The sequence below is a fragment of the Streptomyces sp. NPDC000880 genome, from assembly GCF_053599675.1.
In genome coordinates, this window is sequence record NZ_JBSFMS010000003.1 from 1 (window position 1) to 56,833 (window position 56,833).

Consider the following 56,833-nt stretch of genomic DNA (forward strand, 5'->3'; position numbering starts at 1 on the left):
GCGCGCTCAGGCCGGGATCGACCTCACCATCATCGGCAGTCCGGTCGGCGCCGGCGCGTTGGCGCGCAGCCGGGCGACACCGTGCTGATCGCCGGCAAGGGCCATGAGCAGGGCCAGGACATCGCCGGCGTGGTCCGCCCCTTCGACGACCGCCAGGTCCTCCGCGCCGCCATCGAGAACGCTGCAATCCATAAAGACAGTGGGATGAAGTAGTGATCGCCCTCTCCCTCGCCGAGATCGCCGAAATCGTCGGCGGGCAGTCGTACGACATACCGGACCCGGCCGTGCGGGTCACCGGCCCCGTCGTCATCGACTCCCGCGCGGTGCGGCCCGGCAGTCTCTTCGCCGCCTTCGCCGGCGAACACGTCGACGGCCACGACTACGCCGAGCGCGCCGTCGCGGGGGGTGCGGCAGCCGTGCTGGCCACCCGCCCCGTCGGCGTACCCGCGATCGTCGTGCCCGACGTCACCGCCGCCCTCGGCGCCCTCGCGCGCTCCGTAGTCGAACGCCTCGGCACCACCGCGATCGCGCTCACCGGCTCCTCGGGCAAGACCAGCACCAAGGACCTCATCGCTCAGGTCCTGGAGCGCAAGGGCCCCACGGTCTACCCCGCGGGCAATCTGAACAACGAGATCGGTCTGCCGCTGACCGCGCTGCGGGCCGCCGAGGACACCGAGCACCTCATCCTCGAAATGGGCGCCCGCTACATCGGCGACATCCGCTACCTCACCGGTCTCGTCCCGCCGAAGGTCGGCCTCGTACTGAACGTCGGCACCGCCCACATCGGCGAGTTCGGCGGCCGCGAGCAGATCGCCGAGGCCAAGGGCGAGATCGTGGAGTGTCTGCCGAAGGACGGCGTGGCCGTCCTCAATGCCGACGACCCTCTCGTACGCGCCATGGCGTCCCGCACAAAGGCCCGGGTCGTCCTCTTCGGAGAGGCCGCGGACGCCGACGTACGCGCCGAGAATGTCCGGCTCACCCAACTAGGACAGCCCGCCTTCACGCTCCAAACCCCCACCGGGTGCAGTGACGTGACCATGCGGCTGTACGGTGAGCACCACGTGTCGAACGCGCTCGCCGCGGCCGCCGTCGCCCATGAGCTGGGCATGTCCGTCGACGAGATCGCCCTCGCGCTCTCCGAGGCGGGCACCCTCTCCCGCTGGCGCATGGAGGTCACCGAGCGTCCGGACGGCGTGACGATCGTCAACGACGCCTACAACGCGAACCCCGAGTCCATGCGAGCCGCCCTGCGTGCGCTCGCGGCCATGGGCAAAGGGCGCCGTACGTGGGCGGTGCTCGGCCAGATGGCCGAGCTCGGCGACGAAGCGCTCGCCGAGCACGACGCGGTCGGACGGCTCGCCGTCCGACTCAACGTCAGCAAGCTCGTCGCAGTCGGGGGCAGGGAAGCGTCCTGGTTGCAACTGGGCGCCTATAACGAGGGTTCGTGGGGTGAGGAGTCGGTGCACGTGTCCGACGCGCAGGCGGCGGTCGACCTGTTGCGCAGTGAGCTGCGTCCGGGAGACGTCGTGCTGGTGAAGGCTTCCAGATCGGTCGGGCTGGAGCGGGTCGCACAGGCGCTTCTCGAGGGTGAGGGTGCCGTCCGATGAGGCAAATCCTCTTCGCGGGAGCCATCGGGCTCTTCCTGACCCTGGTCGGCACCCCGCTGCTGATCAAACTCCTGGCCCGCAAGGGATACGGGCAGTTCATCCGGGACGACGGCCCGCGCAGCCACGGCAGCAAGAAGGGCACGCCCACCATGGGCGGCATCGCCTTCATCCTCGCCACGCTCATCGCGTACGCCCTTACCAAGGTGATCACCGGAGAAGACCCGACCTTCTCGGGCGTGCTGGTGCTCTTCCTGATGGCCGGCATGGGCCTGGTCGGCTTCCTCGACGACTACATCAAGATCGTCAAGCAGCGCTCGCTCGGTCTGCGGGCCAAGGCGAAGATGGCCGGCCAGCTGATCGTCGGTATCGCGTTCGCCGTGCTGGCGCTGCAGTTCGCCGACATCCGCGGTCAGACCCCGGCCTCCACCAGGCTGTCGTTCGTCACCGACTTCGGCTGGTCCATCGGCCCGGTGCTGTTCGTCGTCTGGGCGCTGTTCATGATTCTCGCGATGTCCAACGGGGTGAATCTGACGGACGGTCTGGACGGTCTGGCCACCGGCGCGTCGGTGATGGTCTTCGGCGCGTACACCTTCATCGGGCTCTGGCAGTTCCAGGAGTCCTGCGCCAACGCGGTGACGCTGACCAACCCCAACGCCTGCTTCGAGGTACGAGATCCGCTCGACCTCGCGGTCGTCGCCTCCGCGCTGATGGGCTCCTGCTTCGGATTTCTGTGGTGGAACACCTCACCTGCCAAGATCTTCATGGGTGACACCGGTTCGCTCGCACTCGGCGGCGCGCTCGCGGGTCTGGCGATCTGCTCCCGTACGGAGCTCCTGCTCGCCCTCCTCGGCGGTCTGTTCGTCCTGATCACCATGTCCGTGGTCATCCAGGTCGGCTCCTTCAAGATGACCGGCAAGCGCGTCTTCCGCATGGCACCCCTCCAGCACCACTTCGAACTCAAGGGGTGGTCCGAAGTCCTTGTGGTCGTCCGGTTCTGGATCATCCAGGGAATGTGCGTGATCGTGGGTCTGGGCCTCTTCTACGCGGGATGGGCAGCCGACAAGTGAGCACCTGGCAGGGCAAGAAGGTCACCGTCGCGGGTCTGGGCGTGAGCGGCATCCCCGCCGCCCGGGTACTGCACGGCCTCGGAGCCGTCGTCACGGTCGTCAACGACGGGGACGACGAACGCTCCCGTGCGCAGGCGGCCGAACTGGAGGCGGAGGGAATCACCGTCCGCCTCGGCGACGGTGCGACCTTGCCCGCCGGGACGGAACTCATCGTCACCACGCCCGGCTGGAAGCCGGACAAGCCGCTCTTCGCGGCCGCCGCCGAGGCGGGCGTCCCGGTATGGGGCGACGTCGAACTGGCGTGGCGGCTGCGGGGGCGGGACGGTAGAAAAGCAGTGCCCTGGCTCGCTGTGACCGGCACCAACGGCAAGACCACGACCGTACGGATGCTCGCCTCAATCCTCGAGGCCGCGGGCCTGCGTACGGCGGCCGTCGGCAACATCGGCGTCTCGCTGCTCGACGCGGTCCTCGGCGAGGAGACGTACGACGTACTCGCCGTCGAACTCTCCAGCTACCAGCTGCACTGGGCGCCTTCGCTGCGCGCCCACTCCGCCGCCGTGCTCAACATCGCGCCGGACCACCTCGACTGGCACGGCTCCATGGAGGCGTACGCCGCCGACAAGGGCCGGATCTACAAGGGCAACACCGTAGCCTGCGTCTACAACGCCGCCGACAAGGCGACCGAAGACCTGGTGCGCGAGGCGGACGTCGAGGAGGGCTGCCGGGCGATCGGCTTCACCCTCGGCACACCCGGGCCCTCCCAGGTCGGAGTCGTCGAGGGGATCCTGGTCGACCGCGCCTTCGTGGACAACCCGAACAAGCAGGCCCAGGAGCTCGCCGAGGTCGCGGACGTCAACCCGCAGGCTCCGCACAACATCGCCAACGCGCTGGCGGCCGCGGCGCTGGCCCGTGCGTACGGCGTCGCGCCCGCCGCCGTACGCGACGGACTGCGCGCCTTCCGCCCCGACCCGCACCGCATCGAGAAGGTCGCCGACGTCGCCGGTGTCGCGTACGTCGACGACTCCAAAGCCACCAACACCCATGCCGCGGAAGCGTCCCTGGCGGCTTACGATCCGATCGTGTGGATCGCCGGCGGCCTGGCCAAGGGCGCGACCTTCGACGAACTCGTCGAGAGGTCGGCGAAGCGCCTGCGCGGTGTCGTACTGATCGGCGCGGACCGCGCACTGATCCGCGAAGCCCTGGCGCGACACGCCCCGGAAGTCCCGGTCGTCGACCTCGACCGGACAGACACTGGGGCGATGTCGGCGGCGGTCCTGGAAGCAGCGAGGCTCGCCCGGCCGGGGGACACGGTTCTGCTGGCCCCGGCCTGCGCCTCGATGGACATGTTCGCCAATTACAACAAGCGAGGCGAGGCGTTCGCGGACGCGGTCCGCGCACTCGCCGCCGAGTCCGCCTGACCGGCCCGGCCCCCGTGCGAGCGTCCCGGGGCCGCCCGGGATTCCGGCGCCGCGCCAGGCACGACTGGAGGGGACAGCGACCATGCCCGCCGACGACACCGCCCCGGACCGCCCGGGGCAGGCCCTTCCCGCAGCAGCGGGCCTCGCCCCCGGACCGCGCATGCCCTTCGGGCATCGCCGGGTCTGGGGCGGAGCCCCAGTCGGGCTCGGGCCCGCTCTCGCAGGCCCGGGGCCGGCCCACGCCGGGCTCGCCCTGCGCAGCCGGGCCGGGGGAGCCGTGCGTCGCACGCCCGTCGCCGGTGGCGCCCGCGGGCCCAGCGATCCGCGGCAGCCCCGGGGCAGTGGCGTACGACGGCTGTACGAGCAGGCGCGCCGGACCTGGGACCGCCCGCTGACCGGCTACTACCTGATTCTCGGCAGCAGCCTGCTGATCACTGTGCTCGGTCTGGTGATGGTCTACTCCGCCTCGATGATCAAGGCGCTCGAGCTGTCGCTCCCGGCCTCGTACTTCTTCCGCAAGCAGTTTCTCGCCGCCGTCCTCGGCACCGGCCTGCTGCTGCTCGCGTCCCGGATGCCGGTCAAGCTCCACCGGGCGCTTGCCTACCCGCTCCTGATGGGCACCGTCTTTCTGATGGCGCTTGTCCAGATCCCCGGGATAGGGCATGCGGTCAACGGCAACCAGAACTGGATCTACCTCGGCGGACCGTTCCAGCTCCAGCCCAGTGAGTTCGGCAAGCTGGCACTGATCCTGTGGGGCGCCGATCTGCTCGCGCGTAAGCAGGACAAGCGGCTGCTGACCCAGTGGAAGCACATGCTGGTGCCGCTGGTCCCGGTCGCCTTTCTGCTGCTCGGCCTGATCATGCTCGGCGGCGACATGGGTACGGCGATCATCCTCACCGCGATCCTCTTCGGACTGCTATGGCTGGCCGGAGCGCCCACCCGGCTGTTCGCGGGGGTGCTGGCCGTCGCCACTCTCGTCGGTGTCATGCTCATCAAGACCAGCGAGAACCGGATGTCCCGGCTCTTCTGCGTCGGCGCGATCGACCTCGGTCCCCAGGGCGAGTGCTGGCAGGCCGTCCACGGCATCTATGCTCTTGCCTCCGGCGGATGGTTTGGTTCCGGCCTCGGTGCAAGTGTGGAAAAATGGGGTCAACTCCCCGAACCCCACACCGATTTCATCTTCGCCATCGCGGGTGAGGAACTGGGGCTTGCGGGGACGCTGTCGGTGCTCGCACTCTTCGCGGCTCTAGGCTATGCGGGTATCCGCGTGGCCGGACGCACGGAGGACCCCTTCGTGAGGTATGCCGCGGGAGGCGTGACCACCTGGATCACGGCACAGGCCGTGGTCAACATTGGTGCGGTGCTCGGTCTGCTGCCGATCGCCGGTGTCCCGCTCCCGCTGTTCTCCTACGGGGGATCAGCCCTGTTGCCGACCATGTTCGCGGTCGGGCTGCTGATCGCCTTCGCGCGAGAGGATCCCGCCGCGAAGGCGGCCCTGGCCATGCGGCGGCCCGGGGTGAGATGGAAGACGATGAGGCGGCGCGTCAAGAAGCGTCCGTCCGGAGAGCGGTGAATTTCGGTGCATGTCGTACTCGCCGGTGGGGGGACCGCCGGCCACATCGAGCCCGCGCTCGCCCTCGCGGACGCCCTGCGCAGGCAGGACCCGGCCGTGGGAATCACGGCCCTGGGCACGGAGAAGGGACTCGAGACCAGGCTCGTGCCCGAGCGCGGCTACGAGTTGGCGCTCATCCCCGCCGTTCCGCTGCCGCGCAGGCCCACCCCTGAGCTGATCACCGTCCCAGGAAGGCTGCGCGGCACCATCAAGGCCGCCGAGCAGATCCTGGAGCGTACGAAGGCGGACTGCGTCGTCGGCTTCGGCGGCTATGTCGCGCTGCCCGGCTATCTGGCCGCCAAGCGGCTCGGCGTGCCGATCGTGGTCCACGAGGCCAACGCGCGCCCCGGCCTGGCCAACAAGATCGGGTCGCGGTACGCCGCGGCCGTGGCCGTCGCCACGCCGGACAGCAAGCTGCGCAACTCCCGCTACATCGGCATCCCGCTGCGCCACACCATCGCCACCCTTGACCGCGCACGGGTGCGCCCCGAGGCCCGTGCCGCCTTTGGCCTGGACCCCAACCTGCCGACGCTGCTGGTCTCCGGCGGCTCACAGGGCGCCCGCCGCCTCAACGAGGTGATCCAGCAGATCGCGCCGGTGCTTCAGCGCTCCGGCATCCAGATCCTGCACGCGGTCGGCCCGAAGAACGAACTGCCGCGCGTGGACAACATGCCCGGTATGCCGCCCTACATCCCGGTACCGTACGTGGACCGCATGGACCTCGCGTACGCAGCGGCCGACATGATGCTCTGCCGCGCGGGCGCGATGACCGTCGCCGAGCTCTCCGCCGTCGGGCTCCCCGCCGCTTACGTACCGCTGCCGATCGGCAACGGCGAACAGCGGCTGAACGCCCAGCCGGTGGTGAAGGCCGGCGGCGGACTGCTGGTCGACGACGCCGAACTGACCCCCGAGTGGGTCCAGGGCAATGTCCTTCCGGTGCTCGTCGACCCGCACCGGCTGTACGAGATGTCCCGTGCCGCCGCCGAGTTCGGCCGCAGGGACGCCGACGACCTGCTCGTCGGCATGGTGTACGAGGCGATCGCTGCACGCCGCCAGGCGTAAGAAGGGCAGGGGAGCGTGGCCGGACCGACTACCGCCGAACGCTGGGCGGGCAAGTCCCCTGGCGGGAGCGCGGGGTCGGCCGGCCCGCCCCGCCAGGACCCCCCGGCCCGTCGGCTGCGCCTCCCCGGCCGCCGCGCGCTGCTGATCGCCGCCGCCGCGATCCTGCTCATCGCGGGCGGAATCTGGGTGCTTTACGGCTCCCCGTGGCTGCGCGCCGAGCGCGTCACGACATCGGGCACTGAGGTTCTGACATCTGACGAGGTGACGTCCGCGGCCGCTGTCCCGATCGGTGCGCCGCTGATTTCCGTCGATACGGACGCCATTGAGGCCCGTCTCAGGCATAAACTGCCCCGTATCGACTCGGTGGATGTCGTTCGGTCATGGCCGCGCGGGATCGATCTGAAAGTGACCGAGCGAAAGCCCGTGCTACTTATCGAAAAGGGCGCAAAGTTCATCGAAGTGGACGCGAAGGGCGTCCGGTTCGCCACGGTGGACGAGGCCCCCAAGGCTGTTCCGCTGCTCGAATTGACAGTGGATCAGTCCCCGAGTCTGCGCCGTTTCGGCCCCGACCGACTCCTCGCCGAGGCGGTACGCGTCAGGGGCGAACTCCCCGGAGAGGCCGTCGCGGACACAAGAGCCGTCACGGTCCACTCATACGACTACATCACCGTGGAGTTGAGCCGGGACCGTACGGTTGTCTGGGGCAGCGCGGAGGACGGTCAAGCGAAGGCGCGCGCGCTCACCGCACTGATGAAAGCCGCGCCGAAGGCCCGGCACTTCGACGTGAGCGCGCCCACCGCCCCTGCCGCGTCGGGGAGTTGACGCCCAAATGTGCTGGCCAACACCCTGGTTGGTCAGCGCAACGGCTGATCACATAGGGTGAAAAGAAAAACGGGAGGTTCGGCGTGTTCGTTGAACGGGCGCCACTTGTCGACTTAGTGTCCTGTTCGGAAGAGTCCAGCGAACAGACACATTGGTAACCCTAAACTTCAACGTTAGGGTTTGGGTCGGCGTTTCGGACCGTCCCATCGGCATCCGTCGTCGCAGCGCGGCAACCAACGCGAAGCGACGACACGTAACTCGAGGCGAGAGGCCTTCGACGTGGCAGCACCGCAGAACTACCTCGCAGTCATCAAGGTCATCGGTGTCGGCGGCGGTGGTGTCAATGCCATCAACCGAATGATCGAGGTCGGTCTCAAGGGCGTCGAGTTCATCGCGATCAACACTGATGCGCAAGCCCTGTTGATGAGCGACGCCGACGTCAAGCTCGACGTCGGTCGTGAACTCACTCGCGGCCTGGGGGCCGGAGCCAACCCCGCAGTCGGTCGCAAGGCGGCAGAGGACCACCGTGAGGAGATCGAGGAGGTCCTCAAGGGGGCCGACATGGTCTTCGTCACCGCCGGCGAAGGCGGCGGCACCGGAACCGGCGGCGCACCCGTCGTCGCCAACATCGCGCGCACGCTGGGCGCCCTCACGATCGGCGTGGTCACCCGCCCGTTCACCTTCGAGGGCCGCCGCCGGGCCAACCAGGCGGAGGACGGTATCGCTGAGCTCCGCGAAGAGGTCGACACCCTCATCGTGATCCCGAACGACCGCCTGCTGTCCATCTCGGACCGCCAGGTGAGCGTGCTGGACGCCTTCAAGTCCGCGGACCAGGTGCTGCTGTCCGGTGTCCAGGGCATCACCGACCTGATCACCACCCCCGGCCTGATCAACCTCGACTTCGCCGACGTCAAGTCCGTGATGTCCGAGGCGGGATCGGCGCTCATGGGCATCGGCTCGGCCCGCGGCGACGACCGCGCGGTGGCCGCTGCCGAGATGGCGATCTCCTCGCCGTTGCTGGAGGCCTCCATCGACGGCGCCCGCGGGGTGCTGCTCTCCATCTCCGGCGGCTCGGACCTCGGTCTCTTCGAGATCAACGAGGCGGCCCAGCTGGTCAGCGAGGCCGCCCACCCCGAGGCCAACATCATCTTCGGCGCGGTCATCGACGACGCCCTGGGTGACGAGGTACGGGTCACGGTCATCGCGGCCGGCTTCGACGGCGGACAGCCGCCGACCCGCCGGGAGACGGTTCTCGGCTCCAGCGCGAGCAAGCGCGAGGACTCGCCCGCTGCGTCCCGCTCCATGGAGAGCTCGCGTTCGTCCGGCCTCGGCACCGTGCCGACCCGCGAAGAGCCCTCGGCCCCGGCCGAGCCCGCTCCGGTCGGGAACGACCTCAACTCCCCGGTCTCCGGACACGCGGTGCCGCCGGCCCGTCCGTACCAGGACAGCCAGGCCGAAGAGCTGGATGTCCCGGACTTCTTGAAGTGACAGTGCGGCACGACGCGATACACGAGAGCGGCGCGCACTTCGCCTTCACCGACCGGTGGGGCGGGGTGAGCGCCGTTCCGTACGAGGGGCTCAACCTCGGCGGAGCGGTCGGCGACGACGCCGCGGCCGTACTGACCAACCGCGCGATCGCAGCGAAGCAACTCGGGCTCGACCCGGACGAGGTCGTCTGGATGAACCAGGTCCACGGCAAGGATGTCGCCGAGGTCGACGGGCCCTGGGGCGACGGGCCGGTACCGGCGGTGGACGGTGTGGTCACCGCACGGCGGGGGCTCGCCCTCGCCGTGCTGACGGCGGACTGCACCCCCGTACTGCTGGCCGATCCGGTCGCGGGCGTGGTGGCCGCCGCGCACGCGGGCCGTCCCGGAATGGTCGCGGGGATCGTGCCCGCGACCGTCGAGGCGATGAAGTCGCTGGGCGCGGAGCCGGGCCGGATCATCGCCCGTACCGGACCCGCCGTCTGCGGACGCTGCTACGAAGTCCCCGAGCAGATGCGGTCAGAAGTGGCCGCGGCCGAACCGGCGGCCTGGTCCGAGACCAGCTGGGGCACCCCGGCCGTCGACGTCACCGCCGGAGTCCACGCCCAGCTCGAAGCGCTCGGGGTACGCGACCGGCAGCGCTCGCCGGTGTGCACACTGGAATCGCTGGACCACTACTCGTACCGCCGCGACCGCACCACCGGGCGGCTGGCCGGATATGTCTGGCTGGCTGTGCCTTCCCGGGGGACAACCCCCGGACCCCCGGCAGGAGAGACCCGAGCATGACGGACCGCAGAACCGAACTCGCCGACAGTCTGACGGCAGTGGAGGAACGTATCGCCTCCGCCTGCGCGGCCGCCGGCCGCAAGCGGGAGGAGGTGACCCTCATCGTGGTCACCAAGACCTATCCGGCGAGTGATGTGCGGCTGCTCCATGAACTCGGTGTGCGGCATGTGGCCGAGAACCGTGACCAGGACGCTGCACCGAAGGCCGCAGCCTGCTCGGATCTGGACCTCCGCTGGCACTTCGTCGGACAGTTGCAGACCAATAAGGTCCGTTCCGTGGCGAGTTATGCCGATGTCGTGCAATCTGTCGACCGGCTCAAGCTCGTCAACTCGCTGTCCGCCGCAGCGGTTCGCGCGGAGCGCGAGCTCGGCTGCCTGATCCAGGTGGCGCTGGACGCGGAGTCGGGCGAGCGGGGAGAGCGCGGCGGCGTCGCACCGGACGGCATCGATGAGTTGGCCGCCGTGATCGACGGCGCACCGGGACTGCGGCTGGACGGTCTGATGACTGTGGCGCCGCTCGCCGGACCGTACGCGGGACGGCAACAGGCGGCGTTCGAGCGGCTGATGGAATTGTCATCCAGCCTGCGCGCCGGGCATCCGGCTGGGAACATGGTGTCAGCAGGGATGAGTGCGGACCTCGAACAAGCAGTGGCGGCGGGAGCGACACATGTGCGCGTCGGCACTGCGGTACTCGGAGTCCGACCCCGGCTCGGGTAACGTCGCGAAGCAAGTCGGACCACAGCAGAAAATATGGTCATTCCCGTCACAATGCGGGCAGACCGAGTGGATCGCGGGCACTTGGTGACGAATGCCGATCCACCACAGAGCGGAGGACTCAGAGAATGGCCGGCGCGATGCGCAAGATGGCGGTCTACCTCGGCCTCGTGGAGGACGATGGATATGACGGCCGGGGTTTCGATCCCGATGACGATTTCGAACCCGAGCCGGAGCCGGAGCGGGACCACCGGCGGCACCAGCCCCCGCACCAGGTGGAGCGGGAAGAGCCGGTGCGGATGATGCAGCCGCCCGCGCAGCGCGAGCCGGTTCCGCTTCCCGCTGAAAGTGGACGTCCTGCGCGAATCGCCCCCGTGGCATCTATCACACCTGAACGTCCGAGCCTGGAGAAGAACGCACCGGTGATCATGCCCAAGGTCGTGTCCGAGCGGGAGCCTTACCGCATCACCACACTGCACCCACGGACCTACAACGAGGCCCGTACCATCGGGGAACACTTCCGCGAGGGCACCCCGGTGATCATGAATCTCACGGAGATGGACGACACCGATGCGAAGCGACTTGTCGACTTTGCCGCGGGACTCGTCTTCGGTTTGCATGGCAGCATTGAGCGGGTGACGCAGAAGGTGTTCCTGTTGTCGCCTGCTAACGTCGATGTCACGGCGGAGGACAAGGCCCGCATCGCAGAGGGCGGGTTCTTCAACCAGAGCTGAGAAATACGAGACCGGAACGACCGGCCACAAGGCCGGTGACACGAGAGCCAGGGGAGAGGGAAGCGCGGGATGGGCGTCGCTTTGGATGTGGTCTACATCGCGCTGATGTGCTTCCTGGTCGTGCTGATCTTCCGGCTGGTCATGGACTACGTCTTCCAGTTCGCCCGCTCATGGCAACCTGGCAAGGCGATGGTGGTCGTTCTGGAGGCCACCTACACTGTCACCGATCCACCGCTCAAGCTTCTGCGGCGGTTCATTCCGCCGCTGCGTCTCGGGGGCGTGGCACTAGACCTGTCCTTCTTCGTTCTGATGATCATCGTCTACATCCTGATCTCTGTCGTGAACAGCGTGGGGAACTGATGTGAGCGATACGGTCTTGCCGACTGCCGACGACTACGTAGAGGTGAAGAAGAGATGCCGCTGACCCCCGAGGACGTGCGGAACAAGCAGTTCACGACCGTCCGCCTCCGAGAAGGCTATGACGAGGACGAGGTCGATGCCTTCCTCGACGAGGTCGAGTCCGAACTGACCCGCCTGCTCCGCGAGAACGAGGACCTGCGCGCCAAGCTGGCCGCGGCGACCCGTGCGGCCGCGCAGAACCAGCAGCAGCAGGGCATGCGCAAGCCGCCGGAGCAGCAGGACGGCCGAGGCCCGGGGGCGCCGGTGCCCGCCGCCATATCCGGACCGCCGGTCCAGCAGCAGCCCCCGCAGATGGGTCCTCCCCAGCTGCCCGGTGGTGCTCCGCAGCTGCCCGCCGGCCCCAGCCACGGTGGCCCCAGCCACGGCGGCCCGCAGGGCCCGCACGGCCCCGGCCCGATGCAGGGCGGTCCCATGGGTGGCCCGATGGGCGGCCCCATGGGCGGTCACGGTCCGCAGATGCCGCAGCCCGGTCAGGGCCCCGGCGGCGACAGTGCCGCGCGAGTGCTCTCGCTGGCGCAGCAGACCGCCGACCAGGCGATCGCGGAGGCCCGTTCCGAGGCCAACAAGATCGTCGGCGAGGCGCGCAGCCGCGCCGAGGGCCTGGAGCGCGACGCCCGCGCCAAGGCGGACGCTCTTGAGCGGGACGCCCAGGAGAAGCACCGCGTCGCGATGGGCTCGCTGGAGTCCGCGCGTGCCACGCTGGAGCGCAAGGTCGAGGATCTGCGAGGCTTCGAGCGCGAGTACCGCACCCGGCTGAAGTCGTACCTGGAGAGCCAGTTGCGTCAGCTGGAGACTCAGGCGGACGACTCCCTGGCCCCGCCGCGCAGCCCGTCCGCTCCTTCGCTGCCGTCGGCCCAGTCGATGGCTCCGGCCGGTGCGGGTGCGATGGGTCACACCATGGGCGGCAACCAGTCGATGGGGCAGCCGATGGGTGGCAACCCGTCCATGGGCGGAGCCCCTTCATACGGTGGTGGCCAGCAGCAGATGTCCCCGGCGATGACCCAGCCGATGGCACCGGTGCGGCCGCAGGCTCCGCAGCCGATGCAGCAGGCGCCGTCGCCGATGCGAGGGTTCCTGATCGACGAGGACGACAACTGACGGCGGGTCGCGCGTATCGCGCGTAGCCGTCGGCAGGCTGAAAGGCCGGGCCCGGGACTGATGTCCCGGGCCCGGCCCTTTTGTTGGGTACTGGTGGCGATGGCCTCTGCGGAGCGCTGGATGGGGAAAGGGGCCCGGGCTGGTGCCCGGGCCCCTTCGGTTGCTGGTCTGTTACTGCTTGCGCAGGCGGAACGTCAGGGACAGGCCCTCGTCCGTGAACGGCGCACCGAAGCTGTCGTCCGCCCCGTCCGGGGTGAACGTCGTGGCCAGCACCTCGTCGGCGATCAACCCGGCGTGCTCCGTCAGCGCCTCGACGGTGGACGGGTCCGTGGCGGACCAGCTCACCGCGATGCGGTCCGCGACGTCCAGGCCGCTGTTCTTGCGCGCCTCCTGGATCAGGCGGATCGCGTCACGCGCCAGGCCCGCGAGCCGCAGCTCCGGGGTGATCTCCAGGTCGAGCGCGACCGTCGCACCCGAGTCGGAGGCCACCGACCACCCCTCGCGCGGGGTCTCCGTGATGATGACCTCTTCCGGGGAGAGGGTGATCGTCTCGCCGTCGACGGAGACGGTCGCGTTGCCCTCGCGCAGGGCCAGCGAGAGCGCGGCGGCGTCGGCCTCGGCGACTGCCTTCGCGACCGCCTGGACGCCCTTGCCGAAGCGCTTGCCCAGCGCGCGGAAGTTCGCCTTGGCCGTGGTGTCGACCAGCGAGCCGCCGACCTCGGAGAGCGAGGCGAGGGACGAGACGTTCAGCTCGTCCGTGATCTGCGCGTGCAGCTCGGGGGAGAGGGACTCGAAGCCCGCCGCCGCGACCAGCGCCCGGGACAGCGGCTGACGCGTCTTGACCCCGGACTCCGCGCGGGTGGCGCGGCCCAGCTCCACCAGGCGGCGGACCAGGGCCATCTGGGAGGAGAGGGTGGGGTCGATGGCATCCAGGTCGGCCGTCGGCCAGGTCGACAGATGGACCGACTCCGGGGCGTCCGGCGTCACCGGGACGACCAGGTCCTGCCAGACCCGCTCCGTGATGAAGGGGGTGAGCGGGGCCATGAGACGGGTCACAGTCTCGACGACGTCGTGCAGCGTACGCAGCGCCGCGGCGTCGCCCTGCCAGAAGCGGCGGCGGGAGCGGCGTACGTACCAGTTGGACAGGTCGTCGACGAAGGCCGACAGGAGCTTTCCGGCACGCTGGGTGTCGTACGCCTCCAGCGCCCGGGTCGTCTGGTCCACCAGCGCGCCCAGCTCGCTCAGCAGCCAGCGGTCCAGGACCGTGCGCTCCGCCGGGGCCGGATCCGCCGCGGACGGCGCCCAGTTGGACGTGCGCGCGTACAGGGCCTGGAAGGCCACCGTGTTCCAGTACGTGAGGAGGGTCTTGCGCACCACCTCCTGGATCGTGCCGTGGCCCACCCTGCGCGCGGCCCACGGGGAGCCGCCCGCCGCCATGAACCAGCGGACCGCGTCGGCGCCGTGCTGATCCATCAGCGGGATCGGCTGCAGGATGTTCCCCAGGTGCTTGGACATCTTGCGGCCGTCCTCGGCGAGGATGTGGCCCAGGCAGACGACGTTCTCGTAGCTGGACTTGTCGAAGACGAGCGTGCCGACGGCCATCAGCGTGTAGAACCAGCCGCGCGTCTGGTCGATGGCCTCCGAGATGAACTGCGCCGGGTAGCGCTTCTCGAAGACATCCTTGTTCTTGTACGGATAGCCCCACTGCGCGAACGGCATCGAACCCGAGTCGTACCAGGCGTCGATGACCTCCGGGACGCGCGTCGCCGTCTTCTGGCAGGTCGGGCAGGGGAACGTCACATCGTCGATGTAAGGACGGTGCGGGTCCAGCGCCGACTGGTCGGTACCGGTGAGCTCGGTGAGCTCGGCGCGCGAGCCGACGCAGGTGAGGTGGTTCTCCTCGCAGCGCCAGATCGGCAGCGGCGTGCCCCAGTAGCGGTTACGGGAGAGCGCCCAGTCGACGTTGTTGTTCAGCCAGTCGCCGTAGCGGCCATGCTTGACCGAGTCCGGGATCCAGTTGGTCTTTTCGTTCTCCTCGAGCAGCCGGTCCTTGATGGCGGTGGTGCGGATGTACCAGGACGGCTGCGCGTAGTAGAGCAGCGCGGTGTGGCAGCGCCAGCAGTGCGGATAGCTGTGCTCGTACGGGACGTGCCGGAAGAGCAGGCCGCGATCGGCAAGATCCTTGGTGAGCGCCTCGTCGGCCTTCTTGAAGAAGACTCCGCCGACCAGCGGCACGTCCTCCTCGAAGGTGCCGTCCGGGCGGACCGGGTTGACCACGGGCAGGCCGTACGCACGGCAGACCCTGAGGTCGTCCTCACCGAAGGCGGGGGACTGGTGGACCAGACCGGTGCCGTCCTCGGTGGTGACGTAGTCGGCGTTGACGACGTAGTGGGCTTCGGAAGGGAACTCGACGAGGGCGAAGGGACGGTCGTACGTCCAGCGCTCCATCTCGGCGCCTGTGAAGGACTGGCCGGTGGCATCCCAGCCCTCGCCGAGGGCCTTCTCGAGGAGCGGCTGCGCGACGACGAGCTTCTCCTCGCCGTTCGTCGCGACGACGTACGTGACGTCGGGGCGCGCGGCGACCGCCGTGTTGGACACCAGGGTCCAGGGGGTCGTGGTCCACACCAGGAGGGCCGCTTCGCCGGCCAGCGGGCCGCTCGTCAGCGGGAAGCGGACGAAGACGGACGGGTCCACGACCGTCTCGTACCCCTGCGCCAGCTCGTGGTCCGAGAGGCCCGTGCCGCAGCGCGGGCACCAGGGGGCGACACGGTGGTCCTGGACCAGCAGACCCTTGTTGAAGATCTCCTTCAGCGACCACCAGACCGACTCGATGTAGGCCGGGTCCATGGTGCGGTACGCGTCGTCGAGGTCGGTCCAGTACCCCATGCGGGTCGTCAGCTCGGCGAACGCGTCCGTATGACGGGTCACCGACTCACGGCACTTGGCGTTGAACTCCGCGATGCCGTACGCCTCGATGTCCTTCTTGCCGGAGAAGCCGAGTTCCTTCTCGACGGCGAGCTCGACCGGCAGGCCGTGGCAGTCCCAGCCGGCCTTGCGGGCGACGTGATAGCCGCGCATCGTGCGGAAGCGCGGAAAGACGTCCTTGAAGACGCGGGCCTCGATGTGATGCGCTCCGGGCATGCCGTTGGCGGTCGGCGGGCCCTCGTAGAACACCCACTCGGGGCGGCCCTCGGACTGCTCGAGGCTCTTGGCGAAAATCTTGCTCTCGCGCCAGAAGTCGAGCACGGCGTGCTCGAGCGCGGGCAGGTCGACCTGGGCGGGCACCTGGTTGTACTGGGGTGGCGTCATCGGCGAGCTCCTCCAACGGACAATGTCTGTTCCGTCGGAGGGACGAGAGCGCGTGCTCCCGCGGTACCACCCTCCTTGGCCCGCCGGCCAGGCCGGTGAGCCCCCTCATTGGGGTCGCGATGCCGGGTCTACTTGCCCACGGTCGTCCCGTGGGCTTTCTTCCGGCGGCTCAGGGGTGATGCTTCACCTCGCGCTCGCCCCCGGGCTCTCACCGTCCCCGGGTCGCTCATGGCTGCGTACGAAGCTACTCGTCCCCATCCACGCCTTTCGCTTCGCCCAGTGTACGGGCCCGCACGGAAGGCGGCCGACCGGTTTTCACGGACCGGGCGCGGCCCCGCCCGCGGGGTGCGCGGTTGACCCGAATGGCCATACGGCCCCCGGCGGAGTCCGGCTCCGCTCCAGTGGCGGATTACCGGGCGGGGAGCTGGGCACAACGGATGCAGGTTCGCCTTGTCGCAGGCCGGGGCGGGCCGAAGCGGCGGCGTGCCCCGTTTGCCGCGGGGCTGGTGTCGATTTATCGTCCCAGCACCGACTCGCGAGCAAGATCACAATATGTGAAGGGGCCGCGGCCATGGTGGCGAAGAAGACCGCCGAGAAGACGGCGTCCGCAAGATCCACCGCCGCTGACGCGGCGGCCAAGGATGCGAGCGGCAAGAAGGGCACCGTCGCGAGGAAGGCCGCGGCGAAGAGGACCGGGAAGAAGGCATCGGCGGCGGCGACGGTGAGGAAGGTGTTGGCGGACAAAGCCCCCGCGGACGAGGTTCCGGCCAAGACGGCAGGGGCCAGGAGGGCACCGCCCCGGAAGACGGCGGCGGGGAAGGCCCCCGCGGACGAGGTTCCCGCCAGGAAGACAGGTGCCCAGAAGGCACCGCCCCGGAAGGCAAGGGCGGGGAAGACCCCCGCGGACGAGGCTCCCGCCAAGACGGCCGGGGCCAAGAAGGCACCGACCAAGAAAGCGGCTGCGAAGAAGGCCACCCCGAAGAAGGCCACCCCGAAGAAGGCCACGGCGACGAAGAAGGCGACCCCCACGAACACGACCGCGACCAAGACGACGACCGTGCAGACGACCGCGAGTAAGGCGGTGGCCACGAAGGCCACGGCCAAGAAAGCCGCGAAGAAGGCGCCGGCGAAGAAGACGACCCCGAAGGACGCGACCGCCAAGAGCGCGACCGCGAAGAAGGCGACCGCGAAGAAAGCAACCGCCAAGGACACGACCGCGAAGAAGGCGACCGCCAAGGACGCCACGGTCGTGGAGGAGACTGCCGCACCGGCGGCCCAGACGCCGCCGGTGAAGAAGGCGCCTGCCAGGAAGGCCGTGGCCAAGAAGGCCGCAAAGAAGGCCGCAGCCGCGGCCAAGGGGGCGGCCGAGGCCGCGAAGCAGACAGGAGCCAGGACGGTGGGAGCGAAGAAGACCGCGGGTGGGACATCGGCAGCCGGCGACAGCGCGGTGGCGGTGCCCACGACCCCTGCAGCGGCCGCGACGCCGCCGGGGGAGCTTGCCGTGCGGCCCGGCGAGGACCCATGGACAGAGGAGGAGGTCGCCGAAGCGCGTGCCGGGCTGGAGAGCGAGGTGGTCCGACTGACGAACGAGATCAGCTCGTCGGAAGAGTCACTGGTCGGTCTGATGCGCGATTCCGGGGACGGCGCGGGCGACGACGACGCCGACACCGGGACCAAGAACATCACGCGCGAGCACGAGATGGCGCTTGCGGCCAATGCGCGCGAGATGCTGGAACAGACCGAGCGCGCGCTGGTGCGGCTCGATGCCGGGACGTACGGGCTCTGCGAGATCTGCGGCAAGCCGATCGGGAAGGCCCGTATGCAGGCCTTCCCGCGCGCCACACTGTGCGTGGAGGACAAGCAGAAGCAAGAACGCCGAGGCTGACTCCGTACGTGTGTACCGTAACCTCGTGCTCAGTCAGGCACCTAGGTTGAGGGACTCACGTGGCAGAGGCGGAGCGCATCATCGGTACGCCAGATGTTGACGACGAGGCTGCGGCGCCCGCCGAGCAGCCCAAGGGCAAGCGGCGGATCGCCGTGCTGTTCGTTGTTGCGCTCGTCGCCTACGTGCTCGACCTCGGCAGCAAGATGCTCGTGGTGGCCAAGCTGGAGCACCACGAGCCGATCGAGATCATCGGCGAACTGCTGAAGTTCGAGGCGGTACGGAACGCGGGCGCCGCGTTCGGTATCGGCGAAGCCTTCACCGTGATCTTCACCTGCATCGCGGCGGCGGTGATCGTCGTCATCGCCCGTCTGGCGCGCAAGCTCTACAGCCTGCCGTGGGCGTTCGCCCTCGGTCTGCTGCTCGGCGGTGCGCTCGGCAACCTCACCGACCGGGTCTTCCGGGCACCCGGGGTCTTCAAGGGCGCGGTCGTCGACTTCATCGCGCCCGCGCACTTCGCGGTCTTCAACCTCGCCGACTCCGCGATCGTCTGCGGCGGGATCCTGATTGTGATCCTGTCGTTCAAGGGGCTGGACCCCGACGGGACTGTCCACAAGGACTGACAAGGCATACTCGACGGGTGAGTACAGTTCCCGAGATCCGCACCCTGCCCGTACCCGACGGCCTTGAGGGCGAGCGTGTAGACGCCGCCATCTCCCGGATGTTCGGGTTCTCCCGTACGAAGGCGGCCGAGCTGGCTGCCGCCGGGAAGGTACAGGTCGACGGCTCGGTCGTCGGAAAGTCAGAGCGGGTGCAAGGCGGGGCGTGGCTCGAGGTCGAGATGCCGCAGGCGCCCGCGCCGGTGCAGATCGTGGCGGAGCCGGTCGAGGGCATGGAGATCGTGCATGACGACGACGACATCGTCGTGATCGCCAAGCCGGTCGGCGTGGCCGCGCACCCGAGTCCCGGCTGGAGCGGCACGACCGTGATCGGCGGTCTCGCGGCCGCGGGGTACCGGATCTCGACGTCCGGCGCGGCGGAGCGGCAGGGGATCGTGCACCGGCTGGACGTCGGCACGTCCGGGTTGATGGTCGTCGCCAAGTCGGAGCGGGCCTATACCCTGCTGAAGGCGCAGTTCCGTGACCGGATCGTGGACAAGCGGTATCACGCACTGGTCCAGGGGCACCCGGATCCGCTGAGCGGGACGATCGACGCGCCGATCGGGCGGCACCCGAACCACGACTACAAGTGGGCGGTGACGGCGGAGGGCAAGCCGTCGGTCACGCACTACGACCTGATCGAGGCGTTCCGCGCGGCGTCGCTGCTGGACATCAAGCTGGAGACGGGGCGTACGCACCAGATCCGCGTGCACATGGCTGCGCACCGGCACCCGTGCGTGGGCGATCTGACGTACGGCGCGGACCCGACGATGGCGAAGCGGCTGGGGCTGACCAGGCAGTGGCTGCACGCGGTGCGGCTGGGCTTCGAGCACCCCTCGGACGGGCAGTGGGTGGAGTTCGAGAGCACGTACCCCGAGGACCTGAAGTCGGCGCTGGACACGATCGCGGCGGAGAGCGCGTGAGTTCCTTTGCCGTAAGGGCCGCCGTCGGCCCGGCGGACCGGGAGGCGTGCTTCGCGGTCCGCAAGGAAGTATTCGTCGTCGAGCAGCGGGTGCCGGCGGAGATCGAGTACGACGCGTTCGACGCGGAGAACGCGGACACGGTGCATGTCCTGGCGGTCGGCGCGGACGGGCAGCCGCTGGGCACGGGACGGTTGCTGTACGGCGAGGCCGTGACGGACAAGACGGGCGGCGACCTGTCGGTGGGCTCCCTCGGCCGCCTCGCGGTGAGCAGGACGGCGCGGGGGCTCGGCGTGGGCGTGGCGCTGGTCCGGGCGATCGAGAAGGCGGCGCGGGAGCGAGGGCTGGCCGCGGTGGACCTGCACGCGCAGACGCACGCGCTGGAGTTCTACGAGCGGTTGGGGTACGTGGCGTACGGAGCGGAGTTCCTGGACGCGGGGATCGGGCACCGGGCGATGCGGCGGGCGCTTTAGCCGGGGCGGAAGGCCCCACCTCGTTCATTCGCCCGTCGCCGCGACGTCCCACGGTGGGGTAATTGGGGCTATTTGCGTGGCAGGCTTGAAGTCTTGATCGTTGAGGTTTCGAGCCGCCGGAGGGCGCACCGTGGACCAACTGGCGCTGCTGTTCGTGCTCTTGCTCGGGGCCGTCGTGACAGTGCCGCTGGGGGAGCGGCTCAGGCTGCCCGCGCCCGTGCTGATGACGGTCGCCGGGATCGTTCTGGCTTTTCTGCCCTTCGTGCCGAGCGTCGAGGTGCCGCCGGAGTTCATCCTGCCGCTGTTGCTGCCGCCGCTGCTGTACGCGGCCGTACAGCGCACCTCCTGGCGGCAGTTCACGGCCAACATCCGGCCGATCCTGCTGCTCGCGGTCGCGCTGGTGTTTGTCACGATGGCGGCGGTGGCGGCCGTCGCCCACGCGATCGTGCCCGGGCTGCCGATCGCCGCGGCGTTTGCGCTCGGCGCGCTGGTGGCGCCGCCCGATCCGGTCGCGGCGACCGCGGTCGCCGGGTCGCTCGGGCTGCCGCGGCGGCTGATCTCCATCCTGGAGGGGGAGGGGCTGTTCAACGACGTCACGGCGATCGTGCTGTACCACGTGGCGATCGCGGCGGCGGTGAGCGGAACGTTCTCGTGGCCGGACGCGGCGGGGGACTTGGTGCTGTCGGGCGCTGTGGCCGTCGCGGTCGGGCTCGCGCTCGGCTGGCTCTCCAACAAGCTGATGGGTCTGCTCGGCGATGCGACGCTGCAGATCGGCCTGTCGCTGATGGTGCCGTTCGTCAGCTATGTGCTGGCGGAGGAGCTGAAGGGATCGGGCGTGCTCGCCGTCCTGACCACCGCGCTCTTCCTGGCCGAGCACGCCGCTGACGCGGACGACGTGATGGGGCGGCTGGCAGGGAACACGTTCTGGCAGGTCGTCGACACGCTGGTGACCGGGGTCGCGTTCGGCCTGATCGGCCTCGAACTGCACCACGTCTTCGGTACGGCGGACGGGCGCGAAGCGCAGATTCTGGGCTGGAGCGCCGCGATCATCGGGGTCGTCGTGGTCGTACGGCTGCTGTGGCTGCTGCCCGCGACCTGGCTCGCCAAGCGACTGCACAGGCTGCGGGACTACGACGAGGAGATCCCCGTGAGCTGGCGGGAGACCGTCATCATGTGGTGGTCGGGGATGCGGGGCGTGGCATCGGTCGCGCTGGCGCTCGCCATTCCGCTGAAGACGGACAGCGGGGCGCCCTTTCCGGCCCGGGACGAGATCATCTTCATCGCGTTCGCGGTCGTCCTGGCGACGCTTGTACTCCAGGGCTTGACTCTGCCGCGGCTGGTGCGGCGACTCGGCGTGCGCGCGGACACGGACGCGGAACGCGAACTGGAACGGAAACTCGCGATCCGCGCGGCGAAGGCGGCGAAGCACCGGCTCAGGGAGATCGAGGCGGTGGAGGATCTGCCGGAGGACATCAGCGAGCGGCTGCTGCGCGGGGCGTACGACATGGGGGCGAGGATCAGCCCGGACATCGTCGACGACGAGCGGCGGGAGTGGTTCGCGAAGCGGGCGGACCGGCTCAGGACGATGCAGCGAATCCAGCGGGAGATGCTGTCGGCGGCCCGCCACGAGGTCCTGTCGGCCCGCAACGAGCCGGGCGCGGACCCGGAGGTGGTGGACAGGGTGCTGCGGCACCTGGACGTACGCAGCTTGCGGTGAGGGGGTGTTGGGGGGGAGTGGCGCAGCACACACATATCCACGTCCGGATTACCGGTACATTAGTACCGTAAGTTAACGGTACACCTGTACGGATAGTTGGCGCGAGTGACGATGCACAAGGGGACCGATGGACGCCTCGCGCGCGGCGACGCCCGCAAGGCGCTGCTGCTCGACGCCGCCGTACGCATCGTCGGCGAACAGGGCGTGGGTGCGCTCACGCACCGCGCGGTCGCCACCGCCGCCGCCGTGTCGCTCGCCTCCGTCACCTATCACTACCCGTCGATCGACGAACTCCGCCGCGCGACCTTCGAGCACGCCGGCTCACGGATCGGGTTGGAGTTCGTCGGTCTCATCGCCCACACCGCCGCGGAACCCGACGCTCTCCCGGACCTCTGCGGCGACTTCACCGCGCATCTCGTCACCGAGCGGCGGACGGACACGATCGCCGTTTTCGAGATGATCCTCGCGGCGGGCCACGATCCGGAACTCGGTCCGGTCAAAGGGCTGCTCGAGCAACGGCTCGCCCAACTCCTGACGCCCTATGTCGGTTCAGAAGCGGCCGCGTTCACCGTTACCGCCGCGATGCAGGGACTCGTACTCACCGCTCTCGCGCTCGACCGGGCGCGTGATCCGGACCGGCTGCGCGACGCGGTGAGCGATCTCATCCGCCGCTACCGCGCCATCCCCTGACCTCGGGTGCCCGCACCCCGCGCATCGTCCCATCCACCGCAGGAGAATCTTCATGGACCCGTTCCTCACCGCCATCAGCGGCCTTGCCTGGACGATCGTCTACATAGACGCGATCCGGATCGGGTTCCGCCAGAAGACCTACGCGATGCCGATGGCCGCACTGGGCCTCAACTTCGCGTGGGAGTCGGTCTACGCGGTGCGCAGCCTGACGGAGGCCGTGTCGCTGCAGGGCTTGGTCAATCTCGTCTGGGCACTGGCAGACATCGCCATCGTGTACACCTTCTTCGCCTTCGGCCGCGCCGAGTTCCCGCGCTTTGTGACACGGACGATGTTCACCGTCTGGGGCGTTCTGCTCTTCGGCGCCTCCTACGCGGTGCAGTGGCTGTTCCTGGCGGAGTTCGGCGACAACGCCGCCCGCTACTCGGCCTTCCTGCAGAACCTGCTGATGTCGGGCCTGTTCATCGCGATGTTCGTCGCGCGGAGGGGCCTTCGCGGGCAGACCCTCACGATTGCCATCGCGAAATGGCTCGGCACCCTGGCCCCAACCATCCTGATCGGCGTGCTCGACAACTCACCGTTCATTCTGGGTATCGGCATCCTGTGCAGCGTGCTCGACCTCGTCTACATCGGCCTCGCGGTATGGGCGAAGGCGCACCCGGACGCGCTTGCCGCGGCCGATACGCCCACCCTGGCACCCCCGGCCGAGACGGCGGCGCGGTCCGCATGAGCCGCCCTCGCTCGACCATCGCGTAGACGGGCCGCTTGGCTCACAGGGGGGAGGGCGTCGCCCCCGGCGAGCGGGCGTCCGCCGGGAGCGGGGGCTGTCGGTGGCCGTGGCCGGGTGTCAGCCCCTGCCCGTGCGGGGCTGGGAACCGTCCTCGTGCCTCTCCCCGTCCGGGGACGGCAGGTGCGCGTCCGGAGTCGGCCCAATGGCCCTCGGCCATGCGCCGTTCGGGGGCAGCGCGGCCGGTGACGTCGCCACCCGTGGCAGCGCGTACGGGTGCTTCTCGTACAGCCAGGCGATCATCTGCTCTCGCACCACGCACCGGGCCGTCCAGATGTCGTCCGCGTCCTTCGCCGTCACCACCGCGCGCACCTGCACGGTGTTCGGCGTGGTGTCCGTGACCGCCAGGCTCCAGTCGCGGCCGTCCCACGCCGCGCACTCCCGCAGGATGTCCCGGAGCTTCTCGCGCATCAGGCCCACCGGCGCCGAGTGGTCCAGGTGGAAGAAGACCGTCCCGGTCATCTGCGCTCCGCCGCGCGACCAGTTCTCGAAGGGCTTGCTGGTGAAGTACGACACGGGCATCGTGATGCGCCGCTCGTCCCACGTCCGCACCGCGAGGAACGTCAGCGTGACCTCCTCGACCGTGCCCCACTCCCCGTCCACCACCACCGTGTCACCGATCCGCACCATGTCGCCGAACGCGATCTGGAAGCCCGCGAAGAGATTCCCGAGCGTGGACTGTGCCGCGACACCCGCGACGATGCCGATGACGCCCGCGGAGGCCAGCATCGACGCGCCGACCTTCTCCATGCCCGGGAAGGTCAGCAGCATCGCGGCCACCGCCACCACCACGACCACCGCCGTCACGATCCGCATGATCAGCGTGACCTGCGTGCGCACCCGCCGTACCCGGGCCGGATCGCGGGTCGAGGACGCGTAACGGGCGTACGACGACTCCACCGCGGCCGAGACGATCCGCACCACCAGCCAGGCTCCCGCGCTGATCAGTACCAGCGACAGCACCTGGCCGATGGCCGCCTCGTGGTCATTGAGCGGCTGCCACTGTGTCTCACGGTAGGTCCCTCTCAGCAGCGCGGTGAGCAGGACGACCTGGAACGGCAGCCGGCAGCGCCGCAGGAGCCCCCACAGTGGGGTCTCGGGGTGACGGCCGTCGACCCGGCGCAGGAGCAGGTCGAGGCCCCAGCCGAGCAGCAGCGTGAGTACGAGAGAGCCACCGACCACGGTCAGTGGGCGCAGTACGTTCTCCATAATCTCCGACGCTAACGGGAACTGGCAGGATGGCCGAATGAACATCATGCTTTTCCATTCGGTCTACGGTCTGCGTCCGGCAGTGCACGCGGCAGCCGACCGGCTGCGCGTCGCCGGGCACCAGGTTCGCGTGCCCGACCTCTTCGACGGGCAAACCGTCGAGACCGTGGAGGAAGGCAGAGAACTCAAGGACAAGATCGGCAAGGAGGAGCTGCTGCGCCGGGCGATCCTCGCCGCCGCGCCCTACTCCGAGCAGGGTCTGGTGTACGCGGGCTTCTCGCTCGGCGGTTCGATCGCGCAGAACCTCGCGCTGGGAGACAGGAAGGCGCGCGGACTGCTGCTCATGCACGGCACGTCCGACATCGCGGAGGGTGCGAGCGCGGACGACCTGCCCGTACAGCTGCATGTCGCGGACCCGGACCCCTTCGAGCCGCACGACTGGCTGAACGCCTGGTATCTGCAGATGCAGCGGGCCGGCGCGGATGTGGAGATCTACCGCTACCCGGGCGCCGGGCATCTGTACACCGACCCCGATCTGCCCGACTACGACGAGGCGGCAGCGGAGCAGACGTGGCGGACCGCGCTGGGCTTCCTCGAAACGCTGTAGCTGGGGCCGACGGGCCAACAGCCTCGCGCGGCACGCGTTTTCGCGTCGGTCCGCGCGAGGCCCACGGGCCTTGACGATGCTCCGGCCCAGCGTCAGCGAACCGGCCGGCTCACCCGCTCGACGCGCTGCGTACCGGACAGGGTCCGGTAGGAGCGGGCCCACTTCGTGGTCGCGTCCTGCTTGGTCCTGTCGGACAGGACGTAGTAGTCCATCTGCGAGCGCTCGGCGGTGACGTCGAGGACGCCGTAGCCGTGGTTGTCCATGTCCAGCCACTTCACATGGCGGTTGGCTGCCTTGACGGCCGCGGAGGCGACCAGCGAGACCGTGCCCGGCGCGACACGGAGTATGTCGTCCAGGTTGTCGGAGGTCACCGACGTCACCACGAACTCGGTCGCGGCGGACTGCGACAGCGGGTACGTCGCCGCCTTGACGGGCACGTCGTTCGCCCAGGCCATGTGGATGTCGCCGGTGAGGAAGACGGTGTTCTTGATCCCGCGGTCCGTCAGATGCTTCAGCAGCTCCTTGCGGTCGTCCGTGTAGCCGTCCCACTGGTCGACATTGACCGCGAGGCCCTCCTTGGGCAGCCCCAGCAACTCCGCGATCGGCTCCAGCAGATGGGCCGGTAGGGAGCCGAACGCGACCGGCGAGATCATCACCGAGGTGCCGACCAGCTTCCACGCGGCGTCCGAACCGGCAAGCCCGGCCTTCAGCCAGTCCAGCTGCGCGCGGCCGGTGATCGTACGCTCCGGGTCGTCCACACCGCCGTTGCCGACAGTCGACTGCTGCGAGCGGAAGGACCGCAGGTCCAGCAGGTGCAGATCGGCGAGCTTGCCGAAGCGCAGCCGGCGGTAGACGGTGCCCTCGGTCGACGCGCGTACGGGCATCCACTCGAAATAGGCCTGCCGCGCGGCCGCGGCGCGCGCGGCCCACTCGCCCTCGGCGCCCGGCGTGTGGTTCTCCGCGCCGCCCGACCAGGTGTCGTTCGCGAACTCGTGGTCGTCCCAGATCGCGATCACCGGGTGCGCGGCGTGCAGCGCCTGCAGATCGGCGTCCGTCTTGTACGTGGCGTGGCGGGTGCGGTAGTCCGCGAGCGTGGTGATCTCGTGCTTCGGCGAGTGCTGGCGTATGACGTACGGCTCGGACGGGAAGCCGCCGGTCACGTACTCGTAGATGTAGTCGCCGAGGTGGAGGATCGCGTCCAGGTCGGCGCGGGCGGCCAGATGCCGGTACGCGGAGAAGTAGCCCGCTTCCCAGTTGGCGCAGGAGACCACGCCGAAGCGGACACCGGGCGTTGCGGCATCGGTGGCCGGGGTGGTGCGGGTGTGGCCGACGGGCGAGACGCTCGTGCCGACGGTGAAGCGGAAGTAATAGGCGGTCGCCTGTCGCAGGCCCCTTACGTCCACCTTGACGGTGTGATCGGACGTGGCCTTTGACATCGTGGCACCGCGGGCGACGACCCGGGTGAAGGCCTTGTCCTCGGCCACCTCCCAACTCACCGGGGTGTCAGGGCCCTTGCCCGAGCCCGGCACGGCCTCGGAGGTGGGGGTGATACGTGTCCACAGCAGTACACCGTCGGGCAGCGGGTCGCCGGAGGCTATTCCGTGGAGGAAGGCCGGGGCCTCCTGGGCGGAGGCCGTGGTGGCGGAGGCGGCGACCGCGATGGCGGGCGCGGCGACGACAGCGGTGGCGGCAGCGGCCTTGACGACCGTGCGGCGGCTGGGAGTTGAGGAGAGTCGACTGGTCACGGCCGATCAGGCTACTGACCGGTAAGCCGAATGGGCGGGCGAACAGGGAAAGTTCGCCCGCCCACCGGAAAGGGTCAACCAGCGCGTTCCCTCCCGGTCGGACGGGAACTCGGACGCAACCAGCCGTAATCGGGTGGAATCAGCCTTTGATGGCCTCAGTCCTTGACGGCCTCAGTCCTTGATGGCCTCAGCCTTTGATGGCCTTGTCGATCGCGGCGTTGAACTGCTCCACCGTCATGGGCGGGTTCTCGGTGCCGTCCGTGGTGACCTTCTTACCGTCCATCCTGAGCGTCGGCGTTCCGGTCACCCCGCTGCCGTCGAAGGCCGCGGACATCTTCATGGCCCAGGCGTCGAAGGTGCCGTCCTCGACGTTCTTCTTGAACTCGGCGTTGTTCTTGAGGGCGGTCACCGAGCCGGCAACCTCCAGCAGGTACGAGTCCTTGGCGAACTTGTCGTCGGTCTCCTGGGGGTGGTACTTCGCCGAGTAGAGGGCGGCCTTGTACTCCATGAAGGCCTCGGGGCTGACATTGAGGGCCGCCCCCAGCGCGGACAGCGCGTTCTTCGAGCCCTCGCCCTGGTCGGAGTTGTCGATGAAGGTCGCGCCCACGTACTTGATCTTGTACTTGCCGGCGTCGACGTCCTTCTTCACCGTCGCGCCGACCGACTGCTCGAAGGACGCACAGATCGGGCAGCGCGAGTCCTCGTACAGCTCCAGCGTCTTCTTCGCGGTCGACTTGCCTATGACGACGGTCGTGCCGTTCTCGCCCGCGGTGTTCTTCGGCGCGGCGACGTTCTTCCCGCCCTTCACCGACTCCCAGTGGCTCGGCTTGTTGGCCTGCATCACGGCGTACCCGATGCCTCCCGCGATCGCGAGGACCACGACCGTCGAGCCTATGACGATGAGCTGACGGCGGGTCTTGTCCTTCTTGGCCTGGCGCTCACGCTCCTGGCGCAGCCGCTCGCGGGCCGCCGCCTTGTTGACCTTGCTGTTGCGTGCACTCATGCTGATTCACTCCGTGTGATGCCGTATCGAGAGATACGGAAAAGATCGAGGGATTGCCGAAAAGGGGACTGCGGGCTCAGGCGAAGACTGCGGCCGAGCGCGGCGGTCCCCGCCGTCCGACGGAGTGCACCAGCAGGCGGGTGCGGGAGATGCCGGGCCGGCGCGGCGCGGGACGCGCCGCGCGCCGTACGGCCCGGCGCACCGTCCCCGCCGCGGCAACCGCCAGCAGCAGCGGCCGGAACGCGAAGGCGCCCACCGCCCGCACAAGACCGGACAGCGCGGACTCGCCGCGCCGTAGCCAGAGCGCGGCCAGCAGCCCGACCGACACATGGGCGGCGAGCAGCAGCCACGGCAGGGCAGGGTCGGTGGACTGGAGCAGGGCGGCCGCGCCACGGTCGGCGACGGCCACGCCGGGCAGCTGTGCACCGACGCTGCCGCCGCACAGCACATCGAGGCCGACCGCGCGCAGCGAACCGGCGACCGGGCCGCCGCCGGGGCCGTAACAGACGTCCTGACCGGTGGTGAAGACGGTGTCCGCGGCCAGTTCCAGTGGGACGAGCAGACTCGCGATCCGCCAATAGCCGCGCTCCCGGCCCGACAGGGCGTACGCGACGGCGAAGACGCCCGCCGAAAGGCCCGCGACGGTGGTCAGCGGCAGCGGGGCCTGGGAGAGCAGCACATGGGAGGCGGCGGACAGCGTCACGACCAGTGCCATGAAAATCGCTGCCCGCAGCACCCTGAGCTGCTTTCCTGATATGTCCATCACCCGCGAGTCTCCCATGAGGCCAGGTAAGCGTCCCCTAAGGATCCGGCCCCACGCGGCGGAGCCGCAGATCGATACTCAGAGACCCGGGATCCGGCCGTTGCGGAACAGGTCGACGAAGATCTGGTGGTCCGCCCGCGCCCGCGCGCCGTAGCTGTGTGCGAACTCCACCAGCAGCTCGCCGAACCCGTCCTCGTCGGCCGCGATCGCCGCGTCGATGGCCCGCTCCGTCGAGAACGGCACCAGCGAGTGGCCGCTCTCCTCGTCCGCCGCGCTGTGCATCGTGGCCGTCGCTCTGCCCAGGTCGGCGACGACCTCCGCGATCTCCTCCGGCTCGTCGATGTCGCTCCAGTCCAGATCCACCGCGTACGGCGACACCTCGGCGACCAGCTGACCTGAGCCGTCCAGCTCGGTCCAGCCCAGCCACGGGTCGGCGTGGTCCTGGAGCGCGCGCTGCGAGATCACCGTGCGGTGGCCCTCGTGCTGGAAGTACCCCCGTACGGAGGCGTCGTCGATGTGCCGGGAGACCGCGGGGGTCTGCGCCTGCTTCATATAGATCACGACGTCGTTCTCGAGGGCGTCGCTGTTGCCTTCGAGCAGGATGTTGTACGAGGGCAGGCCGGCGGAGCCGATGCCGATACCGCGGCGGCCCACGACGTCCTTGACGCGGTACGAGTCGGGCCGGGTCAGGCTGGACTCGGGCAGCGTCTCCAGATAGCCGTCGAAGGCCGCGAGCACCTTGTAGCGGGTGGCCGCGTCCAGCTCGATCGAGCCGCCGCCGGGTGCGAACCGGCGCTCGAAGTCGCGGATCTCGGTCATCGAGTCGAGCAACGAGAAGCGGGTCAGGGAGCGGGCGTCGCGCAGCACGTCCAGCAGCGGGCCCTCGGCGGTGTCCAGCGTGAAGGGCGGCACCTCGTCGTTCTTCGCGCCGGCGGCCAGGGCGTGGACGCGCTCGCGGTAGGCGGCGGCGTAGATCCGCACCAGCTCGGTGATCTGCTCGTCGCTGAGCGCCTTGGTGTAGCCGATCAGCGCCAGCGATGCGGCCAGCCGCTTGAGGTCCCAGGTGAAGGGGCCGACGTACGCCTCGTCGAAGTCGTTGACGTTGAAGATCAGGCGGCCGTTGGCGTCCATGTACGTGCCGAAGTTCTCGGCGTGCAGATCCCCGTGGATCCACACCCGGCCGGTGCGCTCGTCGAGGTACGGGCCGCCGTGCCGCTCCCGCTCCAGGTCGTTGTAGAACAGGGAGGCGGTGCCCCGGTAGAACGCGAACGCCGAGGCGGCCATTTTCCGGAACTTGACCCGGAACGCGGCGGGGTCGGCGGCCAGCAGCTGGCCGAAGGCGGTGTCGAAGACGGCGAGGATCTCCTCGCCGCGCTCTTCAGCTGTGGCCTCGGCGGATCGCGGTACCGACATCGCTGGGTGCCTCCTGGTGCATGACAAAGGGGACGGGGGATTCCGTCCCCTCCAACGCACGAAGGTACTCGGGAGTGCCCGCCGGCTGTCAGTGCCAAGACGTAGACTTCCAGGCTGTCCACCCAGACTGCACGCAGCACCGGGGGACCGGGGGTTGTCCCCCGAAAAGTCCACTATTCATCGTTCTCCGGAGGCCTGAAGCCGTGACCAAGCCGCCTTTCACGCACCTTCACGTCCACACGCAGTACTCCATGCTGGACGGTGCCGCGCGGCTCAAGGACATGTTCAGCGCCTGCAACGAAATGGGCATGACGCACATCGCCATGACCGACCATGGCAACCTCCATGGCGCGTACGACTTCTTCCATCAGGCCAAGAAGGCCGGTGTCACGCCGATCATCGGCATCGAGGCGTATGTCGCTCCGGAGTCCCGGCGGAACAAGCGGAAGATCAAGTGGGGCCAGCCGCACCAGAAGCGGGACGACATCTCCGGTTCGGGTGGTTACACCCACAAGACGATCTGGGCGGCCAACAAGACCGGTCTGCACAACCTCTTCCGGCTCTCCTCCGACGCGTACGCCGAGGGCTGGTTGCAGAAGTGGCCGCGGATGGACAAGGAGACCATCGCCCAGTGGTCGGAGGGGCTCATCGCCTCCACCGGCTGCCCCTCGGGCGAACTCCAGACCCGGCTGCGTCTCGGCCAGTTCGACGAGGCCCTCAAGGCCGCCTCCGAGTACCAGGACATCTTCGGCAAGGACAAGTACTTCCTGGAGCTGATGGACCACGGCATCGAGATCGAGCGCCGGGTCCGTGACGGCCTGCTGGAGATCGGCAAGAAGCTCGGCATCCCGCCGCTCGTCACCAACGACTCGCACTACACCTACGCCCACGAGGCCGGCGCGCACGACGCCCTGCTGTGCATCCAGACCGGCAAGAACCTCTCGGACCCGGACCGCTTCCGCTTCGACGGCACCGGCTACTACCTGAAGTCCACGGACGAGATGTACGCGGTGGACGCCTCGGACGCCTGGCAGGAGGGCTGCGCCAACACTGTGCTCGTCGCGCAGCAGATCGACACCGAGGGCTGGTTCGAAGAGCGCAACCTGATGCCGAAGTTCGAGGTGCCCGAGGGCTACACCGAGGTGACCTGGTTCCGCGAGGAGACCATGCGCGGCATGGCCCGGCGCTACCCGGGCGGCATCCCGGACGACCGGCTCAAGCAGGTCGAGTACGAGATGGGCATCATCATCGACATGGGCTTCCCGGGGTACTTCCTCGTGGTGGCCGACTTCATCATGTGGGCCAAGAACAACGGAATCGCGGTGGGCCCCGGCCGAGGCTCCGCGGCCGGCTCGATCGTCGCGTACGCAATGGGCATCACCGACCTCGACCCGATCGAGCACGGACTGATCTTCGAGCGCTTCCTCAACCCCGAGCGCATCTCCATGCCCGATGTCGACATCGACTTCGACGAGCGCCGGCGCGGTGAGGTGATCAGGTACGTCACCGAGAAGTACGGCGCCGACAAGGTCGCCATGATCGGCACGTACGGCAAGATCAAGGCGAAGAACGCCATCAAGGACTCCGCGCGGGTACTCGGCTACCCGTACGCGATGGGCGACCGACTCACCAAGGCGATGCCCGCCGACGTCCTCGGCAAGGGCATCGACCTCAACGGCATCACCGACCCGAAGCACCCCCGCTACAGCGAGGCGGGCGAGATCCGGGGGATGTACGAGAACGAGCCGGACGTGAAGAAGGTCATCGACACCGCCAAGGGCGTCGAGGGACTGGTCCGGCAGATGGGTGTGCACGCCGCCGGCGTGATCATGTCCAGCGAGACCATCACCGACCATGTGCCGGTGTGGGTCAGGCACACCGACGGCGTCACCATCACCCAGTGGGACTACCCGAGCTGTGAGTCGCTCGGCCTGCTGAAGATGGACTTCCTGGGCCTGCGAAATCTCACCATCATGGACGACGCCGTCAAGATGGTGAAGGCGAACAAGGGCGTCGAGCTGGACCTGCTCGCTCTTCCGCTGGACGACCCCACGACGTACGAACTGCTCTGCCGCGGTGACACGCTCGGCGTCTTCCAGTTCGACGGCGGCCCGATGCGTTCGCTGCTGCGGCTGATGAAGCCCGACAACTTCGAGGACATTTCCGCTGTTTCGGCCCTGTACCGGCCGGGACCGATGGGCATGAACTCCCACACGAACTACGCGCTGCGCAAGAACGGGCAGCAGGAGATCACGCCGATCCACCCGGAGCTGGAGGAGCCGCTCAAGGAGGTCCTCGGCCTCACCTACGGCCTGATCGTCTATCAGGAGCAGGTGCAGAAGGCCGCCCAGATCATCGCGGGGTACTCACTCGGCGAGGCCGACATCCTCCGCCGAGTGATGGGCAAGAAGAAGGCCGACGAGCTGGCGAAGAACTTCGTCCTCTTCCAGGCCGGCGCCAAGAAGAACGGCTTCAGCGACCAGGCCATCCAGGCCCTGTGGGACGTGCTGGTCCCCTTCGCCGGATACGCGTTCAACAAGGCGCACTCCTCCGCGTACGGTCTGGTCACCTACTGGACCGCGTATCTCAAGGCGAACTACCCGGCCGAGTACATGGCCGCGCTGCTGACGTCCGTGAAGGACGACAAGGACAAGTCCGCGGTCTATCTGAACGAGTGCCGCCGCATGGGCATCAAGGTGCTGCCGCCCAATGTCAACGAGTCGCAGTCGAACTTCGCCGCGCAGGGCGACGATGTGATCCTCTTCGGCCTCTCCGCCGTGCGGAACGTCGGCACGAACGTCGTGGACTCGATCATCCGCTGCCGCAAGTCCAAGGGGAAGTACAGCTCCTTCCCCGACTTCCTCGACAAGGTCGAGGCCGTCGTCTGCAACAAGCGGACCGTCGAATCGCTCATCAAGGCCGGCGCCTTCGACGAGATGGGCCACACCCGCAAGGGCCTGGTCGCGCACCACGAGCCGATGATCGACAACGTGGTGGCGGTCAAGCGCAAGGAGGCCGAGGGACAGTTCGACCTGTTCGGCGGGATGGGCGACGAGGGGAGCGACGAGCCGGGCTTCGGGCTCGACGTCGAGTTCTCCGACATCGAGTGGGACAAGTCGTATCTGCTCGCGCAGGAGCGCGAGATGCTCGGCCTCTACGTGTCCGACCACCCGCTCTTCGGCATCGAGCATGTCCTGAGCGACAAGACGGATGCCGCGATCTCCCAGCTCACCGGCGGTGAGCACGCCGACGGCGCGGTCGTCACCATCGGCGGAATCATTTCCGGCCTGCAGCGCAAGATGACCAAGCAGGGCAACGCCTGGGCGATCGCGACGGTCGAGGACCTGGCGGGCTCCATCGAATGCATGTTCTTCCCGGCGACCTATCAGCTGGTGTCGACGCAGCTCGTCGAGGACACCGTGGTCTTCGTCAAGGGACGGCTCGACAAGCGCGAGGACATCCCGCGGCTGGTCGCCATGGAGCTGATGGTCCCGGACCTCTCGTCGGCCGGCACGAACGCCCCGGTGGTCGTCACCATCCCGACGGTGAAGGTGACGCCGCCGATGATCAACAGGCTCGGTGAGATCCTCAGCCACCACAAGGGCAACACCGAGGTACGGATCAGGCTCCAGGGCCCCCGCAAGACCACGGTGCTCCGTCTCGACCGGCATCGCGTGCAGCCGGACCCGGCGCTCTTCGGTGATCTGAAGGTGCTGCTCGGCCCGTCCTGCCTGGCCGGCTAGCGCGCCGATACGCACATAGACGCCTCAAGGGGCATGCCTGATCGTCACGGGCGCGCCCCTTTCGTCTTTGCGGCTCGTCTCTTTACGGCGCGATTTACGGCGCGATCAGTTGTGGCCGAAGCGCCGCTGGTGCTTACGGGCAACGTCCGCGGGGCTGCCCTGAGCCTGGGACTGGGGCTGCGCCTGGGACTCATATGCGGTCGACTTGGCCTGCTCACTGCCGCGCTCCGCGGCAGACGAGCGGTCCGGTTTGTCACCCTGCTTGCGATTCTTGTTCTTGGCCATGGTGATGCCTCCTGTGGGGATTCTCGGGGCCAGGGCCGCTGTCAGAGTCACATACGCAATGAAGCGCCGCATTTTGGATCATTGCGGTGTGTAAAGGGCGCTTGTCGTCCCTCGGACCAGGGTTCCGCCACGCCGGTGATCGAGTTCCGGCCGTTAACCCTCCCGTGGTCGGGCAGACTCGAAGGAAACCCGGAACAATCCCCGATCCGGACCCTTCCCGATCCCGAAGTTCCCGAAAGAGGGTGGAACGCGTGGACCGCTGCGTTGTCCTGGTGGACGCCGGATATCTGCTGGGCGCCGCCGCGAGTCTTCTCGCCGGCGAACCGGCGCGTTCCCGCATCACCGTCGACCACGCCGCCCTCATCCAAGGCCTGCGCGAGCTCGCCGAGGCCGATACGGATCGCCCGCTGCTGCGTATCTACTGGTTCGACGGCGCCCCCGACCGCGTACCGCAGCCCGAACACCGGCGGCTGCGCGTCATGCCGCGGGTGACGGTCCGGCTGGGCGCACTGACCCGCAGCGACGGCCGCTGGGCGCAGAAGGGCGTCGATGCGGCTATGCACGCCGAGCTCACCGAGCTGGCCAGAAATCGTGCTTGCTCCGACGTGGTGCTGGTGACCGGCGACGGAGATCTGCTCCCCGGTCTGATGTCCGCCAAGGAGCACGGCGTCGCCGTCCACCTCTGGGCCGTGCAGGCCGCCGACGGCGACTACAACCAGTCCGAGGACCTGGTGGCCGAGGCGGACGAGCGACGGGTGCTCGACCGGGCCTGGATCACCCGGGCCGTACGGGCCAAGGAACTCACCGGCATCTGTGCCCCGCAGCCCGCGCCCCGTCCCGAGATCGCCGCGATCCTCTCCGCGCCGCTGCCCGAGTCGGCGCTCGCCGCCTCGCAGGAGCGCGCCGCCGAAGCCGTACGGAACGGCTCGCAGCCTGCCCCCACCGAGAACGGCGCCGAGCCGGTCCCGGCCCCCGCCGCGTCCAAGGGCGTTCCCACCCCCAAGGACCTGGCGGGTCTGCGCGCCCCCGGCCAGCACCCCGCGCCGCATCCCACGAGCGCCACCCTGCGCTGGTCCTCCGACAAGGGCTGGGTCGAGCGGGCCGGCGGGGGGGCGCTCGGCGAGCCGCCCGAGACCGCGTCCCTGCCGACGCTCGCCCAACTCACCAGTGCCGAGCAGCGCTGGGCCGATCGCGAGGAGGACATCACCACGGTCGGTGGCGATCCCTTCGAGGTCGGCCAGGTCTTCGCCCGGCGCTGGATGGAACGGCTGCCGGACGCGAGCCATGTGCAGAAGCTGTCCACCATGTACCCGCGGATCCCGCACCGCATCGACGGCGAACTGCTGCGGTACGCCGCGCGCTTCGGGCTCCTCGCGCACAAGGACGACCAGATCGACGAGCACGACCGCTATGCGATCCGGGCCGGATTCTGGCGCGAGATCGACGTACGGGCGGCCGCGGAACACGCCCCCGCGGGGGAGTAGCCCGGCCGACCCCTTAGGCTCGTCCCTTGTGAGTACGGTGTGCGTGGTGCGGGAGCTGGTCAAGACGTACCCGGCCGCGCGCGGTCGCGGAGGCACCCCCGGGACGCCCGAAGTGCGTGCCACTGACGGGATTTCCCTGGTGGTGCGGCGCGGCGAGATCTTCGGCCTGCTCGGGCCCAATGGCGCCGGCAAGTCCACCCTCGTACGACAGCTCACCGGGCTGATGCGCCCGGACGCCGGCGGCGTCGAGGTGCTGGGCCACGATCTCGTACGCCACCCGGAGCGGGCCGCCCGGCTCATCGGCTACCTCGGGCAGGAGTCCACCGCGCTCGACGAGCTGACCGTCGCGCTCGCCGCCGAGACGACCGGGCGGCTGCGCGGACTTTCCCTACGGGACGCGCGGGCCGAGCGGGACGCCGTACTGGAGGAGCTCGGGCTGACCGGGCTCGCCGCGCGCCCCCTGAAGAAACTCTCCGGCGGACAGCGGCGGCTGGCCTGCTTCGCGGCGACGCTCGTCGGCGAGCGGTCGGTGCTGGTACTGGACGAGCCGACCACCGGCATGGACCCCGTCGCGCGGCGCGCGGTGTGGGCCGCGGTCGACCGGCGGCGGGCGGAGAACGGGGCGACCGTCATCCTTGTTACCCACAACGTCATCGAGGCGGAGACCGTCCTCGACCGGGTTGCCGTGCTGGAACGGGGCCGCGTCATCGCCTGCGACACCCCGGCCGGGCTCAAGGAACGGGTCGCCGGCGAGGTGCGGGTCGAGCTGGTGTGGCGGGAGCGGGCGCCGCTGGACGTGCCCGAGGTCAACGCGCTGCGCGGGTCCGCGCAGGAGCACGGGCGCCGTTGGGTGCTCAGGCTCGCGCCCGACGAGGCGCGGGCGGCGGTCGCGGCGGTGACGGGCGGCGCGGCGTTTGCGGCGCTCGACGACTTCACGCTGGCCACGCCGAGCCTGGAGGACGTGTATTTGGCGCTCGGCGGGAACGCGACAAAGGGGCTGGTCAAGGCGTGAGTATCGTGCCCGCGGAGGCGGTGGCCGAACAGATCAGGGTGGCCGGCGGGGCAGCGGTGGTGGATGCCGCGCCGCTTGCGCCACGGGCACGGCTGCTGCCCGCGCTCGCCGCCGTGTACCGCGCGCAGCTGTCGCGGGCGCGGGTCGCCCGGATCCCGCTGCTCTTCGTGGCGACCTTCCAGTCGGTCGGGATCATGGTCCTGATGCGGGGGGTCGTCGATGGGGGTGCGGAGGCGCGGGCGGTCGTCGCCGGGGCGAGCGTCCTCGTCGTCGCCTTCGTCGCGCTCAATCTCCTCGCGCAGTATTTCGGGCAGCTGCGGGCCGGCGGCGGGCTCGACCACTACGCCACGCTGCCGGTGCCGCCGGCCGCGGTGGTGCTCGGTGCGGCCGGTGCGTACGCGTCCTTCACCGTGCCCGGCACGGTCGTCACCGCCGTCGTCGGCAGCGTCCTTTTCCAGCTGCCGCTGACGCATCTATGGGTGCTCGCCGCGGTCATCCCACTGTCCGGCGCCGCCCTCGCCGGTCTTGGCGCGGCGCTGGGGCTGCTCGCGCCGCGCCAGGAACTGGCCACGCTGCTCGGGCAGTTGGGTATGTCCGCGGCGCTGCTGCTCGGTGTGCTGCCGGCCGACAGGCTGCCCGGGCCGGTCTCGTACGCCCGCGATCTGCTGCCCTCCACGTACGGCGTCGAAGCCTTTGCGCGGACCTTCGACGCGCGTCCGGACTGGGCGGTCGTCGGGCTGGACCTCGCGGTCTGCGCTTTGGTGGGTGTCGTCTCGCTGACGGTTGCGACATGGGCGTACCGGCGGGCGGCAGTCCGGTGAGGCACCGTCCGGACATGCCTGGCACGATGGCGGGGTGACCGCACCTCTGACTCCGCCTCACCAGCCTTCGCCGAACAACGACCCGTGGCATTCGCCGCCGACCGGGACCGGACCCTTGTACGCCCAGGGGGCTCAGGATGACCCGGACCTGAAGACGGACCTGCGGGACGCGGCCGTGGTGCTGGTGGCCGTGACGATTCTGGGCGTGGCGCTGGGGCTGCTGTGGCTGTGGCTGGCGCCGCGGGTGCCACTGGTCTCGAACGACAAGGCGGTCTTCCTCAAGGACACGGAGGGCGAGGAGGCGGTGGGCGCGGACGGAACGTTCGTGCTGCTGGCACTCGCCTTCGGCGCGGTGAGCGCGGCTGCGGTCTTCTGGATCCGCAGGCGCGGCGGGATCGCGCTGGTGGTGGCGCTGGCGCTGGGCGGCCTGCTGGGATCGCTGCTGGCGTGGGGGATCGGGGTGTGGTTCGGCCCGACGCATGATGTGGTCGCTCATGCGAGGGAGGTCGGCCAGGGGGTGACCTTCGACGCGTACCTGGAACTGAGGGCGAAGGGGGCGGTGCTGGCGTGGCCGGTGGCGGCGATGGTGGTTCACCTGGCGCTGACGGCGCTGTTCGGCCCACGGGATCCGGAGCCGGAGCCGGAGTGGGGCGCGGGGTACGGGGCGCCGGGGGCGGAGCGGCCGCCGGGGCCGGGGGAGGCCTGAGGCCTGCGGGCGGGCCTGTTCCCCTACCCGCCCTTTCCCGTAACTGGGGGCGGAGTCCCGGGATCATGCTGTGCGGCGGCCGTGGTTGGCACGGTGCTTGCGGATGCGCCACTTCCGTTTGCGGGTGCGTTTGGACATGTCCTGTCCTCTCCCCGTCGGACCGTCGGAGCGTTCCTACGGTCGTAGCCGAGGACGGACGTGCCGTCGAGACCTAGGCGCGGCCGATCGGAGCCAGCACCGCGGAGGTGAGCGTGGCCAGATCCGACGGGGAGAGTTCGACCTCCAGGCCGCGGCGGCCCGCCGAGACGCAGATCGTGGGGTGCAGGGACGCGGACGCGTCCAGGACCGTGCGCAGGGGTTTGCGCTGGCCCAGCGGGGAGATGCCGCCGCGGACGTAGCCCGTCGTGCGTTCCGCCGCAGCCGGGTCGGCCATCGTGGCGCGTTTGGCGCCGACCGCCGCGGCCAGCGCCTTGAGGTCCAGCTGGCCCGCCACCGGGACGATCGCCACCGTCAGTTCGCCGTCGACGTTCGCGACGAGGGTCTTGAAGACCCGGTCGGGACAGACCCCGAGGGCCTGTGCCGCCTCCTCGCCGTACGAGGGCGACGCGGGGTCGTGGTCGTACGCGTGGACCGTGAAGGCCGTGCCCGCCGCGGTCAGGGCGACCGTCGCGGGCGTGCCACCCGGCTTCTTGGGCTTCTTCGGCACCGCAGGAAACTCCCGTCAGTTGGGGCTCGTCGGCGCCCGGGTCAGATCTACCGCGGGCAGCGAAGGCAGGTGGCGGATCACCGCGGTCTCCGAGCGCAGCAGGGTGAGTTCCTCACGCAGCCGGGTCGCCGTGTCCGGGGCCTGCAACAGCCGCTGCTTCGCAGGCGTGTCCAGCACCGCCGCCGCGGCGACCAGGTACGACACCACCGACGGCTCGTCCGGCAGATCCGCCCCCGTGGACAGCGACCGCTCCCGTGCGCCCGCCAGCCGCTTCTGGTAGCTGCGGAAGGCACGGAGCACGCCCTCGGCGAGCGCCCCCGCGCTGTCCCCCGACTCCTCCGGGATCTCCTCCAGTTCGGCTGTCAGATACGGGCCGCTCGCGTCGACCGAGAGGAGCTTGACCCGGGTCGTGCCCGTCGCCAGCACCTCGAAGCTGCCGTCGTCCCGCTCGCGGATCGTCGCCGCGTCCGCGATGCAGCCCACCCGGTGGAAGGCCTGGATCGGGTCGTCACCGAAGCCCGCAGCGGGGCCGCGCTCGGGCAGCGCGGTCGGGTCCGGCAGGCCGGGCGCGGTCGGCGCCACCTCGTGGCCGTCGCGGATGGCGACCACTGCGAAGCGCCGCGGCTCGGACTCGTCCGTCTTCAGCAGCTCGCGCATCATGGCGCGGTAACGCTCCTCGAAAATGTTCAAGGGCAGGACGAGGCCCGGGAACAGCACCGAGTTCAGCGGGAAGAGGGGGAGGCGTGCGGTCACAACGGTCAAGCCTAATGGCCCAGCGACCTGCTTCGTCCGCCCCGTCCACGCACTGGCATCGCCGAGGCCATCTCGATCCGTACGCCGTCCCTCGCCGCGAGGAACTGACCCAGTGGATCGTCGGAGGCATAGCTCCACGGAAACGACGTCGCGTACGGGCCGATCAGCCGGAACTGCTCCAGCGCCTCGGACCACCGCCCCCGCCCCACCAGTACGTACGCAAGCAGATTGCGCACCTCCGCGGGCCACGGATCCCCGGCCTGGTAATCCGCGGAGAGCGTGATCGCGAGATCCGCCGCCGCGTCGATCCGGTCCTCCTGTACGGAGGTGGTGTCCCCGCTCAGCAGCTGCGCGAACGCCGCCCGCACCGGCAGCGCCTGCACCAGCGAGCCCGGCAGCGCGTCTGCCGCCGCTTGCTCGGCAAAGTCGAAGCACTCGCGGTGCGAGCCGTACCACTGCGCGGACAGGTACTGCAGGGCCGCGACATGACAGCCGTAGTGGTGCGAGGAGCGGCGTACAGCCTGCTCCCACAGCGACTCGAACGCCGTATGCGTGGCATGCGTGCCGCGAGCGTGGTCCAACGAGATCCGCCACGGCACCGGATCGTGCGGATCGCCCTCAGCCGCCGCGTCGATCAGCGGACCGATCTCGCGCAGCCGCTCGGCCCTGGCCGGCGATTCCCAGGCCCTGCGGACCGCGAGCTCGGCCTTGACGACCAGCGCGTCGGGGTCGCGCGGCGCGGCGGCGAGCCAGGACGTGAGCCACTCGTCGCGGCTGTACGCGAACGCGGCGAGCCGCATCACGTACCGGTCGCGGTTCTCCCACTCCGCCGATTCACGTGTGGTCGCCAGCAGCTTGGCGGCCGGTTCGTACTCCCCGAGGGCAGCCGCGACCAGCGCCGGGCTCAGCTGCTCGTCGGGGGCATCGAGCAGTACCGCCTCGTCGGGCGGCAGACCGTCGGCGAACTGCGGCGTATGACGGATCATGCGCGCGGTGCGGATCAGGGCGCGGAGCAATGACATGGTGCGGACCATTGAAAACTGCAGGTCGGAGGCGCGCCAGAGGGTAGCTGTGAAGAGTTCGTAGCGGCGGAATGGTTGTCCTGGCGAAAGCCAAGAGAGCGTAAAGAAAGTGCCTCAGCCGCGCCGGAGAAGGCGGGACGCGCCCGCCGCGACCGTCGTCGCGAGGATCCAGCCGAGAAGGATCAGCGCGGCCGACGCCCACTGCCAGCGGCCGGTCAGCTGCCAGTAGCCGTCCTGGCCGAGGTTGATCACCGGCAGCAGCAGATCCAGGGCGTAGAGCGCGGAGTTCCACCTCGGATGCTCCTCGGCCTTGATCGGTGCCGGATCGATCTGGGCGAAGGCCACCGCGCCCGCCGCCCACAGGACCGCCATCCACAGAGCCGCCCGGCCCGGGCGGTAGCCGTACGCCACCGTCCAGTCCTGCAGATAGCCCCACAGCTTCGCGGCCAGCGGCAGCGTCTCCCGGCGGCGGCGCTGCTTGGCGAGCAGTACCTCGCGGGCGTCCGCGTCCTCACCGCTGTTGCGCAGCACGGTCGCCAGTCGTTCGTACGGCTCCGGGGAGTACTCCGGAGTCGCCGAGGCAACCCACTCCAGGCGGCGGTTGAGGGGGAACTCCTCGTACGGAACGAGGTTCTCGTAGACGAAGCCGCCCATCGCGAGGCCGCCGGGCCCCGGCCAGCTCGCCGCCAGATCGATCAGCGTCACGATCTTCGCGCCGTTCAGCACGACGCGGCCCTCCTCCGGGCGCTCCGCGTTGAAGCGCAGCTCCGGAGTGGCAATCCGGCGCAGCGACAGCTCCTCTCGCGAGTTCAGCACGAACCGCGCATGGTGCAGATCGACCGCGTCGCCGAACCGGCCGTCGTCCAGCCGCACCCCGCCATGGCACTGGAAGGGCTGCAGCCGGGTGCCGCGCGCCGGGGTGGCGGAACGGCCGATGCCGAACGGGGGAGTGGAGCCCTGGTTGCCCGTGGACTCGCTCACCCACGCGCCCGTCATATAGAGCGTCCGCTCCACGCTCAGCTGCGGTGCGTTCAGCGCGCGCCGCTCCCCGGCCGCGCGCAGCCGGCTGCCGCGCAGGCTCAGTGAGACCCCCACCTTCGCGCCGCGCAGACTGAACTCGCCGTACGTCTCGATCAGTTCGGCCTGTAAGTCCTGGGCGACCGACATCCCGTCGGCGGTGATCGCCCGGCCCCGGCGGTCCGGCCGGACATGGATCTGGTTGATCAGCAGATCGGTGCCTATCTGCGCGTCGGTGAGCCGGATGCCGTGCTCGACGCGGCAGCGTGGCAGATGCAGATCGCCCTCGGTACGCAGCCGGGCAGCCTCGATCCGCGGGATCGCACAGCCGACCATGCGCACCGTGGTGAAGTGCGCCTCGGGCATCAGCACTTCGCTCTCGAAGCGGCAGCCGTTCAGCTCGACGTACGGGGCGATGCTGCCGCCCGCGAGTTTGAGGGTGCCGGTGATCTGGACCCCGCGGAGCTTCAGCGCGGCGACCCGGCCGGGCCGTGCGCTGGGACCGCTGAGCAGCAGCCGGGCGACGATCAACGCGCGGACGCTGCGCTCGGGGCCCCAGGGGCGTGGGGAGAAGGGATCGTTCAGCAGGGGATTCGGGTCGCTCAGGTCGTACGTGCTTCCATTACGGAATGCGTTCCACATCTGGAGCTCGGTCGGGCTCAGTCCATTCGGAGGCCCGTCGTCCAGCGGCTCGGTCAATGCCGCTCCTCCGCTTCATTCGTTCGTACAGCCGTTCTTCCCGCTGAGTGACGGACTGAACGCTAGTGGTCATGAACAACTTCCATTGCAGGGGGGTGGCGCACGGGAGCCCCCCTGACGGAGTCCGGGAGAGCCTCGCTGAGGGGTGGGTCGGTGGGGCACCTCCCAGCGGTAGCCGGGGGAGGGCGGGCGTATCAGCCAGTGATACGGACGACCGGCAGCAGAATCCGGTCTGAGAGAATTGCTCTGTGATCTATCGAATCGATCTGCGTGGCGACGCTCTCCCCGAGGGTGCCGCCCTGCGCGACCTGCTGCCCCGTGCCGAGTTCGACGTGGAAGCCGCCCTGGACAAGGTGCGGCCCATCTGCGAGGACGTGCACCATCGCGGCACGACGGCGCTGATCGAGTACGCGGATAAATTCGACGGTGTGAAGCTGGACCGGGTACGAGTGCCCGCAGTGGCACTCGCCGACGCCCTGGAGCAGCTCGACCCCAAGGTCAGGGCCGCTTTGGAGGAGTCGATCCGGCGCGCCAGGATCGTGCACCGCGCGCAGCGCCGCGACGAGCACACCACCCAGGTCGTCCCCGGCGGCACCGTCACCGAGAAGTGGGTGCCGGTCGAGCGCGTCGGTCTGTACGCGCCGGGCGGCCGCTCCGTCTACCCCTCCTCCGTGATCATGAACGTGGTGCCGGCACAGGAGGCGGGCGTCGCATCCGTCGCGCTCGCGTCCCCGCCGCAGAAGCCCCGTTTTGAGGGAGATGCAGCCGGGGGGCTTCCGCACCCGACGATCCTGGCCGCCTGCGCTCTGCTCGGCGTCGACGAGGTGTACGCCGCGGGCGGCGCCCAGGCCGTCGCGATGTTCGCGTACGGCACCTCGGGACCTGACGGGTGCGCCCCCGCGAACATGGTGACGGGCCCCGGAAATATCTGGGTCGCCGCCGCCAAGCGGTACTTCACCGGCCGGATCGGCATCGACACCGAGGCGGGCCCGACCGAGATCGCGATCCTCGCCGACGAGACCGCCGACCCGGTGCACGTCGCCGCGGACCTGATCAGCCAGGCCGAGCACGACCCGATGGCCGCCGCAGTGCTGGTCACCGACTCCGTGGAGCTGGCGGACGCGGTCGAGAAGGAGCTCGAGCCGCAGGTCGCGGCCAGCAAGCACATCGAGGACCGGATCGTCCCGGCGCTGAGCGGAAAGCAGTCCGCGATCGTCCTGGTCGACGGCGTCGAAGAGGGCCTGCGGGTCGTCAACGCGTACGGCGCCGAGCACCTGGAGATCCAGACTGCCGACGCCGTTGCGGTCGCCGCCCGGGTCCGCAACGCCGGCGCGATCTTCGTCGGCCCGTGGGCGCCGGTCTCGCTCGGTGACTACTGCGCGGGCTCCAACCACGTCCTGCCCACCGGTGGCTGCGCCTGCCACTCCTCGGGCCTGTCCGTCCAGTCCTTCCTGCGCGGCATCCACATCGTCGACTACACCCGCGACGCGCTTGCCGAGGTGACGCACCATGTCGTCACGCTCGCCGAGGCCGAGGACCTGCCCGCGCACGGCGCCGCCCTCAAGGCGCGCTTTGGATGGAAGGTGCCTCAGCAGTGACCGGAATCGACGATCTGCCCATCCGCGACGAGCTTCGCGGCAAGTCCCCGTACGGGGCGCCCCAGCTCGACGTACCCGTACAGCTGAACACCAACGAGAACCCGTACCCGCTGCCCGAGCCGCTGGTCGAGCGGATCGCCCAGCGGGTCGCAGAGGCCGCGCGCGGGCTCAACCGCTACCCCGACCGGGACGCTGTCGAGCTGCGCACCGAGCTCGCCCGCTACCTCACCCGTACGGCCGGGCACGAGGTGAGCCTCGCCAACGTCTGGGCCGCCAACGGCTCCAACGAGGTCATCCAGCAGCTGCTCCAGACCTTCGGCGGCCCCGGCCGCAGCGCCATCGGGTTCGAGCCCTCGTACTCGATGCACGGACTCATCGCGCGCGGCACCGGCACCGACTGGATCTCAGGACCGCGCCGCGACGACTTCACGATCGACCTCGACGCGGCAGTCGAGGCCATCGCCCGGCACCGGCCGGACGTCGTCTTCATCACCTCGCCCAACAACCCGACGGGCACCGCGGTCCAGGCCGACACCGTCGTCGCGCTGTACGAGGCGGCCCAGGCTGCCAAGCCGTCCCTGGTGGTCGTCGACGAGGCGTACGTCGAGTTCAGCCACCGCGCCTCGCTGCTGCCGCTGATCGAGGGCCGGCCGAATATGGTGGTCTCGCGCACCATGTCCAAGGCCTTCGGCGCGGCCGGTCTGCGCCTGGGCTATCTGGCCGCGCACCCCGCCGTGGTCGACGCCGTCCAGCTGGTGCGCCTGCCGTACCACCTGTCCGCCGTCACCCAGGCCACCGCGCTGGCCGCGCTGGAGCACACCGATACGCTGCTCGGGTATGTCGAGCAGCTGAAGCGGGAGCGGGACCGGCTGGTCACCGAGTTGCGGGCGATCGGCTGGGAGGTCACCGAATCGGACGCCAACTTCGTCCAGTTCGGCCGCTTCGCCGACAGCCATGAGGCCTGGCAGAAGATCCTTGACCGGGGCGTCCTGGTCCGTGACAACGGAGTGCCCGGGTGGCTGCGAGTCACCGCCGGCACCCCTGAAGAGAACGACGCGTTTCTCGACGCGGTTCGTGAGCTGAAGAAGGAGTACGACGCATGAGCCGCGTTGGCCGTGTCGAACGCACCACCAAGGAGACGTCCGTCGTCGTCGAGATCGACCTCGACGGTCACGGAAAGGTCGACGTGTCGACCGGGGTCGGGTTCTACGACCACATGCTCGACCAGCTCGGCCGCCACGGCCTGTTCGACCTCACCGTGAAGACCGAGGGCGATCTGCACATCGACTCGCACCACACCATCGAGGACACCGCCCTCGCGCTCGGCGCCGCCTTCAAGCAGGCGCTCGGCGACAAAGTGGGGATTTATCGATTCGGCAACTGCACCGTGCCGCTGGACGAGTCCCTCGCCCAGGTCACCGTGGACCTCTCGGGCCGCCCGTACCTCGTGCACAACGAGCCCGAGAACATGGCGCCCATGATCGGCTCGTACGACACGACCATGACCCGGCACATCTTCGAGTCCTTCGTCGCACAGGCCCAGATCGCGCTGCACATCCACGTCCCGTACGGGCGCAACGCGCACCACATCGTCGAGTGCCAGTTCAAGGCGCTGGCCCGTGCCCTGCGGTACGCCTCCGAGCGCGACCCGCGTGCGGTGGGCATCCTCCCCTCCACGAAGGGCGCGCTGTGAGCGACGCACGCGCGGCCGCCGGGCCGCAGGCGACAGCGATAGTGGCACCTCTGCGCCGCGCGGGCGGAGAAGCGAACCAGAAGGGCGCAGTAACCCCATGACCGGCCTCTCCACCGTTCTCATCGTCGTCGGGCTCTTCCTCGCCGGCGGTGTGTACTCCTTCTCCAGGCAGAAGATGCCCAAGGGCCTGATCGTGCTTCTCACCATCGCTTCCGTGATGTGCCTGGTTGCCGGCGTCCTGCGGATCCAGGGGATCTGGGCATGAGCACTCCGAAGAAAGTCGTCGTCTTCGACTACGGATTCGGCAATGTCCGCTCCGCCGAGCGGGCGCTGGCCCGCGTCGGCGCGGACGTCGAGATCACCCGTGACTTCGACACGGCCATGAACGCCGACGGGCTCCTCGTCCCCGGCGTCGGCGCCTTCTCCGCCTGCATGGAAGGCCTCAGGAAGGCCCGCGGCGAGTGGATCGTCGGCCGCCGGCTCTCCGGCGGCCGCCCGGTCATGGGCATCTGCGTCGGCATGCAGATCCTCTTCGCGCGCGGCATCGAGCACGGCGTGGAGAGCGAGGGCCTCGATGAATGGCCCGGCACGGTCGGCCCGCTGAAGGCCCCGATCGTTCCCCACATGGGCTGGAACACCGTCGAAGCGCCGGCCGACAGCAGGCTCTTCGCCGGAGTCGACGCCGATGCACGGTTCTACTTCGTGCACTCCTATGCCGTGCACGAGTGGAGCCTGGAAGTCACCAACCCCGCCATCCGCGCGCCCCAGGTCACCTGGGCCACGCACGGCGAGCGCTTTGTCGCCGCCGTCGAGAACAGCGCGCTGTGGGCGACCCAGTTCCACCCCGAGAAGTCCGGCGATGCCGGCGCCCAGCTGCTGACCAACTGGATTGAGACGCTGTAATGCCGAAGCTTGAACTCCTCCCCGCCGTCGACGTCCGCGACGGCCAGGCCGTGCGCCTCGTGCACGGTGAGTCCGGTACGGAGACGTCGTACGGATCGCCGCTGGAGGCCGCCCTGACCTGGCAGCGCGCGGGCGCCGAGTGGCTGCATCTGGTCGACCTCGACGCGGCCTTCGGCACCGGCGACAACCGGGCGCTGATCGCCGAGGTCGCCGGCGCGATGGACATCAAGGTCGAGCTCTCCGGGGGCATCCGCGACGACGCCTCGCTCGCCGCCGCGCTGGCCACCGGCTGCACCCGGGTCAACCTGGGGACGGCCGCGCTGGAGACCCCCCAATGGGTCGCCAAGATCATCGCCGAGCACGGCGACAAGATCGCGGTCGGCCTGGACGTACGCGGCACGACGCTGCGCGGCCGCGGCTGGACCCGCGACGGCGGCGACCTCTACGAGACGCTCGCCCGGCTCGACTCCGAGGGCTGCGCCCGCTATGTCGTCACCGACATCGCCAAGGACGGCACCCTCCAGGGCCCCAACCTGGAGCTGCTGAAGAACGTCTGCGCGGCCACTGACAAGCCGGTCGTCGCCTCCGGCGGCGTCTCCTCGCTCGACGATCTGCGGGCGATCGCCTCGCTGGTGCCCGCGGGCGTCGAGGGCGCCATCGTCGGCAAGGCGCTGTACGCGGAGGCATTCACCCTCCAAGAGGCGATCGCGGTGGTGTCGGCATGACTGATTCCGGCTCTGCTTCCGTGCGGCGTATCGGCTCGGACGGGCCGTGGGAGGAGGCCTTCGGCTACTCCCGCGCCGTCCAGCTGCCGAACGGCCTGGTCCTGGTCTCCGGCTGCACCTCCGTCGTGGGCGGCCAGATCGCCGCGGGCGGGCCGTACGACCAGGCGGTGACCGCTTTCGGTGTCGCTCTCGACGCGCTGAAGGAGCTGGGCCTCGGCCGGGAAGACGTCGTGCGTACGCGGATGTACATCACGCACGCCCGGGACGTGGACGAGGTCGGCCGCGCCCACAAGGACCTGTTCGGCGAGGTCCGTCCGGCCGCGTCGATGCTCATCGTCTCCGGCTTCGTCGAGCCGAGCCTGGTCGTCGAGGTCGAGGTCGAGGCCTACCGAGGAGGTGCCGAATGACCCTCGCGGTCCGAGTCATCCCTTGCCTGGACGTGGACAACGGCCGGGTCGTCAAGGGAGTCAACTTCCAGAATCTGCGCGACGCCGGCGACCCCGTCGAGATGGCCAAGCTGTACGACGCCGAGGGCGCCGACGAGCTGACCTTCCTCGACATCACGGCCTCGTCCGGCAACCGTGAGACGACGTACGACGTGGTCCGCCGCACCGCCGAGCAGGTCTTCATCCCGCTGACCGTGGGCGGCGGCGTGCGCAGCGCCGACGACGTGGACAAGCTGCTGCGCGCGGGCGCGGACAAGGTGGGCGTGAACACCGCGGCGATCGCCCGCCCCGAGCTGATCCGCGAGATCGCGGAGCGCTTCGGCCGCCAGGTGCTTGTGCTGTCGGTCGACGCGCGGCGAACTGCCGAGGGCTCCTTCGAGGTCACCACGCACGGCGGCCGCACGGGCACCGGCATCGACGCCGTCGAATGGGCCCACCGGGCCGCCGAGCTGGGCGCGGGCGAGATCCTGCTCAACTCGATGGACGCCGACGGCACGAAGGACGGCTACGACATCGAGATGATCGCGGCGGTCCGTAAGCACGTGACCGTCCCGGTCATCGCGAGCGGCGGCGCGGGCAAGTCGGCGGACTTCCCCCCGGCCGTCGCGGCGGGCGCGGACGCCGTGCTGGCGGCCTCGGTGTTCCACTTCGGCGATCTGCGTATCTCCCAGGTCAAGGACGCCCTGCGCGAGGCGGGGCACCCCGTCCGCTGACCTCGAGGAACTGGCGTGGCCCACCGGTTCCGACGCCGCCGCGTCATCGCTGCTGTGGCCGTACGGGTGACCGGGTGACCTACATCCCGAACGCCTCGGCCTCGTGCAGCCGCGTGATCGCGTCCTTGTCGCCCTCCAGCTCCACCTTCGCCACGTCCTGCCGCCCGAAGGCGAACAACGTCAGCTCACCCGGCTCCCCGGTCACCGTCACCACGGGTGTGCCGCGGTGGGCGACCGCCGTCTGTCCGTCCGTACGCCGCAGCACAAGCCCGACCGGCGCCTTACGGCCCAGCAGCCTGGCCGCCTTCTCAAGGCGCGACCACAGGGCGTCCTCGAAGACCCGGTCCAGCTCCCGCGGCGTCCAGTCCGGCTGCGCCCGACGCACATCCTCGGCGTGCACATAGAACTCGACGGTGTTGGCCGCCTCGTCGAGCTGCTTGATCCCGTACAGGGACATCCGCGGCGGTCCCGTACGGATCAGCTGGATCAGCTCCTCGTACGGCTTCGCGGCGAACTCCGCCTGGACCCGTTCCAGCCGGTCCTTGAGCGCGCCGAGCAGAATGCCGCCCGCCGCGTCCGGCCGCCGCTCGCGCACCACCACATGGGCGGCCAGATCTCGGGTCCTCCAGCCTTCGCACAGGGTGGGAGCATCGGGGCCCGTAGCTTCCAACAGGTCGGCGAGCAGAAGCCGTTCACGCTTGGCATGGGTCGACATGTTCGCCAGCCTACGGCGGCCGCACCGGGTCCGCCCAGTGGACGCACCGCCCGCCGCCCCCGCCGGGTCCGCCCAGTGGACGCACCGCCCGCCGCCCCCGCCGGGCACGGCACAATGGCCACATGACCAGCAGTGTCCCCGCCAGCTCCCTCGATCCCACCGTTGCCGCCCGCCTCAGACGCAGCGCAGACGGCTTGGTTCCGGCCATCGCCCAGCAGTACGACACCGGTGAGGTGCTGATGCTCGGGTGGATGGACGACGAGGCCCTGCACCGCACCCTGACCACCGGCCGCTGCACCTACTGGTCGCGCAGCCGGCGGGAGTACTGGGTCAAGGGCGACACATCCGGCCATGTCCAGCACGTCAAGTCCGTCGCCCTGGACTGCGACGCCGACGCGATCCTCGTCAAGGTCGACCAGGTCGGCGCCGCCTGCCACACCGGGGACCGCACCTGCTTCGACGCCGACGTACTCCTGCTGGGCAAGTAGGGTCGGGCGCCATGGATCTCGACACCTTCCGCAAGCTCGCCGCCGACCGCCGTGTCATCCCCGTCAGCCGAAAGCTCCTCGCCGACGGCGACACCCCGGTCGGGCTCTACCGCAAGCTCGCCGGCGAGCGCGAAGGCACCTTCCTGCTGGAGTCCGCCGAGAACGGCCGATCCTGGTCCCGGTACTCCTTCATCGGCGTACGTTCCGACGCGACCCTCACCGAACGTGACGGCCAGGTGCACTGGCTCGGCACTCCGCCGGTCGGCGTTCCGGTCGACGGGGATCCCCTGCAGGCCCTGCGCTCCACCGTCGAGGCGCTGCACACTCCTCCCACGCCTAGCGGCGTGGGAGGTACCTCCACGCGCGACCTCGCCTCCGGAATGCCGCCCTTCACCGGCGGCATGGTCGGCTACCTCGGGTACGACATCGTCCGCAGGCTGGAGAAGATCGGCCCCGGCGAGCGCGACGACCTGAAGCTCCCCGAGCTGACCATGCTGCTCACCTCCGACCTCGCCGTGCTCGACCACTGGGACGGCACCGTCCTGCTGATCGCCAACGCGATCAACCACAACGACCTCGACACCGGCGTCGAAGAGGCATACGCCGACGCCGTCGCGCGCCTGGACGCCATGGAGGCCGATCTCGCACGGCCGCTGGCCTCCGCGCCCGCCGTGCTGCCGCCCTCCGAGCTGCCGGAGTTCTCCGCGCTGTGGGGCGGCGAGGACTACCAGGACGCCGTCAAGGACATCAAGGAGCGCATCCGGGCCGGCGAGGCATTCCAGGTGGTGCCCTCCCAGCGGTTCGAAACCCCTTGCACGGCAACCGCGTTGGACGTCTACCGCGTACTGCGGGCCACCAACCCAAGCCCGTACATGTACCTCTTCCGCTTCGACGGCTTCGATGTCGTCGGCTCCAGCCCCGAGGCGCTCGTCAAGGTCGAGGACGGGCACGCCATGGTCCACCCCATCGCCGGGACCCGGCCGCGCGGCGCGACCCCGCAGGAGGACCAGGTGCTCGCCGACGAGCTGATGGCCGATCCCAAGGAGCGCGCCGAGCACCTGATGCTGGTCGACCTCGGCCGCAACGACCTGGGCCGGGTCTGCGAGCCCGGCAGCGTCGAGGTCGTCGACTTCATGTCCATCGAGCGGTACTCCCACGTCATGCACATCGTCTCGACGGTGACCGGCCAGGTCGCCGAGGGCCGTACCGCCTTCGACGTGCTGACCGCCTGTTTCCCCGCCGGCACCCTCTCCGGCGCCCCCAAGCCGCGCGCGATGCAGATCATCGACGAGCTGGAGCCCTCGCGGCGCGGATTGTACGGCGGCTGCGTCGGCTATCTCGACTTCGCCGGTGACTCCGACACCGCGATCGCCATCCGAACCGCGCTGCTGCGCGATGGCACGGCGTTCGTGCAGGCCGGAGCGGGTGTCGTGGCCGACTCGGACCCGGTCGCCGAGGACACCGAGTGCCGCAACAAGGCGGCCGCGGTGCTCCGCGCCGTCCACACCGCGAACCGTCTCAACAGCTGACCGGGCGGTAAGGGATAGTGGGTACGTGAGCGCTGTACCCGTACCCCAGCCCCGCGTCGGCTCGGCATCCGCCACCGGCAGCCGCCGCAGCCTCGCCGCGGCTCTGTTCCTCGGCGCCGTCGGCGCGACCGTCGTGCTGCTCGCCGCCGGCCAGATCTGGGCCGAGGGCACGGCAGCCGTCGGCGGCGGCACGCTGCCGCTCGACGCCGTAGGCAGCGATGTCACCGGTGTCCCGACGGCGCTCGCCATCGTCGGCCTGGCCGCCCTCGTCGCCGTCTTCGCGGTCCGCAGCGCGGGCCGGCTGCTCGTCTCCGCACTGCTCGCCCTGAGCGGCGCGGGCGCGGCGCTCGCCGCCTTCTTCGGGGCCTCCGACAGCGCGGCCCTCGACGAGAAGGCGGCGCAGACCACCGGCGACGCGGCCGCCACGGTCGAGGCGCTCACCCACACCGCCTGGCCCTATGTGACCGTGGCGGGCAGCTTGCTGATCCTGTTCGCGGGCCTGCTCGCGCTGCGGTACGGCAAGCAGTGGCCCACGATGTCCGGCCGGTACGAGCGCGACGGCACCCCCCGGCCGCGCAAGGCCCCGGTCGTGGACCCGGACCGGCCCGAGGACCTGTGGAAGGCCCTGGACCGCGGCGAGGACCCGACGCGGGAAGCGTGACCCCCAGATCGGAGCATGTCCCGGCGTACGGGACAATGGCATGTGAGCGTCCGGCTGAGGGGAGAGCGGAAGCTCACCGCAGAGCATTCAGCAGAGCATCAGAAACGAGGAGCAAACTCATGGCGGGCAGCAACCACGGACACACCCCGGCCGCCTGGACCGGTGTCACCATCGCCTTCATCGGCTTCGGTATCGCAGGCGTCTTCATGGTGGCGGCCAATCCGCTCGGCTTCTGGGCCGGAGTGGCCGTGATCCTCCTCGGCGGCGTCGTCGGTGCAGCCATGAAGGCCGCCGGGCTCGGCATGCCGAAGGAGTCGAAGGCCCAGGTGGCGACGGAGCAGGCGGGCCAGCCGCAGGTCGCTACGGCACAGCCCGCCACGGCGCAGGCGTCCTCCTGAGCCTGCCGTACGGCTCCACGCTGAGAGGCGCAGCCCAGCGTTGCCGGGCTGCGCCTCTGCGTATGCGCCTTTTCCGCATGCGTCTTTCGGTATCAACGGCGACAATCACGGGGTGGACGCCATGCCTTCCTCCGCCGCACCCGCCCGCGACCCCGGCCCCGCGCCGCTCGCACGGAGACTGGCGACACCCCTGGCCACCCTCGCCGGGGTCGCCGCGTCCTTCGCGTACGTCGGCACGGTCGATCCAGGCGAACCGGGCCACTACCCGGTCTGCCCGCTGCTCCGCTTCACCGGGATCTACTGCCCGGGCTGCGGCGGGCTGCGCAGCGCCCACGCCTTCATCCACGGCGATCTGACCACCGCGCTCGGGGCCAATGCCATCGCCGTCGTGGGCTACGGAATCTTCGCCGTAGTGTGGGTGCTGTGGCTGATTCGCGCCGTACGGGGCGTGCCCCTGCGGATCGCGGTCGCGCCGGTGTGGTGGTGGTCGCTCGGTGGTGTTCTGCTGGTTTTCAGTGTGATCAGGAACCTGCCTTTCGGCTCTGCGCTCGCGCCGTGACTGTGCAGGTCAGGGGAACGACCTCAGACCCGCGAAGTCACAGGTGGCGGGAAGGGCGTCAACCGGATGCGAGCCCTTGGCCCTCCTGCGGATACCATCGACATGGCTGATCCTGATCCATCTGAACTGTCCCGGAAGGGGGCCGCTCGCGTGAGTGTGCTCGACGAGATCATCGAAGGCGTGCGCGCCGACCTCGCAGAGCGGCAGGCGCGTGTGAGCCTCGACGAGCTCAAGGAGCGCGCCGCGAAGGCTCCTGCGGCCAAGGACGGCGTCGCCGCGCTGCGTGGCGAGGGAGTCCACGTGATCTGCGAGGTCAAGCGCTCCAGCCCGTCGAAGGGCGCGCTGGCCGCGATCGCCGACCCGGCCGGGCTCGCCGCCGACTACGAGGCGGGCGGCGCGGCCGTCATCTCCGTACTGACCGAGCAGCGCCGTTTCGGCGGCTCGCTCGCCGACCTCGAAGCAGTCCGCGCCAAGGTCGACATCCCGGTGCTGCGCAAGGACTTCATCGTCACCGCCTACCAGCTGTGGGAGGCCAGGGCGTACGGCGCCGACCTCGTCCTGCTGATCGTCGCCGCGCTGGAGCAGGAGGCCCTGGTCTCGCTGATCGAGCGCGCCGAGTCGATCGGGCTCACCCCGCTGGTCGAGGTGCACGACGAGGACGAGGCCGAGCGCGCGGTGGAGGCCGGAGCGAAGATCATCGGCGTGAACGCCCGCGACCTGAAGACGCTGCAGGTCGACCGCTCGACGTTCGAACACGTCGCCCCCGAGATTCCGGCGCACATCGTCAAGATCGCCGAGTCCGGTGTGCGCGGTCCGCACGACCTGATCGCCTATGCGAACGCGGGCGCCGACGCGGTGCTGGTCGGCGAGTCCCTGGTCACCGGCCGCGACCCGAAGTCGGCGGTCGCCGACCTGGTTGCCGCGGGCGCGCACCCGGCCCTGCGTCACGGACGGAGCTGACCGTCCCCATGACCGCCGTAGGCCTTGTCGCCCCGCAGTACCGGATGCCGTCGCGTCCGGCGGCGGGCGACGTGTGCAGGACGGTCACGGCTCCCCGTGGCGCGGCGCTCGCCGCTGCACGCGACCCGTACGCGCGGCTGGCCCGAGGCTGCAAGCCCCGCGGCTGCCGGGCCCCCGCCCGCCGGGTGCACGGCCGCCGGGTGCGGTATGTCATCGGCTCCGAGCCGGGCCAGGTCAACGGCATGCGATGGCGCGCGGTCCGCGCGTGCGACTGCCGCTAGGCGGTCTCCGGCGGGTGCTTTCACCTACCCGCCCTTCCCGTGTCTGGGGGGCAAGCCCCCAGCCCCCCGTACGCCCTTCTGGGGGTCCCCCTGCGCCCGCAGGGGGACGGGGGAGTGTCCTCAATCTCCCCCAGACTTCGTCCGGGGGGACCCCCAACGGGCTGAATTCAGCCCCTCCGGCGATTGAGGAGCGGGGGTCCGGGGCGGAGCCCCGGTTACGGGAAGGGGCGGGTAGGGGAACAAAGCCCCGCCGGTCACCCGCGCACGCGCATACCGTGTCCCCCGCATACCAGAACTTCTGGGGCAGACGCCCCGACAAGGAGCACGTCGCAATGTCGAGCGACTTCTTCATCCCGGACCCGGAGGGTCAAGTACCCAGCGCCAAAGGCTACTTCGGCGCCTTCGGCGGCAAGTTCATCCCCGAGGCGCTCGTCGCCGCGGTCGACGAGGTTGCCGTCGAGTACGACAAGGCCAAGGCCGACCCCGCCTTCGCCGCCGAGCTCAATGACCTGATGGTCAACTACACCGGCCGCCCCAGCGCCCTCACCGAGGTGCCCCGGTTCGCCGAGCACGCCGGCGGGGCGCGGGTCTTCCTGAAGCGCGAGGACCTCAACCACACCGGCTCGCACAAGATCAACAACGTGCTGGGCCAGGCGCTGCTCACCAGGCGCATGGGCAAGACCCGGGTCATCGCCGAGACCGGCGCCGGCCAGCACGGCGTCGCGACCGCGACCGCCTGCGCGCTCTTCGGCCTCGAGTGCACCATCTACATGGGCGAGATCGATACCCAGCGCCAGGCCCTGAACGTGGCCCGGATGCGGATGCTCGGCGCCGAGGTAATCCCGGTGGCCTCCGGCAGCCGGACCCTGAAGGACGCCATCAACGAGGCGTTCCGCGACTGGGTCGCCAATGTGGACCGTACGCACTATCTCTTCGGTACGGTCGCCGGACCGCACCCCTTCCCCGCCATGGTCCGCGACTTCCACAGGGTCATCGGCGTCGAGGCCCGCCGCCAGATCCTGGAGCGGGCCGGGAGGCTGCCGGACGCGGCCGTCGCCTGCGTCGGCGGCGGGTCCAACGCGATCGGGCTGTTCCACGCCTTCATCCCGGACGCGTCCGTACGGCTCATCGGCTGCGAGCCCGCGGGCCACGGAATCGAGTCCGGCGAGCACGCGGCCACCCTGACCGCGGGCGAGCCCGGCATTCTGCACGGATCGCGGTCGTACGTCCTGCAGGACGAGGAGGGCCAGATCACCGAGCCGTACTCGATCTCCGCAGGGCTCGACTACCCCGGCATCGGCCCCGAGCACTCGTACCTCAAGGACAGCGGCCGGGCCGAGTACCGCGCCGTGACCGACGACGAGGCCATGCAGTCGCTGCGGCTGCTGTCACGTACGGAGGGCATCATTCCGGCCATCGAGTCCGCGCACGCGCTGGCCGGAGCGCTGGAAGTGGGCCGGGAACTGGGCAAGGACGGGCTGATCGTCGTCAATCTGTCCGGCCGCGGCGACAAGGACATGGACACCGCCGCCCGCTACTTCGGGCTTTACGACGGCGAGGGGGACGCGAAGGTCTCCGCCGACGCCTCCGCGGAGAACTACGCCGAGATCAGGAGGGACGCGAAGTGAGCGGCAACATTCAGCTGTTGAGCGACACGCTGGCGCAGGCCAGGGACGAGAACCGGGCGGCGCTCATCGCGTACCTCCCGGCCGGCTTCCCGACCGTCGACGGCGGCATCGAGGCGGTCAAGGCCGCTCTGGACGGCGGCGCTGACGTGGTCGAGGTCGGACTGCCGCACAGCGACCCCGTCCTCGACGGCCCCGTCATCCAGACCGCCGACGACATCGCCCTGCGCGGCGGCGTCAAGATCGCCGATGTGATGCGTACGGTCCGCGAGGCGCACGAGGCCACCGGCAAGCCGGTCCTCGTGATGACGTACTGGAATCCGATCGACCGCTACGGCATCGAGCGCTTCACCGCCGAGCTCGCCGACGCGGGCGGCGCCGGCTGCATCCTGCCCGACCTGCCGGTCGAGGAGGCCGGCGTGTGGCGCGAGCACGCCGAGAAGCACGGCCTCGCCACGGTCTTCGTCGTCGCGCCGAGCAGCAAGGACGCGCGGCTGGCGAAGATCACGGCGGCCGGTTCCGGCTTTGTGTACGCGGCTTCGCTGATGGGCGTGACCGGCACCCGTGAGTCGGTGGGCGCGCAGGCCCAGGACCTGGTGCGGCGCACCCGCGCCACCACCGAGCTGCCGGTCTGCGTGGGCCTTGGCGTCTCCAACCCCGGGCAGGCCGCCGAGGTCGCTTCCTTTGCGGACGGTGTGATCGTGGGGTCCGCGTTCGTGAAGCGGCTCCTCGACGCACCGGATGAGGCCGCGGGCCTGGTGGCGGTGCGGGAACTGGCGGCCGAGCTCGCCGGAGGCGTGCGCCGGAACGCGTAGCTCATAAGGGTGGATCTGGGGCCGGGGAGGCATGCACATGCCTCCCCGGTTCGTTTGCGGGATGTGAGCGAGAAGAACCAGGAACGGAAGCGGACCGCGCGCGAGCGGCTCCAACGGGAACGTGAGTCGGAGAAGGGGCGCGAGAAACGACGGCGGCTGCTGATCGTCTCCGCCGCGGTGGTCGGCGTCCTCGGCCTTGCCGCCGTCGTCGGCGTGATCGCCGCGAACGCCGGGAAGAAGGACAGCGGCTCAGGCACCGGTCCGCTCCTCGCGCCCGCGGGCGTGCAGGGCAAGGACCAGCTGGCGATCCCGGTGGGCGCGAGCGACGCCCCGTCCACGCTCACCGTGTGGGAGGACTTCCGCTGTCCTGCCTGCGCCAGTTTCGAGAACGCCTTCCGGGACACCATCCACGAGCTGGAGCGGGCGGGCCAGCTCAAGATCGAGTACCACCTCGCCACCATCATCGACGGGAACATGGG

Annotated in this window: 56 protein-coding genes (1 of these 56 cut by a window edge); 44 read left to right on the forward strand and 12 right to left on the reverse strand. The window is 69.7% G+C overall.

Features of this window, described 5'->3' with window-relative positions:
* The 13 genes from ACWDO5_RS01660 to ACWDO5_RS01720 form a co-directional block, all read left to right on the forward strand.
* The coding region (locus ACWDO5_RS01660; RefSeq protein ID WP_450527474.1) for a hypothetical protein at positions 1 to 213 on the forward strand (213 nt) is incomplete at its 5' end.
* On the forward strand, positions 213 to 1,607 hold the full coding sequence (locus tag ACWDO5_RS01665) for a UDP-N-acetylmuramoyl-tripeptide--D-alanyl-D-alanine ligase (RefSeq protein ID WP_450527476.1): 1,395 nt from the start codon (positions 213 to 215) through the stop codon (positions 1,605 to 1,607). The genes ACWDO5_RS01660 and ACWDO5_RS01665, both read left to right, overlap by 1 nt.
* Entirely contained in the window at positions 1,604 to 2,674 is a 1,071-nt protein-coding gene (gene mraY / locus ACWDO5_RS01670) for a phospho-N-acetylmuramoyl-pentapeptide-transferase (RefSeq protein ID WP_450527478.1), read from the forward strand. Before ACWDO5_RS01665 ends, mraY begins: the two co-directional genes overlap by 4 nt.
* A complete protein-coding gene (gene murD / locus ACWDO5_RS01675; protein WP_450527480.1) occupies positions 2,656 to 4,092 on the forward strand; it encodes a UDP-N-acetylmuramoyl-L-alanine--D-glutamate ligase in 1,437 nt (478 codons plus the stop codon). Before mraY ends, murD begins: the two co-directional genes overlap by 19 nt.
* Before the next feature lie 82 nt (positions 4,093 to 4,174).
* Positions 4,175 to 5,665 (forward strand): putative lipid II flippase FtsW, encoded by a 1,491-nt coding sequence (gene ftsW / locus ACWDO5_RS01680; protein ID WP_450527481.1) that lies wholly within the window; start codon positions 4,175 to 4,177, stop codon positions 5,663 to 5,665.
* Between the two features lie 6 nt (positions 5,666 to 5,671).
* Entirely contained in the window at positions 5,672 to 6,766 is a 1,095-nt protein-coding gene (gene murG / locus ACWDO5_RS01685; RefSeq protein ID WP_450527483.1) for an undecaprenyldiphospho-muramoylpentapeptide beta-N-acetylglucosaminyltransferase, read from the forward strand.
* 15 nt (positions 6,767 to 6,781) lie between these two features.
* Complete coding sequence (locus ACWDO5_RS01690; protein WP_450527485.1) at positions 6,782 to 7,588, forward strand: cell division protein FtsQ/DivIB; 807 nt, start codon at positions 6,782 to 6,784, stop codon at positions 7,586 to 7,588.
* A 279-nt stretch (positions 7,589 to 7,867) separates the two neighbouring features.
* Positions 7,868 to 9,076 (forward strand): cell division protein FtsZ, encoded by a 1,209-nt coding sequence (gene ftsZ, locus ACWDO5_RS01695; RefSeq protein ID WP_450527486.1) that lies wholly within the window; start codon positions 7,868 to 7,870, stop codon positions 9,074 to 9,076.
* A complete protein-coding gene (gene pgeF, locus ACWDO5_RS01700) occupies positions 9,073 to 9,858 on the forward strand; it encodes a peptidoglycan editing factor PgeF (protein ID WP_450527487.1) in 786 nt (261 codons plus the stop codon). The genes ftsZ and pgeF overlap by 4 nt, the downstream gene beginning before the upstream one ends.
* Complete coding sequence (locus tag ACWDO5_RS01705) at positions 9,855 to 10,574, forward strand: YggS family pyridoxal phosphate-dependent enzyme (RefSeq protein WP_450527489.1); 720 nt, start codon at positions 9,855 to 9,857, stop codon at positions 10,572 to 10,574. Before pgeF ends, ACWDO5_RS01705 begins: the two co-directional genes overlap by 4 nt.
* 125 nt (positions 10,575 to 10,699) lie before the next feature.
* Positions 10,700 to 11,305: a cell division protein SepF gene (locus ACWDO5_RS01710; protein WP_450527490.1), complete on the forward strand. Its 606-nt coding sequence runs from the start codon at positions 10,700 to 10,702 to the stop codon at positions 11,303 to 11,305.
* 69 nt (positions 11,306 to 11,374) lie between these two features.
* Entirely contained in the window at positions 11,375 to 11,665 is a 291-nt protein-coding gene (locus tag ACWDO5_RS01715; RefSeq protein WP_356228355.1) for a YggT family protein, read from the forward strand.
* A gap of 54 nt (positions 11,666 to 11,719) precedes the next feature.
* Positions 11,720 to 12,823, forward strand: a complete 1,104-nt coding sequence (locus ACWDO5_RS01720; protein ID WP_450527492.1) for a DivIVA domain-containing protein — start codon at positions 11,720 to 11,722, stop codon at positions 12,821 to 12,823.
* A 171-nt stretch (positions 12,824 to 12,994) separates the two neighbouring features.
* Here the strand turns inward: ACWDO5_RS01720 and ileS are convergent, their stop codons facing one another.
* A complete protein-coding gene (gene ileS, locus ACWDO5_RS01725) occupies positions 12,995 to 16,132 on the reverse strand; it encodes an isoleucine--tRNA ligase (RefSeq protein WP_450527494.1) in 3,138 nt (1,045 codons plus the stop codon).
* 571 nt (positions 16,133 to 16,703) lie between these two features.
* On the opposite strand from ileS, the gene ACWDO5_RS01730 reads away from it, so the two are divergent.
* From ACWDO5_RS01730 to ACWDO5_RS01760, 7 genes are all read left to right on the forward strand, one after another.
* Entirely contained in the window at positions 16,704 to 18,017 is a 1,314-nt protein-coding gene (locus ACWDO5_RS01730) for a TraR/DksA C4-type zinc finger protein (protein ID WP_450527496.1), read from the forward strand.
* Between the two features lie 59 nt (positions 18,018 to 18,076).
* On the forward strand, positions 18,077 to 18,637 hold the full coding sequence (gene lspA / locus ACWDO5_RS01735) for a signal peptidase II (RefSeq protein ID WP_450527497.1): 561 nt from the start codon (positions 18,077 to 18,079) through the stop codon (positions 18,635 to 18,637).
* A 17-nt stretch (positions 18,638 to 18,654) separates the two neighbouring features.
* Positions 18,655 to 19,596, forward strand: a complete 942-nt coding sequence (locus ACWDO5_RS01740; protein WP_450527499.1) for an RluA family pseudouridine synthase — start codon at positions 18,655 to 18,657, stop codon at positions 19,594 to 19,596.
* Positions 19,593 to 20,066: a GNAT family N-acetyltransferase gene (locus tag ACWDO5_RS01745; protein WP_450527501.1), complete on the forward strand. Its 474-nt coding sequence runs from the start codon at positions 19,593 to 19,595 to the stop codon at positions 20,064 to 20,066. The genes ACWDO5_RS01740 and ACWDO5_RS01745 overlap by 4 nt, the downstream gene beginning before the upstream one ends.
* Before the next feature lie 130 nt (positions 20,067 to 20,196).
* Entirely contained in the window at positions 20,197 to 21,783 is a 1,587-nt protein-coding gene (locus ACWDO5_RS01750; RefSeq protein WP_450527503.1) for a Na+/H+ antiporter, read from the forward strand.
* Positions 21,784 to 21,894: 111 nt separating this feature from the next.
* Positions 21,895 to 22,473 (forward strand): TetR/AcrR family transcriptional regulator, encoded by a 579-nt coding sequence (locus tag ACWDO5_RS01755; RefSeq protein ID WP_450527622.1) that lies wholly within the window; start codon positions 21,895 to 21,897, stop codon positions 22,471 to 22,473.
* Positions 22,474 to 22,525: 52 nt separating this feature from the next.
* Positions 22,526 to 23,200, forward strand: a complete 675-nt coding sequence (locus ACWDO5_RS01760; protein ID WP_450527504.1) for a transmembrane-type terpene cyclase — start codon at positions 22,526 to 22,528, stop codon at positions 23,198 to 23,200.
* A 117-nt stretch (positions 23,201 to 23,317) separates the two neighbouring features.
* Here the strand turns inward: ACWDO5_RS01760 and ACWDO5_RS01765 are convergent, their stop codons facing one another.
* Positions 23,318 to 24,466 (reverse strand): mechanosensitive ion channel family protein, encoded by a 1,149-nt coding sequence (locus tag ACWDO5_RS01765; RefSeq protein WP_450527506.1) that lies wholly within the window; start codon positions 24,464 to 24,466, stop codon positions 23,318 to 23,320.
* A gap of 37 nt (positions 24,467 to 24,503) precedes the next feature.
* On the opposite strand from ACWDO5_RS01765, the gene ACWDO5_RS01770 reads away from it, so the two are divergent.
* A complete protein-coding gene (locus ACWDO5_RS01770) occupies positions 24,504 to 25,073 on the forward strand; it encodes a dienelactone hydrolase family protein (RefSeq protein WP_450527508.1) in 570 nt (189 codons plus the stop codon).
* A gap of 92 nt (positions 25,074 to 25,165) precedes the next feature.
* On the opposite strand, the gene ACWDO5_RS01775 is transcribed toward ACWDO5_RS01770, so the two are convergent.
* The 4 genes from ACWDO5_RS01775 to ACWDO5_RS01790 form a co-directional block, all read right to left on the reverse strand.
* Positions 25,166 to 26,818 carry an alkaline phosphatase D family protein gene (locus ACWDO5_RS01775; protein WP_450527510.1) on the reverse strand — a complete coding sequence of 551 codons (1,653 nt, stop codon included), beginning with the start codon at positions 26,816 to 26,818 and terminating at the stop codon, positions 25,166 to 25,168.
* A gap of 187 nt (positions 26,819 to 27,005) precedes the next feature.
* Positions 27,006 to 27,821: a DsbA family protein gene (locus ACWDO5_RS01780; protein ID WP_450527511.1), complete on the reverse strand. Its 816-nt coding sequence runs from the start codon at positions 27,819 to 27,821 to the stop codon at positions 27,006 to 27,008.
* A 76-nt stretch (positions 27,822 to 27,897) separates the two neighbouring features.
* Positions 27,898 to 28,584, reverse strand: a complete 687-nt coding sequence (locus tag ACWDO5_RS01785; protein ID WP_450527512.1) for a hypothetical protein — start codon at positions 28,582 to 28,584, stop codon at positions 27,898 to 27,900.
* A gap of 78 nt (positions 28,585 to 28,662) precedes the next feature.
* Positions 28,663 to 29,997, reverse strand: coding sequence for a DUF2252 domain-containing protein (locus tag ACWDO5_RS01790; protein ID WP_450527514.1), 1,335 nt, complete (start codon positions 29,995 to 29,997; stop codon positions 28,663 to 28,665).
* A gap of 203 nt (positions 29,998 to 30,200) precedes the next feature.
* Between ACWDO5_RS01790 and dnaE the strand changes: the two genes are divergently transcribed.
* Positions 30,201 to 33,740 (forward strand): DNA polymerase III subunit alpha, encoded by a 3,540-nt coding sequence (gene dnaE / locus ACWDO5_RS01795; protein ID WP_450527516.1) that lies wholly within the window; start codon positions 30,201 to 30,203, stop codon positions 33,738 to 33,740.
* Between the two features lie 105 nt (positions 33,741 to 33,845).
* On the opposite strand, the gene ACWDO5_RS01800 is transcribed toward dnaE, so the two are convergent.
* Positions 33,846 to 34,025 (reverse strand): hypothetical protein, encoded by a 180-nt coding sequence (locus ACWDO5_RS01800; RefSeq protein WP_450527517.1) that lies wholly within the window; start codon positions 34,023 to 34,025, stop codon positions 33,846 to 33,848.
* A gap of 251 nt (positions 34,026 to 34,276) precedes the next feature.
* Here ACWDO5_RS01800 and ACWDO5_RS01805 point away from each other — a divergent pair, with 251 nt between their 5' ends.
* Genes ACWDO5_RS01805 through ACWDO5_RS01820 form a run of 4 tightly spaced genes read left to right on the forward strand, consistent with a single transcriptional unit; the run spans position 34,277 to position 38,048 of the window.
* The gene (locus tag ACWDO5_RS01805; RefSeq protein ID WP_450527518.1) at positions 34,277 to 35,509 is read left to right on the forward strand and encodes an NYN domain-containing protein; all 1,233 of its coding nucleotides are present in this window, start codon (positions 34,277 to 34,279) and stop codon (positions 35,507 to 35,509) included.
* 37 nt (positions 35,510 to 35,546) lie between these two features.
* Complete coding sequence (locus ACWDO5_RS01810) at positions 35,547 to 36,521, forward strand: ABC transporter ATP-binding protein (protein ID WP_450527623.1); 975 nt, start codon at positions 35,547 to 35,549, stop codon at positions 36,519 to 36,521.
* Positions 36,518 to 37,342 carry an ABC transporter permease gene (locus ACWDO5_RS01815; RefSeq protein WP_450527520.1) on the forward strand — a complete coding sequence of 275 codons (825 nt, stop codon included), beginning with the start codon at positions 36,518 to 36,520 and terminating at the stop codon, positions 37,340 to 37,342. Before ACWDO5_RS01810 ends, ACWDO5_RS01815 begins: the two co-directional genes overlap by 4 nt.
* A gap of 34 nt (positions 37,343 to 37,376) precedes the next feature.
* Positions 37,377 to 38,048 (forward strand): ABC transporter permease, encoded by a 672-nt coding sequence (locus tag ACWDO5_RS01820; RefSeq protein ID WP_450527522.1) that lies wholly within the window; start codon positions 37,377 to 37,379, stop codon positions 38,046 to 38,048.
* A gap of 211 nt (positions 38,049 to 38,259) precedes the next feature.
* On the opposite strand, the gene ybaK is transcribed toward ACWDO5_RS01820, so the two are convergent.
* From ybaK to ACWDO5_RS01840, 4 genes are all read right to left on the reverse strand, one after another.
* Positions 38,260 to 38,754: a Cys-tRNA(Pro) deacylase gene (gene ybaK / locus ACWDO5_RS01825; protein WP_450527524.1), complete on the reverse strand. Its 495-nt coding sequence runs from the start codon at positions 38,752 to 38,754 to the stop codon at positions 38,260 to 38,262.
* 15 nt (positions 38,755 to 38,769) lie between these two features.
* Positions 38,770 to 39,516 carry an LON peptidase substrate-binding domain-containing protein gene (locus ACWDO5_RS01830; RefSeq protein WP_450527526.1) on the reverse strand — a complete coding sequence of 249 codons (747 nt, stop codon included), beginning with the start codon at positions 39,514 to 39,516 and terminating at the stop codon, positions 38,770 to 38,772.
* A gap of 2 nt (positions 39,517 to 39,518) precedes the next feature.
* The gene (locus ACWDO5_RS01835) at positions 39,519 to 40,541 is read right to left on the reverse strand and encodes a hypothetical protein (RefSeq protein ID WP_450527528.1); all 1,023 of its coding nucleotides are present in this window, start codon (positions 40,539 to 40,541) and stop codon (positions 39,519 to 39,521) included.
* Positions 40,542 to 40,643: 102 nt separating this feature from the next.
* Positions 40,644 to 42,245: an oxidoreductase gene (locus ACWDO5_RS01840; protein WP_450527530.1), complete on the reverse strand. Its 1,602-nt coding sequence runs from the start codon at positions 42,243 to 42,245 to the stop codon at positions 40,644 to 40,646.
* Between the two features lie 248 nt (positions 42,246 to 42,493).
* On the opposite strand from ACWDO5_RS01840, the gene hisD reads away from it, so the two are divergent.
* From hisD to hisF, 8 genes are all read left to right on the forward strand, one after another.
* A complete protein-coding gene (hisD, locus tag ACWDO5_RS01845; protein WP_450527531.1) occupies positions 42,494 to 43,843 on the forward strand; it encodes a histidinol dehydrogenase in 1,350 nt (449 codons plus the stop codon).
* Positions 43,822 to 44,946, forward strand: coding sequence for a histidinol-phosphate transaminase (locus tag ACWDO5_RS01850; protein WP_450527533.1), 1,125 nt, complete (start codon positions 43,822 to 43,824; stop codon positions 44,944 to 44,946). Before hisD ends, ACWDO5_RS01850 begins: the two co-directional genes overlap by 22 nt.
* Positions 44,943 to 45,536, forward strand: coding sequence for an imidazoleglycerol-phosphate dehydratase HisB (gene hisB / locus ACWDO5_RS01855; RefSeq protein ID WP_450527534.1), 594 nt, complete (start codon positions 44,943 to 44,945; stop codon positions 45,534 to 45,536). The genes ACWDO5_RS01850 and hisB overlap by 4 nt, the downstream gene beginning before the upstream one ends.
* A gap of 97 nt (positions 45,537 to 45,633) precedes the next feature.
* Positions 45,634 to 45,801: a hypothetical protein gene (locus ACWDO5_RS01860; protein WP_450527536.1), complete on the forward strand. Its 168-nt coding sequence runs from the start codon at positions 45,634 to 45,636 to the stop codon at positions 45,799 to 45,801.
* Complete coding sequence (hisH, locus tag ACWDO5_RS01865) at positions 45,798 to 46,439, forward strand: imidazole glycerol phosphate synthase subunit HisH (protein ID WP_450527537.1); 642 nt, start codon at positions 45,798 to 45,800, stop codon at positions 46,437 to 46,439. The genes ACWDO5_RS01860 and hisH overlap by 4 nt, the downstream gene beginning before the upstream one ends.
* Positions 46,439 to 47,164, forward strand: a complete 726-nt coding sequence (gene priA / locus ACWDO5_RS01870) for a bifunctional 1-(5-phosphoribosyl)-5-((5-phosphoribosylamino)methylideneamino)imidazole-4-carboxamide isomerase/phosphoribosylanthranilate isomerase PriA (protein ID WP_450527539.1) — start codon at positions 46,439 to 46,441, stop codon at positions 47,162 to 47,164. Before hisH ends, priA begins: the two co-directional genes overlap by 1 nt.
* On the forward strand, positions 47,161 to 47,571 hold the full coding sequence (locus ACWDO5_RS01875; protein ID WP_450527541.1) for a RidA family protein: 411 nt from the start codon (positions 47,161 to 47,163) through the stop codon (positions 47,569 to 47,571). The genes priA and ACWDO5_RS01875 overlap by 4 nt, the downstream gene beginning before the upstream one ends.
* Positions 47,568 to 48,323, forward strand: coding sequence for an imidazole glycerol phosphate synthase subunit HisF (hisF, locus tag ACWDO5_RS01880; RefSeq protein WP_450527542.1), 756 nt, complete (start codon positions 47,568 to 47,570; stop codon positions 48,321 to 48,323). Before ACWDO5_RS01875 ends, hisF begins: the two co-directional genes overlap by 4 nt.
* Positions 48,324 to 48,402: 79 nt before the next feature.
* Here the strand turns inward: hisF and ACWDO5_RS01885 are convergent, their stop codons facing one another.
* The gene (locus tag ACWDO5_RS01885) at positions 48,403 to 49,038 is read right to left on the reverse strand and encodes a TIGR03085 family metal-binding protein (RefSeq protein ID WP_450527544.1); all 636 of its coding nucleotides are present in this window, start codon (positions 49,036 to 49,038) and stop codon (positions 48,403 to 48,405) included.
* 122 nt (positions 49,039 to 49,160) lie between these two features.
* On the opposite strand from ACWDO5_RS01885, the gene hisI reads away from it, so the two are divergent.
* From hisI to ACWDO5_RS01935, 10 genes are all read left to right on the forward strand, one after another.
* Entirely contained in the window at positions 49,161 to 49,526 is a 366-nt protein-coding gene (gene hisI, locus ACWDO5_RS01890) for a phosphoribosyl-AMP cyclohydrolase (protein WP_450527545.1), read from the forward strand.
* An 11-nt stretch (positions 49,527 to 49,537) separates the two neighbouring features.
* Positions 49,538 to 51,055 (forward strand): anthranilate synthase component I, encoded by a 1,518-nt coding sequence (locus ACWDO5_RS01895; protein WP_450527547.1) that lies wholly within the window; start codon positions 49,538 to 49,540, stop codon positions 51,053 to 51,055.
* Positions 51,056 to 51,080: 25 nt separating this feature from the next.
* Positions 51,081 to 51,716, forward strand: a complete 636-nt coding sequence (locus tag ACWDO5_RS01900) for a TIGR02234 family membrane protein (RefSeq protein WP_450527549.1) — start codon at positions 51,081 to 51,083, stop codon at positions 51,714 to 51,716.
* Positions 51,717 to 51,835: 119 nt separating this feature from the next.
* Positions 51,836 to 52,114 (forward strand): HGxxPAAW family protein, encoded by a 279-nt coding sequence (locus ACWDO5_RS01905; protein ID WP_450527551.1) that lies wholly within the window; start codon positions 51,836 to 51,838, stop codon positions 52,112 to 52,114.
* Between the two features lie 121 nt (positions 52,115 to 52,235).
* Positions 52,236 to 52,673 (forward strand): DUF2752 domain-containing protein, encoded by a 438-nt coding sequence (locus tag ACWDO5_RS01910; protein ID WP_450527625.1) that lies wholly within the window; start codon positions 52,236 to 52,238, stop codon positions 52,671 to 52,673.
* A gap of 150 nt (positions 52,674 to 52,823) precedes the next feature.
* Complete coding sequence (trpC, locus tag ACWDO5_RS01915) at positions 52,824 to 53,633, forward strand: indole-3-glycerol phosphate synthase TrpC (protein WP_450527552.1); 810 nt, start codon at positions 52,824 to 52,826, stop codon at positions 53,631 to 53,633.
* A gap of 8 nt (positions 53,634 to 53,641) precedes the next feature.
* A complete protein-coding gene (gene trpM, locus ACWDO5_RS01920) occupies positions 53,642 to 53,914 on the forward strand; it encodes a tryptophan biosynthesis modulator TrpM (protein ID WP_450527554.1) in 273 nt (90 codons plus the stop codon).
* Positions 53,915 to 54,246: 332 nt separating this feature from the next.
* Positions 54,247 to 55,542, forward strand: a complete 1,296-nt coding sequence (gene trpB / locus ACWDO5_RS01925) for a tryptophan synthase subunit beta (RefSeq protein ID WP_450527555.1) — start codon at positions 54,247 to 54,249, stop codon at positions 55,540 to 55,542.
* A complete protein-coding gene (gene trpA / locus ACWDO5_RS01930; RefSeq protein WP_450527556.1) occupies positions 55,539 to 56,354 on the forward strand; it encodes a tryptophan synthase subunit alpha in 816 nt (271 codons plus the stop codon). The genes trpB and trpA overlap by 4 nt, the downstream gene beginning before the upstream one ends.
* A 63-nt stretch (positions 56,355 to 56,417) precedes the next feature.
* Positions 56,418 to 56,833, forward strand: partial view of a DsbA family protein gene (locus ACWDO5_RS01935; protein ID WP_450527558.1) — the 5' portion only. The gene runs 421 nt beyond the window's last position; the window shows 416 of its 837 coding nt (coding positions 1-416); its start codon is at positions 56,418 to 56,420; the stop codon falls past the right edge of the window.

Bases quoted from the DNA above. Each gene is read 5' to 3' on its own strand.
- mraY (WP_450527478.1), top strand. From the start codon at position 1,604: ATGAGGCAAATCCTCTTCGCGGGAGCCATCGGGCTCTTCCTGACCCTG.
- murD (WP_450527480.1), top strand. From the start codon at position 2,656: ATGGGCAGCCGACAAGTGAGCACCTGGCAGGGCAAGAAGGTCACCGTC.
- ftsW (WP_450527481.1), top strand. From the start codon at position 4,175: ATGCCCGCCGACGACACCGCCCCGGACCGCCCGGGGCAGGCCCTTCCC.
- ACWDO5_RS01705 (WP_450527489.1), top strand. From the start codon at position 9,855: ATGACGGACCGCAGAACCGAACTCGCCGACAGTCTGACGGCAGTGGAG.
- ACWDO5_RS01710 (WP_450527490.1), top strand. From the start codon at position 10,700: ATGGCCGGCGCGATGCGCAAGATGGCGGTCTACCTCGGCCTCGTGGAG.
- ACWDO5_RS01715 (WP_356228355.1), top strand. From the start codon at position 11,375: ATGGGCGTCGCTTTGGATGTGGTCTACATCGCGCTGATGTGCTTCCTG.
- ACWDO5_RS01720 (WP_450527492.1), top strand. From the start codon at position 11,720: ATGCCGCTGACCCCCGAGGACGTGCGGAACAAGCAGTTCACGACCGTC.
- ileS (WP_450527494.1), bottom strand. From the start codon at position 16,132: ATGACGCCACCCCAGTACAACCAGGTGCCCGCCCAGGTCGACCTGCCC.
- ACWDO5_RS01730 (WP_450527496.1), top strand. From the start codon at position 16,704: ATGGTGGCGAAGAAGACCGCCGAGAAGACGGCGTCCGCAAGATCCACC.
- ACWDO5_RS01755 (WP_450527622.1), top strand. From the start codon at position 21,895: ATGCACAAGGGGACCGATGGACGCCTCGCGCGCGGCGACGCCCGCAAG.
- ACWDO5_RS01760 (WP_450527504.1), top strand. From the start codon at position 22,526: ATGGACCCGTTCCTCACCGCCATCAGCGGCCTTGCCTGGACGATCGTC.
- ACWDO5_RS01765 (WP_450527506.1), bottom strand. From the start codon at position 24,466: ATGGAGAACGTACTGCGCCCACTGACCGTGGTCGGTGGCTCTCTCGTA.
- ACWDO5_RS01770 (WP_450527508.1), top strand. From the start codon at position 24,504: ATGAACATCATGCTTTTCCATTCGGTCTACGGTCTGCGTCCGGCAGTG.
- ACWDO5_RS01780 (WP_450527511.1), bottom strand. From the start codon at position 27,821: ATGAGTGCACGCAACAGCAAGGTCAACAAGGCGGCGGCCCGCGAGCGG.
- ACWDO5_RS01785 (WP_450527512.1), bottom strand. From the start codon at position 28,584: ATGGACATATCAGGAAAGCAGCTCAGGGTGCTGCGGGCAGCGATTTTC.
- ACWDO5_RS01790 (WP_450527514.1), bottom strand. From the start codon at position 29,997: ATGTCGGTACCGCGATCCGCCGAGGCCACAGCTGAAGAGCGCGGCGAG.
- ACWDO5_RS01800 (WP_450527517.1), bottom strand. From the start codon at position 34,025: ATGGCCAAGAACAAGAATCGCAAGCAGGGTGACAAACCGGACCGCTCG.
- ACWDO5_RS01835 (WP_450527528.1), bottom strand. From the start codon at position 40,541: ATGGTCCGCACCATGTCATTGCTCCGCGCCCTGATCCGCACCGCGCGC.
- ACWDO5_RS01850 (WP_450527533.1), top strand. From the start codon at position 43,822: ATGGAAGGTGCCTCAGCAGTGACCGGAATCGACGATCTGCCCATCCGC.
- hisB (WP_450527534.1), top strand. From the start codon at position 44,943: ATGAGCCGCGTTGGCCGTGTCGAACGCACCACCAAGGAGACGTCCGTC.
- ACWDO5_RS01860 (WP_450527536.1), top strand. From the start codon at position 45,634: ATGACCGGCCTCTCCACCGTTCTCATCGTCGTCGGGCTCTTCCTCGCC.
- hisH (WP_450527537.1), top strand. From the start codon at position 45,798: ATGAGCACTCCGAAGAAAGTCGTCGTCTTCGACTACGGATTCGGCAAT.
- priA (WP_450527539.1), top strand. From the start codon at position 46,439: ATGCCGAAGCTTGAACTCCTCCCCGCCGTCGACGTCCGCGACGGCCAG.
- ACWDO5_RS01875 (WP_450527541.1), top strand. From the start codon at position 47,161: ATGACTGATTCCGGCTCTGCTTCCGTGCGGCGTATCGGCTCGGACGGG.
- hisF (WP_450527542.1), top strand. From the start codon at position 47,568: ATGACCCTCGCGGTCCGAGTCATCCCTTGCCTGGACGTGGACAACGGC.
- ACWDO5_RS01885 (WP_450527544.1), bottom strand. From the start codon at position 49,038: ATGTCGACCCATGCCAAGCGTGAACGGCTTCTGCTCGCCGACCTGTTG.
- hisI (WP_450527545.1), top strand. From the start codon at position 49,161: ATGACCAGCAGTGTCCCCGCCAGCTCCCTCGATCCCACCGTTGCCGCC.
- ACWDO5_RS01895 (WP_450527547.1), top strand. From the start codon at position 49,538: ATGGATCTCGACACCTTCCGCAAGCTCGCCGCCGACCGCCGTGTCATC.
- ACWDO5_RS01905 (WP_450527551.1), top strand. From the start codon at position 51,836: ATGGCGGGCAGCAACCACGGACACACCCCGGCCGCCTGGACCGGTGTC.
- ACWDO5_RS01910 (WP_450527625.1), top strand. From the start codon at position 52,236: ATGCCTTCCTCCGCCGCACCCGCCCGCGACCCCGGCCCCGCGCCGCTC.
- trpM (WP_450527554.1), top strand. From the start codon at position 53,642: ATGACCGCCGTAGGCCTTGTCGCCCCGCAGTACCGGATGCCGTCGCGT.
- trpB (WP_450527555.1), top strand. From the start codon at position 54,247: ATGTCGAGCGACTTCTTCATCCCGGACCCGGAGGGTCAAGTACCCAGC.